Source organism: Blautia schinkii, from assembly GCF_013304825.1.
GTDB lineage: Bacteria > Bacillota > Clostridia > Lachnospirales > Lachnospiraceae > Blautia_A > Blautia_A schinkii_B.
Window position 1 is genome coordinate 115,344 of sequence record NZ_JAAWUO010000003.1, and the last position, 57,671, is coordinate 173,014.

Annotated in this window: 53 protein-coding genes and 3 pseudogenes (1 of these 56 only partly in view); 43 read left to right on the plus strand and 13 right to left on the minus strand. The window is 44.2% G+C overall.

Annotated features, from left to right (window positions below):
- The 5 genes from HFM85_RS03310 to HFM85_RS03330 form a co-directional block, all read left to right on the plus strand.
- Positions 1 to 716, plus strand: partial view of a hypothetical protein gene (locus HFM85_RS03310; RefSeq protein WP_173737054.1) — the 3' portion only. It extends 577 nt beyond the left edge of the window; only the last 716 of its 1,293 coding nucleotides appear in the window; its start codon lies beyond the left edge, outside the window; it ends in the stop codon at positions 714 to 716.
- Between the two features lie 65 nt (positions 717 to 781).
- Complete coding sequence (locus tag HFM85_RS03315) at positions 782 to 1,111, plus strand: hypothetical protein (RefSeq protein ID WP_173737053.1); 330 nt, start codon at positions 782 to 784, stop codon at positions 1,109 to 1,111.
- A 120-nt stretch (positions 1,112 to 1,231) separates the two neighbouring features.
- Positions 1,232 to 1,615, plus strand: a complete 384-nt coding sequence (gene gloA2 / locus HFM85_RS03320) for an SMU1112c/YaeR family gloxylase I-like metalloprotein (protein WP_173737052.1) — start codon at positions 1,232 to 1,234, stop codon at positions 1,613 to 1,615.
- A 1-nt stretch (position 1,616) separates the two neighbouring features.
- Complete coding sequence (locus tag HFM85_RS16150; protein ID WP_243873804.1) at positions 1,617 to 2,387, plus strand: hypothetical protein; 771 nt, start codon at positions 1,617 to 1,619, stop codon at positions 2,385 to 2,387.
- Positions 2,388 to 2,498: 111 nt separating this feature from the next.
- Positions 2,499 to 2,822: a hypothetical protein gene (locus HFM85_RS03330; RefSeq protein ID WP_173737051.1), complete on the plus strand. Its 324-nt coding sequence runs from the start codon at positions 2,499 to 2,501 to the stop codon at positions 2,820 to 2,822.
- 78 nt (positions 2,823 to 2,900) lie between these two features.
- Here HFM85_RS03330 and HFM85_RS16155 read toward each other — a convergent pair.
- From HFM85_RS16155 to HFM85_RS03345, 4 genes and pseudogenes are all read right to left on the minus strand, one after another.
- Positions 2,901 to 3,080: pseudogene (locus HFM85_RS16155) on the minus strand (DUF6219 family protein); the annotation flags it as partial.
- A gap of 174 nt (positions 3,081 to 3,254) precedes the next feature.
- Complete coding sequence (locus HFM85_RS03335) at positions 3,255 to 3,707, minus strand: YolD-like family protein (protein WP_173737050.1); 453 nt, start codon at positions 3,705 to 3,707, stop codon at positions 3,255 to 3,257.
- Positions 3,708 to 3,718: 11 nt separating this feature from the next.
- Complete coding sequence (locus HFM85_RS03340) at positions 3,719 to 3,919, minus strand: hypothetical protein (protein WP_243873805.1); 201 nt, start codon at positions 3,917 to 3,919, stop codon at positions 3,719 to 3,721.
- 164 nt (positions 3,920 to 4,083) lie between these two features.
- Positions 4,084 to 4,371 carry a helix-turn-helix domain-containing protein gene (locus HFM85_RS03345; protein ID WP_173737049.1) on the minus strand — a complete coding sequence of 96 codons (288 nt, stop codon included), beginning with the start codon at positions 4,369 to 4,371 and terminating at the stop codon, positions 4,084 to 4,086.
- 120 nt (positions 4,372 to 4,491) lie between these two features.
- Here HFM85_RS03345 and HFM85_RS03350 point away from each other — a divergent pair, with 120 nt between their 5' ends.
- The 5 genes from HFM85_RS03350 to HFM85_RS03365 all read left to right on the plus strand — a co-directional run bounded on the left by HFM85_RS03350 (position 4,492) and on the right by HFM85_RS03365 (position 9,547).
- Positions 4,492 to 4,851, plus strand: a complete 360-nt coding sequence (locus HFM85_RS03350) for an HNH endonuclease (RefSeq protein WP_173737048.1) — start codon at positions 4,492 to 4,494, stop codon at positions 4,849 to 4,851.
- A gap of 320 nt (positions 4,852 to 5,171) precedes the next feature.
- The gene (locus HFM85_RS03355) at positions 5,172 to 6,389 is read left to right on the plus strand and encodes an ATP-binding protein (protein WP_119239758.1); all 1,218 of its coding nucleotides are present in this window, start codon (positions 5,172 to 5,174) and stop codon (positions 6,387 to 6,389) included.
- Positions 6,390 to 6,400: 11 nt separating this feature from the next.
- Positions 6,401 to 6,535, plus strand: coding sequence for a hypothetical protein (locus HFM85_RS16405; protein ID WP_274602628.1), 135 nt, complete (start codon positions 6,401 to 6,403; stop codon positions 6,533 to 6,535).
- A gap of 299 nt (positions 6,536 to 6,834) precedes the next feature.
- Positions 6,835 to 8,643, plus strand: a complete 1,809-nt coding sequence (locus HFM85_RS03360; RefSeq protein ID WP_173737047.1) for a Na/Pi cotransporter family protein — start codon at positions 6,835 to 6,837, stop codon at positions 8,641 to 8,643.
- A gap of 73 nt (positions 8,644 to 8,716) precedes the next feature.
- On the plus strand, positions 8,717 to 9,547 hold the full coding sequence (locus tag HFM85_RS03365) for a TrmH family RNA methyltransferase (RefSeq protein ID WP_173737046.1): 831 nt from the start codon (positions 8,717 to 8,719) through the stop codon (positions 9,545 to 9,547).
- A 31-nt stretch (positions 9,548 to 9,578) separates the two neighbouring features.
- On the opposite strand, the gene HFM85_RS03370 is transcribed toward HFM85_RS03365, so the two are convergent.
- Positions 9,579 to 11,114, minus strand: a complete 1,536-nt coding sequence (locus tag HFM85_RS03370) for a PucR family transcriptional regulator (RefSeq protein WP_173737045.1) — start codon at positions 11,112 to 11,114, stop codon at positions 9,579 to 9,581.
- A gap of 202 nt (positions 11,115 to 11,316) precedes the next feature.
- Between HFM85_RS03370 and HFM85_RS03375 the strand changes: the two genes are divergently transcribed.
- From HFM85_RS03375 to queA, 8 genes are all read left to right on the plus strand, one after another.
- On the plus strand, positions 11,317 to 12,312 hold the full coding sequence (locus tag HFM85_RS03375) for a uroporphyrinogen decarboxylase family protein (RefSeq protein ID WP_173737044.1): 996 nt from the start codon (positions 11,317 to 11,319) through the stop codon (positions 12,310 to 12,312).
- 226 nt (positions 12,313 to 12,538) lie between these two features.
- Positions 12,539 to 12,862 (plus strand): YlxM family DNA-binding protein, encoded by a 324-nt coding sequence (gene ylxM, locus HFM85_RS03380; RefSeq protein WP_173737043.1) that lies wholly within the window; start codon positions 12,539 to 12,541, stop codon positions 12,860 to 12,862.
- 3 nt (positions 12,863 to 12,865) lie between these two features.
- On the plus strand, positions 12,866 to 14,218 hold the full coding sequence (gene ffh / locus HFM85_RS03385) for a signal recognition particle protein (RefSeq protein WP_173737042.1): 1,353 nt from the start codon (positions 12,866 to 12,868) through the stop codon (positions 14,216 to 14,218).
- 45 nt (positions 14,219 to 14,263) lie between these two features.
- Positions 14,264 to 14,509, plus strand: a complete 246-nt coding sequence (gene rpsP / locus HFM85_RS03390; RefSeq protein ID WP_015525220.1) for a 30S ribosomal protein S16 — start codon at positions 14,264 to 14,266, stop codon at positions 14,507 to 14,509.
- A 54-nt stretch (positions 14,510 to 14,563) separates the two neighbouring features.
- A complete protein-coding gene (locus tag HFM85_RS03395) occupies positions 14,564 to 14,794 on the plus strand; it encodes a KH domain-containing protein (RefSeq protein WP_015525219.1) in 231 nt (76 codons plus the stop codon).
- Between the two features lie 61 nt (positions 14,795 to 14,855).
- Complete coding sequence (gene rimM / locus HFM85_RS03400) at positions 14,856 to 15,362, plus strand: ribosome maturation factor RimM (protein ID WP_173737041.1); 507 nt, start codon at positions 14,856 to 14,858, stop codon at positions 15,360 to 15,362.
- Entirely contained in the window at positions 15,363 to 16,115 is a 753-nt protein-coding gene (trmD, locus tag HFM85_RS03405; RefSeq protein WP_173737040.1) for a tRNA (guanosine(37)-N1)-methyltransferase TrmD, read from the plus strand.
- Between the two features lie 2 nt (positions 16,116 to 16,117).
- Entirely contained in the window at positions 16,118 to 17,143 is a 1,026-nt protein-coding gene (queA, locus tag HFM85_RS03410; protein WP_173737039.1) for a tRNA preQ1(34) S-adenosylmethionine ribosyltransferase-isomerase QueA, read from the plus strand.
- Positions 17,144 to 17,522: 379 nt separating this feature from the next.
- Here the strand turns inward: queA and HFM85_RS03415 are convergent.
- A pseudogene (locus HFM85_RS03415) lies at positions 17,523 to 18,587 on the minus strand (CapA family protein); the annotation flags it as partial.
- 408 nt (positions 18,588 to 18,995) lie between these two features.
- Here HFM85_RS03415 and HFM85_RS03420 point away from each other — a divergent pair.
- Positions 18,996 to 19,841 (plus strand): deoxyribonuclease IV, encoded by an 846-nt coding sequence (locus tag HFM85_RS03420; RefSeq protein ID WP_173737038.1) that lies wholly within the window; start codon positions 18,996 to 18,998, stop codon positions 19,839 to 19,841.
- A 3-nt stretch (positions 19,842 to 19,844) separates the two neighbouring features.
- Complete coding sequence (locus tag HFM85_RS03425) at positions 19,845 to 20,375, plus strand: ribonuclease domain-containing protein (RefSeq protein ID WP_173737037.1); 531 nt, start codon at positions 19,845 to 19,847, stop codon at positions 20,373 to 20,375.
- Between the two features lie 114 nt (positions 20,376 to 20,489).
- Here the strand turns inward: HFM85_RS03425 and HFM85_RS03430 are convergent, their stop codons facing one another.
- The 3 genes from HFM85_RS03430 to HFM85_RS03440 all read right to left on the minus strand — a co-directional run bounded on the left by HFM85_RS03430 (position 20,490) and on the right by HFM85_RS03440 (position 24,045).
- Entirely contained in the window at positions 20,490 to 21,476 is a 987-nt protein-coding gene (locus HFM85_RS03430; protein ID WP_173737036.1) for a 2-hydroxyacid dehydrogenase, read from the minus strand.
- Between the two features lie 109 nt (positions 21,477 to 21,585).
- On the minus strand, positions 21,586 to 22,860 hold the full coding sequence (gene aroA / locus HFM85_RS03435; RefSeq protein WP_173737035.1) for a 3-phosphoshikimate 1-carboxyvinyltransferase: 1,275 nt from the start codon (positions 22,858 to 22,860) through the stop codon (positions 21,586 to 21,588).
- Between the two features lie 93 nt (positions 22,861 to 22,953).
- Entirely contained in the window at positions 22,954 to 24,045 is a 1,092-nt protein-coding gene (locus HFM85_RS03440; protein ID WP_173737034.1) for a prephenate dehydrogenase, read from the minus strand.
- A 218-nt stretch (positions 24,046 to 24,263) separates the two neighbouring features.
- Here HFM85_RS03440 and HFM85_RS03445 point away from each other — a divergent pair, with 218 nt between their 5' ends.
- The 6 genes from HFM85_RS03445 to HFM85_RS03470 all read left to right on the plus strand — a co-directional run bounded on the left by HFM85_RS03445 (position 24,264) and on the right by HFM85_RS03470 (position 32,421).
- Positions 24,264 to 24,986 (plus strand): phosphatase, encoded by a 723-nt coding sequence (locus HFM85_RS03445; protein WP_173737033.1) that lies wholly within the window; start codon positions 24,264 to 24,266, stop codon positions 24,984 to 24,986.
- A 154-nt stretch (positions 24,987 to 25,140) separates the two neighbouring features.
- A complete protein-coding gene (locus HFM85_RS03450; RefSeq protein WP_119239746.1) occupies positions 25,141 to 27,231 on the plus strand; it encodes an elongation factor G in 2,091 nt (696 codons plus the stop codon).
- Between the two features lie 112 nt (positions 27,232 to 27,343).
- Entirely contained in the window at positions 27,344 to 27,514 is a 171-nt protein-coding gene (locus HFM85_RS03455) for a chorismate--pyruvate lyase (RefSeq protein ID WP_119239745.1), read from the plus strand.
- Positions 27,511 to 28,518 carry a LacI family DNA-binding transcriptional regulator gene (locus HFM85_RS03460; RefSeq protein ID WP_173737032.1) on the plus strand — a complete coding sequence of 336 codons (1,008 nt, stop codon included), beginning with the start codon at positions 27,511 to 27,513 and terminating at the stop codon, positions 28,516 to 28,518. The genes HFM85_RS03455 and HFM85_RS03460 overlap by 4 nt, the downstream gene beginning before the upstream one ends.
- A 219-nt stretch (positions 28,519 to 28,737) precedes the next feature.
- The gene (locus HFM85_RS03465; RefSeq protein WP_173737031.1) at positions 28,738 to 30,414 is read left to right on the plus strand and encodes a glycoside hydrolase family 13 protein; all 1,677 of its coding nucleotides are present in this window, start codon (positions 28,738 to 28,740) and stop codon (positions 30,412 to 30,414) included.
- Positions 30,415 to 30,429: 15 nt separating this feature from the next.
- A complete protein-coding gene (locus HFM85_RS03470) occupies positions 30,430 to 32,421 on the plus strand; it encodes a glycoside hydrolase family 31 protein (protein ID WP_173737030.1) in 1,992 nt (663 codons plus the stop codon).
- Positions 32,422 to 32,629: 208 nt separating this feature from the next.
- On the opposite strand, the gene HFM85_RS03475 is transcribed toward HFM85_RS03470, so the two are convergent.
- On the minus strand, positions 32,630 to 33,859 hold the full coding sequence (locus HFM85_RS03475; protein ID WP_173737029.1) for a dicarboxylate/amino acid:cation symporter: 1,230 nt from the start codon (positions 33,857 to 33,859) through the stop codon (positions 32,630 to 32,632).
- 251 nt (positions 33,860 to 34,110) lie between these two features.
- On the opposite strand from HFM85_RS03475, the gene leuS reads away from it, so the two are divergent.
- The 6 genes from leuS (at position 34,111) to HFM85_RS03505 (ending at position 42,107) form a co-directional block, all read left to right on the plus strand.
- Positions 34,111 to 36,531 carry a leucine--tRNA ligase gene (leuS, locus tag HFM85_RS03480; RefSeq protein WP_119239741.1) on the plus strand — a complete coding sequence of 807 codons (2,421 nt, stop codon included), beginning with the start codon at positions 34,111 to 34,113 and terminating at the stop codon, positions 36,529 to 36,531.
- A gap of 340 nt (positions 36,532 to 36,871) precedes the next feature.
- Complete coding sequence (locus tag HFM85_RS03485; protein ID WP_173737028.1) at positions 36,872 to 38,233, plus strand: radical SAM protein; 1,362 nt, start codon at positions 36,872 to 36,874, stop codon at positions 38,231 to 38,233.
- A 92-nt stretch (positions 38,234 to 38,325) separates the two neighbouring features.
- Positions 38,326 to 38,982: a TVP38/TMEM64 family protein gene (locus HFM85_RS03490; protein WP_173737027.1), complete on the plus strand. Its 657-nt coding sequence runs from the start codon at positions 38,326 to 38,328 to the stop codon at positions 38,980 to 38,982.
- A gap of 78 nt (positions 38,983 to 39,060) precedes the next feature.
- Positions 39,061 to 40,347: a chloride channel protein gene (locus tag HFM85_RS03495; protein ID WP_173737026.1), complete on the plus strand. Its 1,287-nt coding sequence runs from the start codon at positions 39,061 to 39,063 to the stop codon at positions 40,345 to 40,347.
- 150 nt (positions 40,348 to 40,497) lie between these two features.
- Positions 40,498 to 40,701 carry a hypothetical protein gene (locus HFM85_RS03500; RefSeq protein WP_173737025.1) on the plus strand — a complete coding sequence of 68 codons (204 nt, stop codon included), beginning with the start codon at positions 40,498 to 40,500 and terminating at the stop codon, positions 40,699 to 40,701.
- A 167-nt stretch (positions 40,702 to 40,868) separates the two neighbouring features.
- Positions 40,869 to 42,107: an AGE family epimerase/isomerase gene (locus HFM85_RS03505; RefSeq protein WP_173737024.1), complete on the plus strand. Its 1,239-nt coding sequence runs from the start codon at positions 40,869 to 40,871 to the stop codon at positions 42,105 to 42,107.
- Positions 42,108 to 42,310: 203 nt separating this feature from the next.
- Here the strand turns inward: HFM85_RS03505 and HFM85_RS03510 are convergent, their stop codons facing one another.
- Complete coding sequence (locus HFM85_RS03510) at positions 42,311 to 44,062, minus strand: Rqc2 family fibronectin-binding protein (RefSeq protein ID WP_173737023.1); 1,752 nt, start codon at positions 44,060 to 44,062, stop codon at positions 42,311 to 42,313.
- A 150-nt stretch (positions 44,063 to 44,212) separates the two neighbouring features.
- Between HFM85_RS03510 and HFM85_RS03515 the strand changes: the two genes are divergently transcribed.
- The 8 genes and pseudogenes from HFM85_RS03515 to HFM85_RS03550 all read left to right on the plus strand — a co-directional run bounded on the left by HFM85_RS03515 (position 44,213) and on the right by HFM85_RS03550 (position 51,221).
- Entirely contained in the window at positions 44,213 to 45,091 is an 879-nt protein-coding gene (locus HFM85_RS03515; RefSeq protein ID WP_173737022.1) for a YicC/YloC family endoribonuclease, read from the plus strand.
- Between the two features lie 39 nt (positions 45,092 to 45,130).
- Entirely contained in the window at positions 45,131 to 45,403 is a 273-nt protein-coding gene (locus HFM85_RS03520) for a DUF370 domain-containing protein (RefSeq protein WP_173737021.1), read from the plus strand.
- Positions 45,396 to 46,016, plus strand: a complete 621-nt coding sequence (gene gmk, locus HFM85_RS03525) for a guanylate kinase (protein ID WP_173737020.1) — start codon at positions 45,396 to 45,398, stop codon at positions 46,014 to 46,016. The genes HFM85_RS03520 and gmk overlap by 8 nt, the downstream gene beginning before the upstream one ends.
- A gap of 53 nt (positions 46,017 to 46,069) precedes the next feature.
- Positions 46,070 to 46,324 (plus strand): annotated as a pseudogene (rpoZ, locus tag HFM85_RS03530) (DNA-directed RNA polymerase subunit omega); the annotation flags it as partial.
- Positions 46,325 to 46,424: 100 nt separating this feature from the next.
- The gene (gene rimO, locus HFM85_RS03535) at positions 46,425 to 47,762 is read left to right on the plus strand and encodes a 30S ribosomal protein S12 methylthiotransferase RimO (protein WP_173737018.1); all 1,338 of its coding nucleotides are present in this window, start codon (positions 46,425 to 46,427) and stop codon (positions 47,760 to 47,762) included.
- On the plus strand, positions 47,746 to 48,285 hold the full coding sequence (pgsA, locus tag HFM85_RS03540) for a CDP-diacylglycerol--glycerol-3-phosphate 3-phosphatidyltransferase (protein ID WP_173737017.1): 540 nt from the start codon (positions 47,746 to 47,748) through the stop codon (positions 48,283 to 48,285). Before rimO ends, pgsA begins: the two co-directional genes overlap by 17 nt.
- A gap of 31 nt (positions 48,286 to 48,316) precedes the next feature.
- On the plus strand, positions 48,317 to 49,582 hold the full coding sequence (locus HFM85_RS03545) for a competence/damage-inducible protein A (protein ID WP_173737016.1): 1,266 nt from the start codon (positions 48,317 to 48,319) through the stop codon (positions 49,580 to 49,582).
- A gap of 190 nt (positions 49,583 to 49,772) precedes the next feature.
- A complete protein-coding gene (locus HFM85_RS03550) occupies positions 49,773 to 51,221 on the plus strand; it encodes an Ig-like domain-containing protein (RefSeq protein WP_173737015.1) in 1,449 nt (482 codons plus the stop codon).
- 64 nt (positions 51,222 to 51,285) lie between these two features.
- Here the strand turns inward: HFM85_RS03550 and HFM85_RS03555 are convergent, their stop codons facing one another.
- Positions 51,286 to 52,116 carry a Cof-type HAD-IIB family hydrolase gene (locus HFM85_RS03555; RefSeq protein ID WP_173737014.1) on the minus strand — a complete coding sequence of 277 codons (831 nt, stop codon included), beginning with the start codon at positions 52,114 to 52,116 and terminating at the stop codon, positions 51,286 to 51,288.
- A gap of 84 nt (positions 52,117 to 52,200) precedes the next feature.
- Positions 52,201 to 53,784, minus strand: a complete 1,584-nt coding sequence (locus HFM85_RS03560) for a glucose-6-phosphate isomerase (protein WP_173737013.1) — start codon at positions 53,782 to 53,784, stop codon at positions 52,201 to 52,203.
- A 305-nt stretch (positions 53,785 to 54,089) separates the two neighbouring features.
- On the opposite strand from HFM85_RS03560, the gene HFM85_RS03565 reads away from it, so the two are divergent.
- From HFM85_RS03565 to HFM85_RS03575, 3 genes are read left to right on the plus strand one after another with little or no spacing between them, the layout of a single operon-like run.
- Positions 54,090 to 55,415, plus strand: a complete 1,326-nt coding sequence (locus HFM85_RS03565) for a Na+/H+ antiporter NhaC family protein (RefSeq protein ID WP_173737012.1) — start codon at positions 54,090 to 54,092, stop codon at positions 55,413 to 55,415.
- Positions 55,412 to 56,113, plus strand: coding sequence for a DNA alkylation repair protein (locus HFM85_RS03570; RefSeq protein WP_173737011.1), 702 nt, complete (start codon positions 55,412 to 55,414; stop codon positions 56,111 to 56,113). Before HFM85_RS03565 ends, HFM85_RS03570 begins: the two co-directional genes overlap by 4 nt.
- A 21-nt stretch (positions 56,114 to 56,134) precedes the next feature.
- Positions 56,135 to 57,589, plus strand: coding sequence for an ATP-binding protein (locus HFM85_RS03575; RefSeq protein WP_173737010.1), 1,455 nt, complete (start codon positions 56,135 to 56,137; stop codon positions 57,587 to 57,589).
- Positions 57,590 to 57,671: the final 82 nt, after the last annotated feature.

Genomic DNA, 57,671 nt, shown 5'->3' on the forward strand with positions numbered 1-57,671 from the left:
ATATTCCATTTGGAATTAATGAAAATGATAAGGTGATTCTATTCCTTGGAGATTTGGACGAAATTGACAAGGATGACAGAGCAGTATTATGGTTGAAATCATATAATATTCCATCAGACCATTGTATTGTTGATACGGAGTTATATCAGGCACAATTAAACTGTGTATTTAGTGAACCAATTATTGAAAAGAGAATTATATCCCTTAGAAATCTATTTTATCAAAGAGTAAAAAATATATATGGGATAGATTTATTCCATTTGGAAAATGAATGTGAGTCATCGGCAAATCGAATCCGAAAGCCGCTTAACTATTCTGAAAGTGAACTTCGTGAAAACATGATATTGTTAGATGGTTTGTTAAACGAGGGTATTAGTGGAGATGGATTGAGATCACTATATAAAAAGTTGAACGGAACATTACCGAATAATTCAACACAGACAAGAAAACTTTTACAGGGAATTATTGCTTGTGTTCAGGATGAAGAAAAAGCAAAGAAAATTATAGGTCCGTTGTACTCACTGAATGATTTAAGAATTTGCTTTGCGCATTTGCTACCGCAAGAAAATATTGAGCAGAGAAAGCAGAATATATTAAGCACATTTGGATTGACTGATTTTCAAGATTATCGACGACTTTATGATACTGCATTAGAGCGATTATATGAACTATATAAATACTTAAATGTTATGGAATTGCCAGTGGCTCAACAGTAATATTGTATCCGTTATTCCACATAGTTCTATACTTAAACTATTAAAAAGGAAAGAGGTTATCACCTATGCCCAGAACAAAAGGCAGCAAAAACCGTCCCAAAACTACCCATACTGACTACGCATTTCAGATCGCGGAGAAGCAGGAATCTATCACTTCCCTGACTGCTGAGATTTCATCCATCACCGCAAACATTGACACTTTGAAGGCTGATCTGAAAGAGAAGAAGACTGCTCTGAAGAAGGCCGAAAAAGAAGTGGCATCCTTGGAAGCGAAGAAAGCAAAGGCAGATGCTAAGGCCGCTGAAGAAGCTAAGAAGGCTGAAGCGGAGGCTGTGCTGAAGAAGCTGTTGGCAAGCGGTATGAGTGCGGACGAGATCCTCGAAAAACTGAAATAAGATCGGCCGTGTGGATAAACTGAACTCCAGGAGTTCACACGGTCTTTTTTGAAGGTAGCTGCATAGTTTATAACGAAAATAAAGATTGAATAGAAATAAAAGAAATGGAGCGTAAGAAAAATGAATTTATCAAAAATACACCACATCGCAATTATCGTATCTGACTATGAAGCTGCAAAGGATTTTTATGTGAACAAACTGGGGCTCTCTGTCATCAGAGAAAACTATCGCCCGGAGCGCAAAGACTGGAAGTTGGATCTGCGTGTCAATGAACACACGGAACTGGAGATTTTCGCTGAGGAAAACCCACCGAGGCGTGTGAATCGCCCGGAAGCCTGTGGGCTGCGTCATCTTGCATTCTGCGTAGACAGTGTGGAGCAGACGGTGAGGGAGCTGGCGGAGGTAGGGATTGAATGTGAGCCAATCCGCGTGGATGATTACACCGGCAAGAAGATGACTTTCTTCCACGACCTGGATGGACTGCCGCTGGAGCTGCATGAGTAAAATGAAGAAAACAAGAAAACCAGGCGGTGGCCGGAAGAAGTTGAAGCCAGAGTACGATGCCGGGAAGAATTTGAAAGAGCAGATGGATGCTGCTGTGGCACTTTATGATTCTGAGATGTCCTTGCAGGCCATCGGCGAAGAACTGGGATTAAATCCAATCAAAGTAAGAAAGCTGCTCATCACGGCCGGTGTGTATGAATCTGAAGTGGCGGAAAAAGTAAAAAACACTTTTGAAGAATACCGAGAAACACAGGACTACAAAACCTCCATACTCTCAACTGCAAACACCCTGAAACTTTCCAAAGCCTCTGTTACTTCGTATCTGCCATATCAGAAAGGCGTGTACTTCCCAAGTACAGAAAAGGAGAAGATCAGTGTTGGGGCAGAGCGGCAGCGGAGATACAGAGCAATGAAGCGATGGAGGGCTAATCCGACAGAAGAAAACTTCTGGGGCGTGGTTGTGTCCTATGCCGGGGTAGGATTTAAAACCTACTCCGGGTTGCCATTCTCTTACGAAGTGCGGAAAGGCAGGAACGGTGAGTACACAAAAGAGCTGTGGATCGACCGCCGGGAGAAGAGTAAAAGTCTAGCGTGGAGTTCAGTGCTGCTGGCACTGAAGAATATTAAAGGAGAAGTGGTAGACCGCCCGAAAGCTCTGGGCGATATCCGGGGAGTGACTTACATCTACGGAATGTTCTATCGGTTCGGATTGATCGATGTGCCGGATGAAGTGAAGGAGAAGATGGGGCATCCGAAAGACCGCAAAAAATAGGTTGCTATGTGCAAAAGTCTACGGTAAGATGTGCCGTAACTGAGGAAATGAATCTCAGTTGGGAAGGATGGTAGCATTATAGAAAAACTGAAGGAAATGCTGGAGGAGTATTTGAAGAAAACAGAGCCGGAGTATTATCCACCGGTGGAGAACCTGCTTGATCTGATCTACGAGCATTACACGGAGAACAACCCAGTAGAGAAGAACACAGTTGCCGGGAAAACTGCAAAGGCCAAGGAAAAGGAACTGGAAGAGTGGCTGAGATGGCTGGATGGAATGGATAGGCTCGTAGATGACTACGTCGGAGATAAGATTCCGCTTTGGGAGAAGATCACGGACCGGCAGGGAACGGTGTGCTGTGCATGGGAGAAGACCGCTTTTGAGGAAGGCCTGAAAGTCGGAATTCGGCTCATGATGGAAGTGTATAGTTTGTGATGGAAATAAAGTGAACTCCTGGAGTTCAAAAAAAGCCCTCGCTTTGTTGCGGCGAGGGCGTGTGTTCTTATTTTTCAGGCTTTTCAGCTTTTTCTTCTTCGGTGCAATTTTGTGGCCTGAGTAGATTGCCATGCCCATGCAGACCAGAGAGCCACAAGCAAAATACTTGTGAGCCTGCATCAGTTTCTTTCAGCCCGTGTAGAAGCATCCTGCCATGCAGGCAAGTGCGCCGAGTGACCAATATTTATGCGCTTTCATTTTGTGTGTCCTCCTTATCTTCTTTCTGTATTTTGAGCAATTCCTCGATTTCCGTTTTATTCGCCGGCCGTACTGCCTTTTTATTATCGTGTGCTACCGCTCCACAGTCAGGACAACGGTCAGGTAGCTTCTCTGCAGAGAAGCAGTAGCGGCAGGAATCGCAAAAGTAGTAATTCAAGTCATATTCACCCCAATCTCTAATATATCTTCAAATGCAATAATGGTCGGCAGCTCTTTGCCGGTATCGTTTATAAATCCTGTGTAAATTCGCAGTTCTTTATTTATCGCATCCACAGCATCCAGTATTCCGGCTATATTCTCATAGTAGCCGTCCGTGAAATATTTTATTGTGAGCTCTTGTCCTTTCCGAAGCTGGCTGATCTTTTGGTTCAGAGTTTGCTTGCCTTCTTCAGACAGCTCGATTCTATTTCCTTTGAGATGATCTCTGCCTTCAGAAGCAATCTCATCCTCATAGCCTCGCAAGGCGGCAAACGGAGAGAAGATTTTAGCACGATTGGACATCGGCATCCGGGGATGATTATGTGGCGGTTCCGGGCGGGAAGCATGGAGTATTTTGCCATACTTACTTTGGACGGCTCTGCCTTCCGGTGTGTTCTTGTAGTCCATGTTCTCCCTCCTTACTTGGCCTTATGGCCTTCTATCTGCTGATTTCTTTCCCTCATTGTTGCGCCGTCCATATAGTTGGTTTCTTTTAGTACGGCGTTCTTGCCGAACTTCTTCTTGAGACCCAGCATCGCATTCTGCAGCTTTTTCTCTTTTTCCAGTTTGGTGGTGTCTGTGAACAGATCAACTTGGAAAAATCCCTCATCTTTGACCACACGGTTGGCGGCTATTGTGATCCGTCTTACGGTCAGTGTTTACGGTCACTTCGGTAAGGCAGAACTGACGTGGGAGGAGTAAAAAAGAGCCTATCCGAGGATAAGCTCTCAAAGTGAGTGATATTCTACGCCGTAAGGCCCCGTCACTCCCGGATGATTAAGCATCATGCCATTGGTCTAGCTTGGGAAACAGTAAGAGTCAGTCCAAGATGCCGGAAAATGTTTAACAAAGTTCCAAGATTAGGAGTTGTTTTGCAAGATTCAATTCTTGCAACAGAGGACTGAGGAATGCCACACATGGCAGCAAGATCACGCTGGCTTAAGCCAAGTGCGTTTCGCTGCTCGACCATTGCGGTTACGATGGCTGCGATTTCTTCAGTTTCTTCCATGTCTTTTGCAATGACAGAATCGACTGCTTTTACGTGTTCTTTGTAATCGTTCCAAGTTTTCATAAATCACCGTTCTCCTTTAGCATCGTTCATTAGTGTATGGTCTCCTAAGTTATCTTATTCATTTGTTCAATATTATGACAGCATAAATGCTATCAAATTTCAATAGGAGGAAAAAGAAAAATGCCGTACAGACCAAAGACACCGTGCCATCACCCTGGCTGCCCAGAGCTGGTGGAAGCCGGCTGGCTCTACTGTGAGAAGCACCTGCCTCTCCATCCAGAGGTGACCCGCCCGGCAGCGAAGCGTGGATACAACAGGCGGTGGCAGAAAGTCAGAAAGTCGTATCTGGAAGCTCATCCACTTTGTGTGCAGTGTGCCAAGCAGGGCAAGTACGTCCGGGCAACGGTTGTGGATCACATCATTCCACACCGTGGTGACCAGAAACTTTTCTGGGATCAGAACAACTGGCAGTCGCTCTGCAAAAGCTGCCACGATAAAAAGACGCTGACCGAAGACATCAACCCGACCTACACCTACTGAAAAAGCAATGTTCAAAGCTTGGCTGCACGGCTGAGATGATAAGGGATATGGCCTTTTCCTTATGCCTTCAGTGCGGTACGGCAATCGTACCAAACCATAAAGGCAGTTGGTCGATGAATACGAGGCTTGGAAGGAAGCCAACCCCAACGCATAACAACCCCCAAAAGGTACACGCCCTGAAAAAGGGCTGTGCCTCGTATCCAATATGTTTCTGAATTTAGAAAGTATTACACTGAATAAAATAAAAGTTTCCGAAACGGGAAAATAATTTGATATTTTGCGTATAATATGCTATACTGAGAAAAAGGAGGAATGCAGATATGGTTGAACGAAAAGAATATCTTGACCAGCTTTGGGCATGGAAAGACGAGCAGCAGATCAAGGTCGTGACCGGAATCCGCCGCTGTGGAAAATCTGTACTTCTGGAACAGTATCAGCAGAGACTCTTAGCGAATGGAGTTACACCAGAACAGATTATTTCTATCAATTTTGAAAATCTGGATTACGAACCTTTAAAAGATTATATGAAGCTGTACAATTACCTCAAAGAACGTTTGTGTGCAGATAAGATGACATACATCTTTTTGGATGAGGTTCAGGAAGTTCCATCATTCGAGAAAGTGGTTGACAGCCTTTATATCAGAGACCATGTGGACGTTTATATCACAGGCTCCAATGCATATATGCTGTCAAGTGAGCTTGCAACGCTTTTGTCAGGAAGGTACACAGAGATCAAGATGCTGCCGCTTTCTTTCCGTGAGTATATGGCGGTGACAGGTATGGCAAAAGAGGAAGCTTTTGCAGAGTTTATGAAAACTGGTGGAATTCCGTATGTGGCAGTAATGAACCGCACGGATGAAAAAATAGATCAGTATTTAGAGGGAACCTACAATACCGTTATTGTAAAAGATATTGAGCAGCGGCAGGCAAGAAGGGAAAAAGAAGGTGGAAAACGAAAAATCACAGACATTGCGTTACTAAAGACAATTGCCAGGTATCTGGCAAGCGTTATCGGCAGCCCGGTGTCAATGAAAAGTATAACCGACTATCTGACCTCAGCGGGTAGAAAAGTATCCCAAAACACAGTCAGTGATTATGTGGAAGCCCTGACAGAGTCTTTTATTTTTTATCCTGTGGAGCGATTTGACATTGTGGGGAAGCAGCTCTTAAAGGTCAACAATAAGTTTTACATGGTAGATATGGGAATCAGAAACCACATTCTTCCGAGAAAACGATATGATCTTGGATTTACCATTGAGAACATTGTGTATCTTGAACTTTCACGAAGGGGTGGCAAAGTCAACATCGGAAAATATGGTTCTACTGAGGTCGACTTTGTGACACAGAAGGAAGGTGTGCTTACCTATTATCAGGTAACTGCTGATATGACGGCGGAAGAAACTTTTGAGAGAGAGATGAGACCGCTGCGGAGCATTCAGGATAATTATGAAAAGATTGTCCTGACACTGGATCGTTTTTCACTCGGAAATTACGATGGCATAAAAGTTGTGAATGTCATCGACTGGCTTTTGCGATGAGGAATCTGCATATGAGTGATGTGGAAATTAGTCAAAAACAGCAGATTGATAGTAATGATCAGAAACCGGATGGCAAAAGTGTCACGGAATCTCTTACCGGGATTCTGAAAGAAGATGACCTTGATGCGAAAAAGCAAAAAGGCTGAAAGAAAAATACGAAACGGCGTAAATAGAACATAAGATCAAGGACTTTTTCGGAGGTCCGTTTTCTTTGCGAAAGGAACGATAAATATATACATCTTTATTGTTTTTGCTGCCTGTGATTGCAATATTTTTCTTTCAGCCAAAATCTTTTGTTGTAATCTGGGAATTGATGTGGCATAATAAATGGGAAAATGTTAAAAATAAGAAAAATCCAGATTAAGAAAATGCAAAATTGTATTTTCAGGAGAACACTGCTTCTGCTGCGAGCTGGCAGAATGCGAGTATGACAAAGGAGAAAATTATGGCAATTTTTTCAATGATCTTATCTTTGTTATGTGGAGTATCATTATTTCTTTTTGGAATGTCCCTGATGGGCGATGGTCTGAAGCTGGCGGCCGGTAACAAGCTGGAAGCTTTTCTGTATAAGATGACCAATACTCCGCTTAAGGGTGTTGCACTTGGTACTGGTGTTACCAGTGTGATCCAGTCGTCTTCTGCGACGACGGTTATGGTAATTGGTTTCGTAAACTCCGGTATGATGAAGCTGAAACAGGCGATCGGTATTATCATGGGAGCTAATATCGGAACCAGTATCACAGGTTGGATCTTATGTCTTTCTTATATTGAAGGATCCAATGGAATCGCAAGTATTCTTTCCACAGCAACAATCTCAGCTGTTGTGGCTGTAGTTGGTATTATTTTCCGCATGTTCTGTAAGCGAACCTTACATAAGAATATTGGAAATATCATGCTTGGTTTTGCCATTCTGATGACCGGAATGCAGATGATGAGCGGTGCGGTTTCTCCGCTGCGTGAGAGTCCTGTATTTATCAAGATGCTTACGATGTTTTCCAACCCGATTGCTGGTATTCTTGTTGGTATTGCTTTTACAGCTGTACTTCAGAGTGCTTCTGCGACAGTCGGTGTACTGCAGGCGCTTTCTGTGACAGGAATCCTGACATTTGCCAGTGCATTTCCGATTGTTCTTGGTATTGGTGTTGGTGCCGCATGTCCGGTTCTGATCTCCGCGGTCGGAGCTAATAAGAATGGTAAAAGAACAGCTCTTGTATATCTGATCAATGACCTTTTCGGATTGATTCTGTGGTCAGTTGTCTTTTATACAGCTAATGCGATCGTACACTTTACATTTATGGATATGACCATGACACCTGTAGCAATCGCACTTTTGAATACAGTGTTCCGTCTGGCAACAGTTATTGTACTGTTCCCGTTCATTCCGAAGGTCGAGAAGCTGGTATGCTGGCTTGTTAAAGATAACCAGGAGGATCTGGAGGATGAGGCTGATTTCGATCTTCTTGAGGAGCGTCTTCTTAATTATCCTGCTCTTGCGATCGCGCAGTGTCACCGTGTGATGAACGGTATGTCCAAGAAGCTTCGCAAAAATGTCAACAGGGCGATGAATCTTCTGAATGATTATCAGCAGGATAAATATGATAAGGTTCAGCGTAAGGAGGATCTGATCGATAAATATGAGAGCCGTCTTGGCGAGTATCTGATCCAGCTTACAAAGCGTGAGATGAATACTGCTCAGACAAGACAGGCTTCCCTGTATCTGCATACCATCAATGACTTTGAGCGTATTGGAGATCATGCTTCTTATATTGCTCATATGTCCAGCGAGATGCACGATAATCATACGAATTTTTCACAGGAAGCATGGGATGAATTAAATATTGTTATGGAAGCTGTCCGTGAAGATATTAATATTACCTGCAATGCTTTTATGAAAGATGATAAAGAGATGGCACAGAGAGTTGCACCTCTTGGAGCTGTGATCACAGGTCTTTGTGATGTGCTGAAAATGCGCCATGCAGAGCGACTCAGCCAGGGTAAATGCGGTCTGGAAGAGGGAACTGTATTCAGTGATATCCTCAACAGTTTCTGCCGTATTGCAACACATTGTGCAAGTGCTATGGTTGCGTTGATGAAGAGTGATGAGACGGGATCAGATATCCATATCCATGATTCCAAGATTTATCCGACGAACAGCACGGAGTATTATCAGTATTTTAAAGAATACGGACAGAAATACGATATTGGAAGTCAGGAAGGCCATATGCTTAGTATGGAGCCGGAAGAAGTAGAATAATAGTAAAATCAAAGGGACAGTTCAGTTTGGCTGTCTCTTTTTTTGAGAATGGAGGGTATCGGAGATAACAAAAATGTCAAATATTATAGAAATCACAGATTTTAATGCCCCGGAGCTGGATGTTTATGCCAGAATCTCTGAAGTACAGCTTTTGAACCGGGCAGAGCCTGAGAAGGGAATTTTTATTGCAGAGAGTCCGAAGGTGATCGAACGCGCATTGGATGCCGGATGTAAGCCGATTTCGTTTCTTGTGGAGCATAAGCATATTGAAGGTGAGGCGAAGGAGCTGATCCGGCGGTGCGGGGATATTCCGGTTTATACTGCTGCGTTCGATGTGCTGACACAATTAACAGGATTTAAGCTTACCAGGGGAATGCTCTGTGCCATGCACAGACCTGTACTTCCGGAAATTGAAGAAGTATGTGGAAATGCACGCAGGATTGCAGTCCTGGAAAATGTTGTAAATCCTACAAATATAGGTGCGATCTTCCGTTCTGCAGCTGCTCTCGGGATGGATGCGGTACTTCTCACACCGGGATGCAGCAATCCGTTATATCGCCGTGCGATCCGTGTCAGTATGGGAACTGTCTTTCAGATCCCCTGGGCATTTTTTGATGAAAAGACAGACTGGAAAACAGAGGGAATACGGAATCTTCAGAAAATGGGATTTAAGACGGCGGCTATGGCCTTGAGAGAAGATTCTGTTAATATCGATGACCCGAAACTGCTTGCAGAGGAAAAACTGGCAGTTGTCCTTGGTACAGAAGGAGATGGCCTTGCATTTGAGACCATTGCGGACTGCGATTATACAGTGTGTATTCCCATGGCTCATGGAGTTGATTCATTGAATGTTGCTGCTGCCAGCGCGGTTGCTTTCTGGCAGCTTGGAAAACCGGATTTTTGATCCACAGGAAAAGAAGAACAGGCGTAAACTATTATTTTTCTGCCTGATTTTCCGATTCCATATCCATCAGATGGAAAGAAAGCAGCAGATACAGGATTTCATCTCTGTCTGTAAGATCAGAATCCAGAAAAGTCCTGATCTTATCCAGTCGGTAAAGAAGTGTTGTTCTGTGGATGAACAGAGCGTTGGCTGTATGGGCAATATTCTGATTGTGTTCCAGAAAACACCGCAGCGTATCATAAAGATGAGACTGTCCGGCCTCATCTTTATATTTCAGAGAGAGAAGCTTTTCATGGCAGATCATGTAAGCAGGAAGTTTTCTGGTAGCCTGTTCCAGAATATAGGGCAGTGCAATAGAATTAAAATGGTGGATACTTTCGGCAGGGTTCTTGCGCTTGCCAACCTGCAGTGCAACAGAAGCCTGAGTGTACTGGCGATGAAAATTGAAATGTCCGAGCATTTTTCTGCTGTATCCGGCGTTTAACATACTGCTCTTGATGAAACCTTCGATCTTATCGGAAATCTCATGGACAGTCATGGTGCAGAGATCCAGATTGATAAAAAGCACTGCATTTCCCTTATATTCGGTAGCACAGCTGGCGGGGATGGTATTTTCCAGATAATTGCAGATGGCGTTAAGTGTCAGGTTCTTCTGATCAATGAGACCGGTCTGGATCAGAATACACTGATACATATGGGAAGAAAGCCACCCTACATTACTTAGCTGCTGGCTGATTTTTACATAATCAGCACCTGGATCTGTCATAATGGAAATGAAGATCTGGTGCAGTGGAAAAGATTTATCCCGGTTGTGCATGATACCTGTGGAAAGTGCGTGAGATACCATCTGGGCCAGATATTCCAGAATGAAGCCAAAAGTATCATCCAGAGGAGCTTCCCCTTCAGAGAACATCAGCCTGTATACAGCTTTATCATTATTGGAGATGTTCACACAGAGAGCTGGAACAGTGAGATCATTCCCTGGATAATAGAAATATCCTGTTTTGTAAAAAGCTTCTTCGTAGTTGAGATCCTGTTTCAGGCTGTCAACCAGAGCCCAGGAATTTTCGCTGGAGCCCAGAACGGAATTGGAGAGATCTCCAAGCTCCCATTTTTTGGAGGCAATGATCGTGAAATCCATGCCGATCAGCATCATGGGATTGGGGATGATACAGTCTGTCAGTTCCATAAGTTCCATTATGGAAGCATTTCTTAGACGGGAATCGATAAGGGACTGGTTCCACTGGTCATAAATAAGAAAGATTTCCTGCAGTTTATTGAGAATCATATTAACAGGAATGTCCTGAGGAATCACACACAGATTCGGCTGGGACAGTTCGTAATCATGATATGATGCTCCGACAATGAGAAAAAGGATATTCTTAGGATGTCGGAATGTCAGCCGAAAATCCGGTTCTGAAACAAGATAGATGCGGCCATCCTGAAGAGGGGTGGCCTTTTCGAAACAGGCGGGACAGGAGAGAACCGGTTCTGTATCCAGCCTGGATGTATGTATTGGAAATGATTTCTGCAGATGATAGCAGATCAGTTTGGAACTGAGTTTCAATGAAAAACCTCCTTCCTATACTTTATAGGAAAATATTTAAATAATAACCCTATTATGAGGAATTGTGATTCTTATAAAATTCAGTATAATAGAATCATAAAGAAAAAACAAGTGCAGAAATAAAGCTTTTTCATGGGGCGTAGCGTGATGAATATGTAGAAAAAGTCTTTTCCTGCATAATAACGTAGCGGAGGTGCTTTTTATGTTGACAAAAAGACAGAATATGATGGAAGTAATCCGTGGGGGGAATCCGGATCGTTTTGTAAAACAGTATGAAGGACTGACATTTGTACTGAATACTCCTTATCAGGTAGAATATCCGATGATGCCGGAAGCACCTGGAGCACCAACAGTAAAATGCGGCTGGGGTTACTATAATTCCTGGCCAGCCGGAACACCTGGAGCATTCCCGCTTCATGATCCGGAACATCTGGTATGCCCTGATGTGGCAGAATGGAAGAAATATGTAAAGGCACCGGATATCAATTATACAGAAGAGGACTGGAAAGCATGTCAGGAGACGGTTGCAGGAATTGACCGCAATGAGACAATGGTGGCTACGCTGATCGCACCGGGGGTTTTTGAGATGTGCCATTATCTCTGTGAAATCCAGAATACCATGATGAATTTCTATGAAGAGCCGGAGGCTATGCATGAGCTGATCGAGTACATTACAGAGTGGGAACTGAAATGGGCTGAGCAGATCTGTACTTATATGAAACCGGATGTTATTTTCCATCATGATGACTGGGGTACACAGAACTCCACATTTATCAGTGTGGATATGTTCCGCGAGTTTTTCCTTGATGCTTACAAGCGTATCTATGGTTACTACCATGACCATGGCGTAGAGCTGATCATTCATCACAATGACAGCTACAGCGCAACGCTGGTTCCGACGATGATTGAAATGGGAATAGATGTATGGCAGGGATGTATGTCTGTAAATGATCTTCCGAAACTAATCAAAGAATATGGCAAGGACATCACATTTATGGGTGGTATTGATAATGGCAAAGTTGACCGCTTTGACTGGACACAGGAAATGATCCAGGAAGCTACAGATCAGCTTTGCAGAGATTGCGGTAAGCTTCATTTTATTCCATGTACCACACATGGTCTGAACTTCTCCTGTATCCCGGGTGTTTATGAGGCTGTAGATAAAGAAATTGACAAAATGACAGAGGAACTGTTCTGAACCGAATTCAACGAACATTTTTGATGAAGCTGTATAGCTGCATATATAAACAGCTATATATAATAGGAAGAAATGCGTAGGCAGGAAGCCGGAAAAGTATGAAGAAATCCACCAGTGGATCACTTTTCCGGCTCTTTTTGCGCTTTTTTTGAAAAAATATTTTTTGTAAAGCAAAAACGCTTGACAGATATGCGGGAATCGTGTATGATAGCCAAGGTGATTACAGATGGAGAAATTTGTAGAGCAGACTTTTTTATTTGATTTTTATGGAGAGCTTCTGACAGAGAGGCAGCGGCAGGTGTACACCAGTGTTGTGTTTGAGGATTATTCCTTAAGCGAGGTTGCCGAGGAACTCGGTATCAGCAGACAGGGCGTGCATGATATGATCAGACGGTGCAATCGGACGTTGGAAGAATACGAAGAGAAGCTCCATCTGGTCGAGAAATTCCTGAACATCCGCAGTCAGGTTATGGAAATCCATAAACTGGCAGGTAACTACCACGCCGAAGATATTGCGGCGATTTCCAAAGTGATATTAGAGGAGTTATGATCAATGGCATTTGAGAGTTTAACAGATAAACTGCAGAATGTATTCAAGAAACTGAAGGGCAAGGGCCGGCTTACAGAGGCTGATGTCAAGACAGCACTGAAGGAAGTTAAGATGGCACTTCTCGAGGCCGATGTTAACTTCAAGGTTGTGAAACAGTTTACGAAATCCGTTCAGGAAAAGGCAATCGGACAGGATGTTATGAACGGCCTGAATCCGGGACAGATGGTTATCAAGATCGTTAATGATGAGCTGGTAAGCCTGATGGGAAGTGAGACAACAGAGCTTCCGGTCAAACAGGGTATGGATATTACAGTTCTTATGATGGTCGGCCTCCAGGGTGCAGGTAAGACTACTACTGTTGCCAAGCTGGCAGGTAAACTGAAATCCAAGGGAAAGAGACCACTGCTTGTAGCCTGTGATGTTTACCGTCCGGCAGCGATCACTCAGCTGCAGGTAAACGGTGAGAAGCAGGGCGTTGAGGTCTTTTCCATGGGAGATAAGCAGAATCCCGTGGATATTGCGAAAGCAGCTATCGAGCATGCGAAATCCAATCAGCAGAATGTTGTGCTGATCGATACTGCAGGTCGTCTTCATATTGATGAGGATATGATGCAGGAGCTTGAGAATATCAAGGCGAATGTAAATGTGGATGCGACTGTGCTCGTTGTTGATGCCATGACAGGACAGGATGCGGTAAATGTAGCGCAGAACTTTTCTGACAAGGTTGGTATTGACGGTGTGATCCTTACCAAGATGGATGGTGATACACGAGGTGGAGCTGCACTTTCCATTAAGGCAGTAACAGGTAAACCAATCTTCTATGTTGGTATGGGAGAGAAGCTTTCTGATCTGGAGCAGTTCTATCCGGAGCGTATGGCTTCCAGAATCCTTGGCATGGGCGATGTGATGAGTCTGATCGAGAAGGTGGAAGCATCTGTTGATCAGGAGCAGGCACAGGAGATGCAGAAGAAGCTGAAGAAAATGGACTTCGACTTCAATGATTATCTCACCAGCATGGAACAGATGAACAAGATGGGCGGTATTTCCAGTATCCTGAATATGCTTCCTGGAATGGGCGGAAAGATGAAGGATATCGAGGGCATGATCGATGAGAAGGCTATGGACAGAACCAAGTCCATTATCCTTTCCATGACACCTCAGGAAAGAAGTAATCCGAACATTTTAAATGTATCCCGTAAGAACCGTATTGCCAGAGGTGCGGGCGTGGATATCACAGAAGTGAATCGACTTGTGAAGCAGTTTGAGCAGAGCAAGAAGATGATGAAACAGATGCCGGGCTTAACAGGCGGCAAGATGAATATGGGAAAAAGAGGCGGCTTTAAGCTTCCCTTTTAAATAAACAAATATAAATTTTCAGAAAGATAATTGGAGGAAAACAAAATGGCAGTAAAGATCAGATTAAGAAGAATGGGACAGAAGAAAGCACCTTTCTATAGAATCGTAGTAGCAGATTCTCGCTGCAAACGTGACGGAAGATGTATCGCAGAGATCGGAACATATGATCCGAATCTCGACCCAAGTGTATACAAGATCGATGAAGAGGCAGCTAAGAAATGGCTTGCAGCTGGTGCTCAGCCTACAGAAGTAGTTGCTAAGCTTCTTAAACTTGCCGGAATCGAGAAATAATACCTGGCAGATCAGATCTGCGGGACCCGTAAGGGCAGAGCAAGGAGGTATGTAATGAAACAACTTGTAGAAGTAATTGCAAAATCTCTTGTAGAAAATCCGGATGAAGTAGTCGTTACTGAGACTGAGAAAGACGATGCCATCGTTGTTGAACTGAAAGTCGGACCGGCCGATATGGGCAAGGTCATCGGAAGACAGGGAAGAATTGCCAAGGCAATCCGTACCGTTGTAAAGGCGGCTTCTTCAAAAAGCAGCAAAAAAGTGATTGTAGATATTCTGCAATGAAAAAGAGAGACAGGAGCTGTGGATTCCATGGCTCCTGTTTTCACTCTGAAAGGGAGCGAAAATGGAAGATTTATTAAAGGTAGGAGTTATTACAACGACTCACGGTGTTCGTGGTGAAGTAAAGGTTTTTCCAACCACAGACGATGCTGAGCGTTTTCTTGATATAGAATATGTGCTTCTGGACACAGGAAAAGAACTTCGCAGACTGAATATTAAGAACGTGAAGTTTTATAAGAATCTTGCAATCCTGAAGTTTGAAGGCGTTGATAATATCAATGATATTGAAATGTACAAAGGCCGTGATCTGTGGATTCCGCGGGAGGAGGCACAGGAGCTTGGTGAGGATGAGTATTATGTCGGCGATCTGATTGGGATGGATGTACTTCTGGAGAACGGGGAGAAATTCGGAGTGCTTCGTGACGTGATGGAGACAGGTGCCAATGACGTATATGTGGTGGAACAGGTAAATGGAGATGAGATCCTTCTCCCTGCTATCCACGAATGTATTCTTGACGTTAATGTTGATGAAAATACCATGACTGTACATTTGATGAAAGGGCTTGTTTAAATGAATTATCATGTACTTACGCTTTTTCCGGAGATGATCGAGAATGGGATGAATACAAGTATCACCGGCCGTGCGATAGCCAAAGGGCTTCTGACGCTGGAAGCTATCAATATCCGTGATTTTGCTTTTAACAAGCATCAGAAAGTAGACGATTATCCATATGGCGGCGGTGCAGGAATGCTGATGCAGGCAGAGCCTGTATATCTTTCCTATGAGTCCATTGTCAACCGGATCGGAAAAAGGCCGCGTGTGATCTTCCTTACTCCACAGGGAAAAACTTTCAACCAGAATATGGCAAAGGAATTTGCGCTGGAGGATGATCTGGTTTTTCTCTGCGGCCATTATGAGGGGATTGATGAACGCGTTCTTGAAGAGATTGTGACAGATTATGTTTCTATCGGTGATTATGTACTTACAGGTGGAGAGCTTCCTGCCATGGTAATGATGGATTCGATTTCCAGAATGGTACCAGGTGTTCTGAATAATCAGGAATCAGGTGAGACGGAATCTTTTTCCGGAAATCTTCTGGAATATCCGCAGTACAGCCGCCCGGAAGAGTGGCATGGAAAAAAAGTTCCGGAGGTGCTGCTTTCCGGACATCATGGAAATGTGGATAAGTGGCGGAGAGAACAGTCCATCATCCGTACTGCCAAGTGGAGGCCTGATCTGCTGCCCAAGGCTGACCTGACTAATAAAGAGTGGAATGAGATTCGCAGACTTCGTAAACAGTGGAAAGAGGAAGTGGAAAAATAATTATGAAAACATCAGATTTTTATTATGACCTGCCGCAGGAACTGATCGCTCAGGATCCGCTGGAGGACAGAAGTTCCTCCAGATTGATGCATCTGTCACTGAAGGACGGAAGCATTGAGCATCGTCATTTTACAGATATACTGGATTACCTGCATAAAGGTGACTGCCTTGTGATCAATGATACCAAGGTTATTCCGGCGCGTCTTTATGGCCATAAGGAGGAGACAGGAGCTCTTATTGAGATCCTTCTTCTGAAACGCCGTGAGAATGATATCTGGGAGTGTCTTGTTAAGCCGGGCAAAAAAGCTCGTCCCGGTGCAAAGATCACATTTGGTGACGGAATCCTGAAAGGCGAGATCATTGATATCGTGGATGAGGGAAATCGTCTGATCCAGTTCCATTATGAAGGGATTTTTGAGGAGATTCTGGATCAGTTAGGTGAGATGCCGCTACCACCGTATATTACTCATAAATTAAAGGATAAAAATCGTTATCAGACTGTATATGCAAAAAATGAAGGTTCTGCTGCTGCACCTACAGCAGGACTGCATTTCACACCGGAGCTTCTTGAAAAAGTGAAGGAGATGGGGGTAAATATTGCCCATGTAACTTTACATGTAGGTCTTGGAACTTTCCGTCCTGTAAAAGTAGATGATGTTGAAAAGCATCATATGCACTCTGAGTTTTATATTGTGGATGAAGATCAGGCGAAACTGATCAATGACACAAAGAAAAACGGCGGAAGAATAATTTCTGTAGGTACTACCAGCTGCCGTACGCTGGAGTCTGCAGCTGGTGAGGATGGGATTGTAAAGGCCGGAAGCGGCTGGACAGAGATTTTTATCTATCCGGGATATAAATTCAAGGCAATTGACGGACTGATCACGAACTTTCATTTACCGGAATCAACGTTGCTGATGCTGGTTTCTGCCTTAGCAGGAAAAGAGCACATAATGGCAGCTTATGAGGAAGCTGTGAAGGAGAGATATCGTTTCTTCAGTTTTGGCGATGCGATGATGATCGAATAAAAAAGTATATACAAATCGTAAAATTACAAAAACCGGAAAAGTTCTGAATACGAGCTTTCCCGGTTTCTTTTTTATTTTATAACTTTATAAGATTTTTACAGGGCTATTCTTCACTGTCGTCGGTGAAATCAGAATCATCGCCGTAGTTGGAATCATCATCTGAGCTATAATCTTGGTCATCGGATGTATCGTCTGAACTGGTATCATAATCAGAATCATCGCTGCTTGCAGAGTCACCAGAGTTATTGCCTGAAGAGTCTGCTCCGTCCGAAACATCTGCACTGCCGGAAGAGCCGCTATCTGTGCTGTCAGTAGAATTGCTGTCGGAACTGTCGGTACTTCCTGTTGTACCGGAAGAAGCAGAAGAATCAGTTGCCGGAATTGCTGCGCTTCGTTCCTGGATCTTCGCCTTGATACGGGTAGCCTCATCACCGGTAGCAGGAGTTGGCTGATAGTTGTTATATCCATCAGCAGAGGAAATGGAGCAGGGGATGATATTGGTTACGTTATCTTCCTGCACACCTTCAGAAGTAATGGTAAACGTCTGCTGGAAGATCATAGTATCCATATCACTTGGAGAGCTGTTTCCTCCGAAGCAGAAGTTTCCGAGGCTGTAGACGATATTTTTGCCTTTATAGGTCTCAATTCCCTGAAGTACATGTGGATGATGGCCGCACACCAGATCAGCACCTTCATCAATAGCCAGACGCCCAAGAGTCATCTGGTTGGTATCCGGGACAGTTTCTGTTTCATTTCCCCAGTGGAAGATCACAATAACAAGTTCTGCACCATCCTTTTTGACTTTGGCAATATTATCTTTCAGCTGCTGTTCCCGTCCAAGGTGATCGTTCAGTTCATAGATTCCCACAAGACCGACCTTGATGCCTTTTATATCCATGACTGCTGTATCATCATATCCAAAATGTGTAATTCCTGCGTTATCAAGAGCTGTCATGGTATCGGTATAGCTCTGGTCGCCGTAATCATGGCTGTGGTTATTGGCGGTATTTACCGCTTCTACAGAACCGCTGTTAAGGATCTGGGCATATTCAGCAGGAGCTTTAAATGCGAATGTTTTGTCCTCGCGGGTATCGGAATCTGTAAGTGTTCCCTCGAAATTGGCAATGGTCAGGTCATCGGCTTCGAAGATGCTTTTTACATTTTTGAAGAAATAATCTTTTCCGTTATTATCATAATAAGCAGTAAAACCGGTATCATAATCAAAAGTTTCATCAGTTCCAAGTGTACAGTCGCCGACTACGCTGATGGTAAGAGAAACAGGTTCTTTAGCTGCGGCAGCTTCCGCCGGGGCTTTTTTTGCTTCGGCTTCTGCCTGGGCTTTCTGGAGTGCTGCTGCCTCGGCTGCCTTTCTGGAAGAGCAGGCGCGTGCGGAAAAGATAATGACCAGAAGCAGTACCAGAAGAATGCCACCTCCTGCAAGCATCAGTTTCTGGCGGCGGACCTGCTGATAGCGGGAGTTGTGGGAAATCGCTTTTCTGAGGGATGCTGCAGAATTATGTGAAGATGAATGTCTGTCTGCAGCAGAAGAGTTCTGGTGGGAAGTGCCGGAAGAGGCAGTTCTGTGTTGCCGGGCTCCTTCCTTGCCGGAACGCTGCTGCCGTGCTTCGCGTGCACGGAGAGCTTCCTGGCGGGCATGTTCCGGATCATGGCCATGAACCGGTCGTCTTCGATTATCGTTTGGCATATTTTTTCTTTCTCCTTCATATGTAAAGATACATTTATTATAGAAAGAATTGGAAACAATGTAAAGGAAGAATCCCGGTCTTTTCAGAAAAAGGCGTTTTTGTTATAATAATGCTGCAAATAAATATTACAGGGAGATTACAGAAAAATGGTACTATATATCGGAAATCATACAAGTTCGTCCAAAGGCTACGCTGCCATGGGCCGTCAGATGCTGAAAAACGGCGGGAATACATTCGCGTTTTTTACCAGGAATCCACGGGGCGGCAAGGCGAAAGAGATCGATCAGCAGGATGTGGAGAAGTTTCTGGAGTTGGCCAGGGAGAATCAGTTCGGGAAACTGGTGGCACACGCCCCTTATACCATGAATGCCTGCGCGGCCAAAGAAAATCTGAGAGATTTTGCCAGGGAGGTTATGGAAGATGACCTGAAGCGTATGGAAAATACGCCGGGGAATTATTATAATTTTCATCCGGGAAGTCATGTAGGCCAGGGAACAGAAGCGGGGATCACCAAGATTGCTGAGATCCTTAACGAAGTGCTTACAGAAGAGCAAAGTACGACAGTTCTTCTGGAAACCATGTCTGGTAAGGGTTCTGAGGTGGGGGCAACATTTCAGGAACTGAGGGAGATTATTGACCGTGTGGAGAAAAAGGATAAGCTGGGTGTCTGTCTGGATACCTGTCACGTGTGGGATGGAGGGTATGATATTGTCCATGACCTGGATGGGGTGCTTCATGAATTTGACCAGGTGATCGGACTTTCCAGACTGAAAGCGGTTCACCTTAATGACAGTATGAACGGTCTGGGCAGCCACAAAGATCGTCACGCGAAGATCGGTGAAGGAGAGATCGGACTGGATGCGCTTGTAAATGTAGTGTGTCATCCGGCATTAGAAGGAATTCCATTTATTCTGGAGACACCGAATGATGATGAGGGATGGAAAAGAGAAATTGCACTTTTGAGAGAACGGTATGCTGTGAAAGGAGCTTGATTCATGAGAAAGTTTAAATTTTTTCTTTTGGCAATAACAGGAGCTGCTGTGCTGATGCTGGGCGGCTGCAAGGAGAAAGCAAAATATGACGAGTCTGCTTTCCAGGATGACCTGGAACCATTGACAGATGATGAGCTGGAATCCATGGATGAGAATACCGATGATGAGATGACAGTGGCAGATGAAGATGAGATGGCCCAGGGAGATCTGGAAGCGGATGAGACAAAAAATAAAGAGAGCAGTTCGGATGCTTCCACAGACAGTACAGAGAGCCAGAAGAAGCTGGATGAGAAAGGCACTTATACTGATAAGGATGATGTGGCTGAATATATTTATGAATATGGACATGTTCCATCAAATCTGAAAGCGGAAACTTATGATAATGCAGATAATATGTTTCCTGTTGAGGATGGTGTTACTTACCAGCAGTGCAGCCTTGATACAGATGGAAAGCAGAAGATCATTTTTACCCAGGATGGAAAGCGTGTGTATTATACCGCGGATGAAGGGGAATCGTTTGAAGAGATTTATTAAAGAATAAATATTTGACTGAATCTATTTGCTCATAAAAAAGTCCCGGATACAGATATTGATCAATCTGTGTCCGGGTTTTTTGTGTCCATTAATGAGAAAAAAATCAGTGGCTCATCAATGAACCTGATTTTTCAGTTCCTCGCCGTTCATAAATGCACGTGCATTTTCCAGTGTTGTCTCAGCGATATTGGTCAAGGCCTCTACTGTGAAGAATCCCTGATGGGAAGTCATGGTAACATTTGGGAAGGACAGCAGACGCTGGATGGTGGAAGTCGGGAGAATGCTGCTGGACATATCCTCGTATACATAAGCAGATTCTTCTTCATAAACATCCAGACCAACAGCAAAGAATTTATGGTCACGGATTCCTGCAATAAGATCATCGGTTTTGATCAATCCGCCTCTGGAAGTGTTGACCAGGATCACGCCGTCTTTCATTTTTGCAATAGTTTCAGAATTGATCAGATGCTCTGTCTCCGGAGTCATCGGACAGTGAAGGCTGATCAGATCACTGGTTGCAAGAAGTTCGTCCAGTGAAACATATTCCAGAAAATCCAGGCTTTTATTTGGGAAAAGATCGTAGGCAATGACACGCATGCCAAAACCGCGGCAGATCTTTGCCATAGCCTGACCGATTTTTCCGGTACCGATAATACCGGCTGTTTTCTGATAAAAGTTCACACCCATCAGGCCGTTCAGTGCAAAATTGTTTTCACGGCATTTGATATAGGCTTTATGTGTATGGCGGTTGGCTGTCAGGGCAAGAGCCATCGCGTGCTCGGCAACTGCTTCCGGGGAATAGCCAGGGACACGGACAACCTGGATTCCGCATTTAACTGTTGTTTCCAGATCAACATTGTTGTATCCGGCACAGCGCATCAGGATCAGCTTTACACCCTGACGGTGCAGTTCTTCAATTACCGGTGTGCCAAGGTCAGCATTTACAAATGCGCAGATGGCATCATAGCCGTGGGCAAGAGCTGCTGTTTCCTCATGGATGTTGGCTTCAATAAATTTGATTTCAATGCCTGGATAGGACGGAAGCAGCTTCTCAAAAAATTCCTTATCGTAGCTCTTGGTGTCATAAAACAAAATTCTCATAATAGTTGCTCCTCTCTGGAATATTATTTTTTCGGACAAAATAATATCATGGCTTTATCAATTTGAAAAGGGGTAAACTGGAAGAAAAAAGGATAAACTTTATCAAATATTATTCAGCCAGGCTGTAAAGATCGGAATAGAACTCCGGATAGGAGATATTGACACATTCTCCGTTTCTGATCATGAGAGGTCCGTCACAGAGAAGGCCTGCCACTGCAAAGGACATGGCAACGCGGTGATCAAGGTGAGAATCGATCTCAGCTCCATGAAGCGGTTTGCCGCCGTTGATGATCATGCCGTCGTCTGTTGCCTGGATATCTGCTCCCATTTTCTGAAGGTTTTCTGTCATAACCTGGATACGGTCGGATTCTTTTACACGAAGCTCCGCTGCATCACGGATTACAGTGGTTCCCTTTGCAAAAGCAGCCATTACAGCGATCATCGGAAGTTCGTCGATCAGGGTAGGAATGATAGCACCCTCTACTGTGGTCCCGTGGAGAGAAGAAGAGCGGATCAGAAGATCTGCGGTAGGCTCGCCTTCTTTTGTTTCGTTCAGCAGGGTGATATCTGCCCCCATGGCTTTGCACACACGAAGAATACCGTCACGGGTAGGATTGGTTCCGACATTTTTAAGAAGGATCTCACTGTTTGGAACAAGAAGTCCGGCTGCGATAAAGTATGCGGCAGAAGAAATATCGCCAGGAACCAGGATTTCCCTTCCGTATAGAGAAGGATCCGGTTTAACAGAAGCTGTTGTTCCTTCTGAAGTTACATCTGCACCAAAATAGTTCAGCATGATCTCAGTGTGGTTTCTGGAAAGAACAGGTTCTGTTACGCTTGTGTTACCATCAGCGTACAATCCTGCAAGAAGTACGCAGGATTTTACCTGTGCAGAGGCCACCGGTGAATCATAATGGATAGCCTGGAGTTTTTTTCCGGAGATCTTGAGGGGTGCACAGCCGTTTCCGTTAAGACTTACAATATCTGCGCCCATCTGGGAGAGTGGAGTCATGATCCTTTTCATAGGACGTTTCCGGATAGAAGCGTCACCGGTAAGCTCGGAAATAAAATCCTGTCCTGCAAGGATACCGGAGATAAGACGGGTGGTAGTCCCACTGTTTCCTACATCCAGCACATCGTCTGGAGCTGTAAGGCCATGTAGACCTTTACCGCGGACGAGAATCTCGCCATTGTTGTTTTCGATATTGATTCCCATTTTCCGGAAACAGGAGATGGTGGAGAGACAGTCTGCACCTTCCAGAAAATTAGTGATCCTGGTGGTTCCTTCTGCAAGGGAGCCGAACATAACAGCTCTGTGTGAGATGGATTTGTCACCTGGGATGGCAAGTGTGCCGTTTAATTTGTTTACTTTTTTAATTTCCATAATGAATACCTGCCTGTAATGTTAGTTTTCGTTTCAGACACCAGGACGGATCGTGTATGATTTATGAAAAGCTGTTTTGGTGTCTGACATTCATCAGCGTTCGCAGATTTTGTAGTTACGTTTATTAAGAAGAACTTTCGCCTGCTCTAAAGCCTGGTCTGTGTAAAACTCGATCTTCAGAACGCCGTCCTCAAATTCACGGTTATGGATAATGCCGATATTCTTGATGCTGACCTTCTCTGTTGCAAGTATGGTTGCGATCGTTGCGATGGCACCGGCTTCATCAGCCACATCAATAAAAAGGACATAAGAGCGGGGAATCAGGCTGTTGTCCAGAATATCAATAGAATCGCGGTAGTCCTTGGAGCTTGCGAACATATCAAAAATATTGTCAGATTCTTTATTATCGATGGAACAGCGGATCTGGATCAGCATACGGATAAATTCATCCAGAACTGTGGAGATATTCTTCTGATTTTCCAGGCAGATCTGCTCCCACATGATCGGAGACGAGGAGGCGATACGTGTGATATCGCGGAAACCGCCTGCTGCGATCATCTTCATGTATTCTGCATCATTGTCCAGAAGTTTAACAAGGTTGACAAGAGCAGAAGCTACGATATGAGGAAGATGGCTGACACCGGCTGTGATGAAATCATGTTCTTCCGCAGTGATCACAAGGGGGATAGCACCAAGGGAAGAAATCAGTTCTGTAAAATCGGAAATTCGATCCAGAGGAACCTCGCCGCCCGGAGTGATAATATAGTAAGCATTCTCCATAAGATGATCACTGGAATTGGAAAAACCGCTGCGTTCGGATCCTGCCATCGGGTGTCCGCCGATAAATCTGGAATCTAATCCAAGCTCAGTTACCTTTTCGTGGATGATACTCTTGACGCTTCCCACATCTGTGAGGATACAGTTCTCGCCAAGGGAGTCTTTCAACTTCTCCATGTATTCCACATTGAATTCTACTGGTGCGCAGAGGAAAATGTAATCGCAGCTGCGGAAACGTTCGTCCTCAATATCGCATACACCGTCTATGATATTACTGCTGACTGCTTCTGCCAGAGCTTCTCTGTCTGTGTCAAAAGCCAGCAGATGGTAATCCGGATGAAATTTTCGGATGGTTCTGGCAACGGAACCGCCAATGAGTCCCAGGCCGATAAAACCTATGGTTTTCATATTACTTCAGAGTCCTTTCAGATTACTTTTATTCTTTAAAAGTGTAAATCACGAATATATTGTAAAAGAAAGTATGAAAAATGTCAATAAATGTATCAAAAGAGAAAGCTTTATGAAAGGGAATTTTGAAAAAGAATATGTTTTACAGAAAACGTCTTGTTAATATCAAAAGCACGGACGTATAATATAGAAAAACTAAAAACAGAGGAGAGTTTGTTATGAAATACCATTCAGTCATGGATCTGCACACCCACACAGTTGCCAGCGGACATGCTTACTGTACGCTTCGGGAGATGGCGAAAGCTGCTTCGGATAAAGGACTTGAGCTTCTTGGCATCACGGAACACGCACCGAAAATGCCCGGAACCTGTCATAAGTTTTATTTCCAGAACATTAAAGTTGTTCCAAGAGAAATGTATGGCATCCAGCTTCTGCTGGGCTCAGAAGTAAACATTCTGGATGCGGCAGGAACTGTAGATCTGGAGCAGAAAACACTGGAAAAGCTGGATGTGGTGATCGCAAGTCTTCACGTTCCCTGTATCCATCCGGGCAGCAGGGCAGAGAATACAGAAGCTTATCTTAATGCCATGAAGAATCCATACATTAATATTATCGGCCATCCGGATGACGGAAGATATGAGATTGATTATGAAGCACTGGTACAGGGAGCGAGAGAATACGGAAAAGTCCTGGAGCTGAACAATCATTCCATGGATCCGGACTGCACCCGAGAGAATGCAGTGGAGAATGACACTGTTATGCTGAATTACTGTAAAAAATATCAGGTTCCTGTTGTCATGGACAGTGATGCCCATTTTGATCTGCTGATCGGGGAATTTGATCTTGCCAGAGAATTGTTGACAAAGCTGGATTTTCCGGAAGAGCTGGTGCTGAACCGTTCAGTTGATGCTGTGAAGAAATATGTGAACCGTAAGTTTTGAGCAGACGTTTCATACACATATTCCAACGAATTGACGGTATATCAAAAAACTTTCTGAAAAAAAGTTGTCAAAATTGAATAAAATACTTGAAATTTGCATGGAAATTTAGTAAAATGTGAACATATTAAGTAAGACAAACAGGGAGGTATTACATATGGACGTTTTCAGAACAGACCGAATCAGAAATGTAGTCCTATTAGGTCATGGTGGCGCAGGCAAGACAACACTGGCTGAGGCAATGGCTTATCTGGCAGGTATGACCAGCAGACTCGGACGTGTTGAGGATGGCAATACTGTCAGCGATTATGACAAGGAAGAAATAAAGAGACATTTTTCCATCACAACTTCTTTGATTCCGGTACCATGGGATAAGATGAAAGTAAATGTGCTGGATACACCTGGATATTTCGATTTTGTGGGAGAAGTAGAGGAAGCAGTCAGTGCAGCAGATGCAGCGATCATCGTTGTTTCCGGTAAGGCCGGTGTTCAGGTAGGAACACAGAAGGCATGGAATCTCTGCGAGAAATATAAACTTCCGCGTATGATCTTTGTTACAGATATGGATGTGGATGATGTCAGCTATCGTGAGGTCGTGGAAGAGCTGACAGAGCTGTATGGCAAGAGAATCGCTCCCCTTCATTTTCCGATCCGTGAGGACGGCAAGTTCGTAGGATATGTCAATGTTGTGAAACAGGCCGGAAGAAGATACATTGACAAGGCCGGCAAGGAAGAATGCCCGGTTCCTGATTACCTGACCGAATACCTGGAGAAATACCATGAAACTCTGATGGAGTCTGTTGCAGAGACCAGCGAAGAATTTATGGATCGTTATTTTGAGGGAGATACATTCTCTGTAGCTGAGGTTTCCGCAGCTATTGCAACGAATGTACAGGATGGAAGTATTGTTCCTGTATGTATGGGATCACCTGTGAACCTTCGCGGCGTATCCAACCTTCTCGATGATATCTGCGGATACTTCCCGAGCCCGAGCGGACGTTCCTGTAACGGTATCGCACAGAAGACCAATGAGATCTTTGAAGCCAACTATGATTTTGCCAAGGCGAAATCTGCTTATGTATTTAAGACCATCGCTGATCCGTTCCTTGGTAAATATTCTCTGATCAAGGTATGCTCCGGTGTTCTGAAATCCGATGATACACTTCTTAATGTAGAGAAGGGAACAGAGGAGCGTGTAAATAAGCTTTATGTTATGGAAGGTTCCAAACCGATCGAAGTTCCGGAGCTTTTTGCAGGTGATATCGGTGCCATTGCCAAGCTTGGCAGCGTGCAGACAGGCGACAGCCTTGCAACTAAGGCGAACCCGATCCTTTATCCGAAGGCAGTTCTTTCCACACCATATACATATAAGAGATTTAAGGCCGTAAAGAAGGGCGATGAAGATAAGATCGCTCAGTCACTTGCCAAGATGATGAGTGAGGACAATACTCTTAAGGTTGTCAATGACAGTGCCAACCGCCAGAGCCTGATTTACGGTATGGGCGACCAGCATCTTGACATCGTAGTAAGCAAGCTGAAAGAACGCTATAAAGTAGATGTTGAACTTTCCAAACCGAAGGTTCCGTTCCGTGAAACGCTTCGTAAGAATTCGGATGTAGAAGGCAAACATAAGAAACAGTCCGGCGGACACGGACAGTACGGCCATGTTAAGATGCGTTTTGAGCCGTCCGGTGATCTGGAAACTCCTTATGTATTTGAGCAGGTTGTTGTCGGCGGTGCAGTTCCGAAGAACTACTTCCCTGCAGTTGAGAAGGGACTTCAGGAATGTGTTCAGAAAGGACCTCTTGCTGCATATCCTGTAGTTGGCGTGAAGGCTACTCTTTATGATGGATCTTATCATCCGGTTGATTCTTCTGAGATGGCATTTAAGATGGCGACAATCCTTGCATTCAAGAAGGGCTTCATGGAAGCTTCTCCTGTACTTCTTGAGCCGATCATCTCCATGAAGGTGATTGTTCCGGATAAATATACAGGTGATGTTATGGGCGATCTCAACAAGAGACGTGGCCGTGTTCTTGGAATGAATCCGGATCATGAAGGCAATACCATTATCGAGGCAGATGTTCCGTTGCTTGAGATCTATGGATATTCCACAGTGCTCCGTTCCATGACAGGCGGAAGCGGAGATTTCTCCTATGAGTTTGCACGTTATGAGCAGGCTCCGAATGATATTCAGGAGAAAGAGATCGCAGCACGTGCAAGCAAGGTTGAGGGAGCTGACGAATAAGAAGGTATACAAGAATATCTTATGAGGGTAGGATATAGAGTTGACAGGCTGCAGCATTTGCTGTAGCCTGTTTTTAACTGAATATATTAAAAGAAAGAGAGAGGATAAAATAATGCTGGTATGTGATTATATCGTAAAACAGATTGACGGAGATTACGCTCATCTTCAGCGCGTGGATCAGACGGAAGAAGAATTGAAGGTCGTTGCAAGAGCACTGCTTCCTGCAGAGATCTATGAGGGCTGTGAGCTTCATTATGAGCTGATGCAGTATTCAATGAAATGATAAGGCTGCAGGATATCGCGGATATGGCAGGGGTCAGTCGTACAACCGTATCCAATGTGATAAATGGAAATACAAAACGGGTTTCGCAGAGTACCATTGACCGGATCACAGCGATCCTGAAGGAGCAGAATTATGTTCCTCACATGGGATCTGTGATGCTTTCCGGACATGGATCAAGGATCATAGGAGTAGTTCTCGGTTTTTCTTTTATCCATGGCATGCAGTCTCTGCAGGATTCATTTGTGGGAGAGATCACCGGAACGCTGCAGGTGGAAGCGGAGAACAGAGGCTACTACATCATGCTCATTGGCGGGGAAAAGATCGATAATGTGGTAGATATGGCATCCCGCTGGAATGTAGAAGGCCTCATCATTATAGGATATAACGAAGAACAGTATCACCGGCTTTCCAGAAAGCTGAATAAAAAGATGGTATTGATCGATGCCTATCCGAAAGGCGGATATAGCTTTCAAAATGTAGGAGTAGATGATTATTCCGGAGGATATCAGATCGGGGAATATCTGTATTCCTGTGGATACCACCGGGCGCTTTTTATTGCGGAGACAGAAGAGGACAGTGATTATGCCAGGTGGCTTGGATTTAAACAGGCAATGGAAAGAAATGGCGGCTTCTGCAGTCGTTCCCGTTATGTGGTGGTTCCCCAGGAACCCCGGCGCAGACTGAAAAAATATGAAGAGCTGCTACCACATTTTCTGGAGACAAAGGCACTGGCATTTTCTTCTGATTACACAGCTGTGGAAGCTATCAATTATTTTACAGACAGGGGAATCAGGATTCCGGATCAGATTTCCATTACCGGCTTTGATGATAATTTTTATGCGCAGATCGTCAGGCCAAAGCTGACCACCATTCATCAGGATGTTCATCAGAAAGCAGTTCTTGCCTTACGGAAGCTGCTTCTTATGGCAGAGGGAAAGGAACCTGCCAAAAAAAATGTAAAAAGCCCTGTCTGGCTTGTAAAGAGAGATTCTGTAAAAGAGTAGCAGGATCTCTTTTTTTATTTTGTGACGACTTTTCCTGGGACATCATCGGGATACGATGGAAATTCTTTCACCGGACAGTAGTGACTTATTGTTAAAACTGCATAAAAAAAACAGAAAATTTTGGCAGAAATTTAAGTTTCACGAGAAACCTGTTGATTTTAAAGGGCGGATAGGATATGCTGATTTCAGAATCAAACAGAAAAAAGGAGGCCGTTTACCATGAAAAAAAACTGGTGGAAAGAAAGCGTGGTATATCAGATTTATCCGAGAAGTTTTAAGGACAGCAACGGAGACGGAATTGGTGATATTCCCGGAATTATAGAAAAACTGGACTATCTGAAGGAGCTGGGAGTAAATGTTCTCTGGATCTCACCCATGCTGGAATCCCCGCAGGATGACAATGGATATGATATTTCCGATTACCGCAGGATCTATAATGAATATGGAACCATGGAGGATTATGAAAAGCTTCTTGAGGAAGCACATAAACGTGGTATTAAGATCCTCATGGATCTGGTTGTAAACCATACTTCCGATGAACACAACTGGTTTATTGAAAGCAGGAAATCCAAAGATAATCCTTACAGGGATTACTATATCTGGCGGAATCCGGTCAATGGAAAAGAACCAAATAACTGGGGAAGCGTATTTGGAGGACCTGCATGGGAGTATGATCCTCAGACAGAGATGTATTATCTTCACCTGTTTTCCAGAAAACAGCCGGATCTGAACTGGGAAAACGAAAAGGTCCGTCAGGAAGTTTACGATATGATGAATTTCTGGTGTGAAAAAGGAATCGATGGTTTCCGAATGGACGTGATCAGCATGATCTCCAAGGATCAGTCATATCCGGATGGAGAAATGAACGGAGGATTATACGGTGATTTCGGTCCTTACTGCGTCCATGGCCCGAGGATCCACGAGTTTCTCCAGGAAATGAACAGAGAGGTTTTATCCAGATATGATGTGATGACAGTTGGAGAAACCTCCGGTGTGACTATCGAAGAGGCACAGAAATATGCAGGTGAGGACAGGAATGAGCTGAACATGGTGTTTCAGTTTGAGCATGTAGAGGACCAGGGATCAGACCATGGTAAATGGACTACCGAGAAATACGATTTCCGGGAATTTAAAAAGGTTATGATCAAATGGCAGGAAGAGCTTGCGGGAAAAGCATGGAACAGTCTGTTTCTTGGAAATCATGATCAGCCAAGAAGTGTTTCCAGATTTGGAAATGATAATCCTGCATACAGGGAAACTTCAGCCAAAATGCTGGCCACCTGCCTTCATATGATGCAGGGAACTCCTTATGTTTATCAGGGAGAAGAGCTTGGAATGACCAACGCTTATTTTACAGAGCTTAAGGATTACCGGGATATCGAGAGCATTCAGTATTTCCATGAATATACAGAAGCCGGTATTTATACACCGGAATACATGATGAAGTGCCTGATGCTGAGAGGGCGTGACAATGCCAGAACACCGATGCAGTGGGAGGATTCCCATCAGGCTGGCTTTACTGAGGGAACACCATGGATCAGGGTAAACTCTAATTATAAGGAGATCAATGCTAAGCAGCAGCTTTCAGATCCTGATTCTATTTTCCATTATTATCAGAAGCTGATCCGTTTAAGAAAAGAAAAACCAGTGATCGTTTACGGCGCTTTTGAGGCACTTTACAGAGATCATGATCAGATTTTTGCGTATACCAGAACACTTGAAGGAGAGAAACTTCTTACAGTCTGCAATTTCAGCGAACATGTGGCAGAAATGGAAATTCCGGAAGAATTTCAGAAAAAAGCAGAATGTCTGATCACAAATCTTGGAAGAAAGGATTTTGGAAAGAAAGTGATCATGAAACCTTATGAGGCATTTGTTCTTTACAGAAATCTGTAACAGGGAGAGGGGAAAATGATAAAAAAATATGTATATGGAGAGCCCTTTGAGACTGAGGCACTGACAGAAAACATTGAGACAGAAGAGGGAAAACCAGGGTATGGAGAAATCTGTGCAGAAGATGGCTTTTCTTTTACTTATATCATGGATGAAGAGGATATCGTTTATGGACTGGGAGAATCCAACCGTGGCATCAACAAGAGGGGATTCATTTACACCAGTAACTGTACCGATGATCCGGAGCATACAGAGGATAAACATTCCCTGTATGGTGCACATAATCTTATCATTGTGTCAGGAAAAGAAACCTTTGGAATGTTCTTCGACTATCCGGCAGCGATCACCTTTGACATTGGCTATACCAGAATGGATACCATGAAGGTAACCTGCGAAAATGCAGACCTGAAGCTTTATGTGATCGAGGGAGAGAGTCCCTATGATATTGTAAAGCAGTTCCGTCATGTGATCGGAAGAAGCTATATCCCGCCGAAATTTGCCTTTGGCTTTGGACAGAGCAGATGGGGCTATACTACAAAAGAAGATTTCAGGAAGGTTGCAGCCGGGTATCGTGAAAATCATATTCCTATTGATATGATCTATATGGATATCGATTATATGCAGTCTTATAAGGACTTTACATTAAACGAAGAGAATTTTCAGGATTTTCCGGAGTTTGTGAAGGAACTGAAGGATCAGGATATCCGTCTGATTCCTATCATTGATGCCGGTGTCAAGGTAGAGCCGGGATACGATGTTTATGAGGAGGGTGTTAAAAACCGTTATTTCTGCCAGAGAGAGGACGGCAGTGATTTTGTGGCTGCTGTATGGCCGGGAGATACCCATTTTCCGGATGTGCTGAACAAAGATGCCAGAAAGTGGTTCGGTGATAAATACCGTTTCCTGATCGAAAAAGGAATCGATGGTTTCTGGAATGATATGAACGAGCCGGCGATCTTCTATTCCACAGAGGGAATGAAAGAGGTTAAAGAGCTTGCCGGGGAATTTGCAAAAGATACGGAGGGAAAGATCCATATCTGGAAGATGCAGGATGCGCTTCGCAATGCTGCAAATAATCCGGAAGATTATAGGAGATTTTATCATAATGTAGATGGCAAAAAGATCCGCCATGACAAAGTCCATAACCTGTTTGGCTATAATATGACCAGAGCAGCAGGAGAGGCTTTTGAACGGATCGATCCGGAAAAACGTTTTCTGATGTTTTCCAGATCATCCTATATTGGTATGCATCGTTACGGTGGAATCTGGACCGGCGATAATAAATCCTGGTGGGCTCATATCCTTCTGAACCTGAAGATGATGCCATCTCTGAATATGTGTGGTTTCCTGTATGCAGGAGCAGATCTGGGTGGATTTGGCGCAGATACTACAAGAGAGCTGCTGCTTCGTTTCCTTGCACTTGGAGTATTTACACCGCTGATGCGTGATCATACAGCGATCGGTACCAGGGAGCAGGAATGCTATCAGTTTGAAAATGTGGAAGATTTCCGTCATGTGATCGGTGTAAGATATCGTCTTGTTCCATATCTTTACAGTGAGTATATGAAGGCTGCACTGAACGATGATATGTATTTCCGGCCAATGGGCTTTGTTTATCCGGAGGATAAGATTGCCGTACATGTGGAGGATCAGCTGCTGCTTGGAAATGAGATCATGATCGCTCCGGTTTATGAGCAGAATGCAAGAGGTCGTTATGTATATCTTCCGGAGGAGATGAAGTTTGTGAAATTCCTTCCGGACGGAACTATTGCGGAGGAGATCCTGGAAAAAGGTGTACATTATGTGGAAGTGGCGCTGAATGAGATCCCACTGTTTATCAGGAAGGGAAAATGTATTCCTGTTGCAGAAGCTGCGGAATGTGTGGCAGCTCTTGATACAGAAAATATGCAGCTTCTCGGATATGAAGGCGCGGAGTATACCTTATATGAGGACGATGGGGTTCATAAGGATTATGACAGAGAAGATAATTACCGTGTCCTGAAAAAATAAAATAAAAATTTCTGTGTAACATCATTTACGTTAAACAGTATAAAAAATACAGGATGTGAACAGTTGATAAAAAATAAAGCCGTAAGTATATGTGAAAGTTTCTTAAACATATATCTTACGGCTTTTTTGCTATTATTACTTTACATAATATATTTTATGTAAAGTAGTCCTGCATTATGTATAAATAATACTTCAGGCAGATCTGTTTTTATACTTCTTCCTCAACCCTGATAACGTTTTTCAGTACAGAGCAGCAGGCCATATCACCGATAACATTGACACAGGTAGCACCCATATCACACAGGGTATTGATACTGATATAAACACCGAGAACTCCGGCTGGAAGTCCGGCCATAGTTGCCAGTGCTGCGAAGGATGCGATAGCACCGCCTGGAACACCAGGAGTACCAACGGAAAGCAGTACGTTTGCAAGAAGGATAATGATCATAAGAGAAATACTTACATGGATCCCACAGGCATTTGCAAAGAACATGATCATAAAGGACATCAGGATAGATACTGCATCCATGTTAACGGTAGCACCAAGAGGAATGGCGATGCTGGTGATCTGGTTGGATACCCCCATCTCTTCTTCCATACACTGTTTACTTAATGGAATGGTGGCGGAGCTTGAGCAGGTTCCGAAAGCATTAAGTGCTGCAGGCAGGATTGCTTTCAGGAATTTCAGCGGACTCTGTTTGCCGATCAGCTTTACAGAGAGACCGTACACTACAATAGCGAAGCCAAAGAATGCCACATACAGAATGACAAGCTGTGTTGCAAGGGAAATGATAGTCTCAGTTCCGTTGGCTTCCACAACCGGTACGATGGTACAGAAAACACCGATGGGTGTAAAGTACATGATAGTTGTGATGATCTTCAGGCATACTTCATTGATGGAGTCAATCAGATTCAGGAATGGAGTTCCTTTTTCACCAACTGCGATCAGTGTGAAACCGATGATCAGGGCAAATACCAGAACCTGGAGCATGTTTCCGTCGGCAAATGCAGCGATTGGGTTGGATGGGATCAGGTTTTTCAGGGTATCGAGAATACTGCTCATTTCTGTAGCCTGAATGTCAGCCGTTGCCATTTCGAATTTTACGCCCTCACCGAGGTGGATCAGTCTTGGAATGATCAGTCCGCACAGGCTGGCAAGTGCTGTTGTGCAGAGAAAATAGATCATGGATGCGGCAGTGATCTTGCCGGTAGTACGTGCATTTCCGATGGAACAGATTCCAATGACAATGGAACAGAAGACCATGGGAAAGATCATCATGTTCAGGGCATTCATGTAGATACTTCCGATCAGACTGGTCACGGTAAGAACCGGTTCAAACCGTCCGGCCAGAAAAAGTCCTGTGAGAATACCCAGGATTAGTCCTGTAAAGATCGCACCGGTAATATGCTTCCGGTACCAGGAATAAAAAGATTTCATTTATGCGTTCCCTCCTAAGAAAAATATGTATGATATGTATAATATAGGAAAATACATGCAGGAAATTATACCACGTGAAAAAAGAAGCGTCAATAAAACAGGTCAGGATCGTCGGTTTACGCATATTTCGACGGAAAAGGGCTGTTTTTGGATTTCTGTTTGACAAATACAGCATAAGTAGTTAAAATTAAAAGCAGTGTGTGAAAGCATTAAAGTATTAATACTGAGTAATTTGTCAGGAGGAATAAAAAATGGCTGCACCTTATAACCATAGAGCCATCGAAGCGAAATGGCGCACAAACTGGGAGAAAAAACCGGTAAATGTCAATGACGGCAAGAAACCGAAATATTATTGTCTGGATATGTTCCCGTATCCGTCCGGAAACGGTCTTCATGTAGGACACTGGAGAGGCTATGTGATCTCCGATGTATGGAGCCGTTATAAAATGCTCCAGGGTTATTACCTGATCCACCCGATGGGATGGGATGCTTTTGGTCTTCCGGCTGAGAACTATGCCATCAAGATGGGTGTTCATCCGGCAGTATCTACAGCAGCAAATATTAAGAACATCAAACGTCAGATCAACGATATCGCAGCAATCTATGACTGGGATATGGAGGTTAATACAACAGATCCGGAATTTTATAAATGGACACAGTGGATCTTTGTGAAAATGTTCAAAGAAGGTCTTGCATATGAGAAGGAATTCCCGATCAACTGGTGTCCTTCCTGTAAGACAGGTCTTGCAAATGAGGAGGTTGTAAACGGATGCTGCGAGCGCTGTGGTACAGCAGTTACCAAAAAGAACCTCCGTCAGTGGATGCTCCGCATCACAAAATATGCAGACAGACTTTTAAGTGATCTGGATAAACTGGACTGGCCGGAGAAGGTTAAAAAGATGCAGACAGACTGGATCGGCAAATCCTACGGCGCAGAGGTCGATTTCCCGGTTGAAGGAAGAGATGAGAAGATCACTGTCTATACAACAAGACCGGATACTCTTCACGGAGCAACTTTCATGGTACTTGCGCCGGAGCATGCTCTTGCGAAATCTCTTGCAACAGACGAGACAAGAGAGGCTGTAGAGAAATATATCTTTGATGCTTCCATGAAGTCCAATGTAGACCGTCTCCAGGATAAAGAGAAGACAGGTGTATTCACAGGTACTTATGCGATCAATCCGCTGAACGGCGAGAAGCTTCCGATCTGGCTTTCCGACTATGTTCTGGCAGATTATGGTACAGGTGCTATCATGTGCGTACCTGCTCATGATGACCGTGACTTTGAGTTTGCAAAGAAATTTGATATTCCGATCATCCAGGTTATCGCAAAAGACGGAAAAGAAATCGAGAATATGACAGAAGCTTACACAGAGGCTTCCGGAACCATGATCAACTCCGGTGAGTGGAATGGAATGGAATCTTCCGTACTGAAGAAGGAAGCACCGCATATCATCGAGAAGCTGGGTATCGGACGTAAGACTGTCAACTACAAACTGAGAGACTGGGTATTTTCCCGCCAGCGTTACTGGGGTGAGCCGATCCCGATCGTACACTGCCCGAAATGCGGTGCTGTACCGGTACCGGAGGATCAGCTTCCGTTAAGACTTCCGGAGGTAGAAAGCTATCAGCCTACAGGAACCGGAGAGTCACCTCTTGCAGCTATTGACGAGTGGGTGAATACCACATGCCCATGCTGTGGTGCTCCTGCAAAACGTGAGACAAACACCATGCCTCAGTGGGCAGGATCTTCCTGGTATTTCCTCCGTTATGTAGATAATAAGAATAATAAAGAACTGGTTTCCAAAGAAAAAGCTGACAAATATCTGCCGGTAGATATGTATATCGGTGGTGTAGAGCATGCTGTTCTTCACCTTCTGTACTCCAGATTCTACACCAAGTTCCTGTATGATATCGGAGCTATTGATTTCGATGAGCCGTTTGTCAAGCTGTTCAACCAGGGTATGATCACAGGTAAAAACGGAATCAAGATGAGTAAATCCAAAGGAAATGTTATTTCACCGGATGATCTTGTAAATGATTACGGATGTGATTCCTTACGTATGTATGAGCTGTTCGTAGGACCGCCGGAACTGGATGCAGAGTGGGATGACAGGGGAATCGATGGTGTATCCAGATTCCTGAAGCGTTTCTGGACACTTGCTCTTGACAGCATTGAGAAGGATATCCCGGCTACCAAGGAGATGGAGAAGACCCGTCATAAGATGGTATACGATATCACCAGCAGACTTGAGGCCTTCAGCCTGAATACCGTAGTGTCCGGATTTATGGAATACACAAACAAACTGATCGCTATCGCAAAGCAGAACGACGGTGCTGTTGACAAAGAGACTATCGAGACAGCTACCATTCTTCTTGCTCCGTTTGTTCCTCATATCGCTGAGGAGATCTGGGAGAAGCTTGGACATGAGGATTCCATTTTCCATGCACAGTGGCCGGCTCACGATGAGGAGCTTATGAAGGATGATGAGATCGAGGTTCCGGTTCAGATTAACGGCAAGACCAAGGCTGTTATCAGTATTCCGGCAGATATCTCCAAGGAGGATGCAATTGCAGAGGGAAAGAAAGCAGTTGCAGATAAGATTTCCGGAAATATCATCAAAGAAATCTATGTACCGAAGAAGATCATCAATATCGTAGTAAAGAAATAAGATTAATCAAAAACACCCGAAGCAGGGCGAAGATATTTCTGCCTTTGCCAGGGTGTTTTTTTGATAAACATCATGAAATCAGTAAGTGTGCACAAAAATAACAAATGTTATTTAGATGAAATGTCAAAAACATTTAGGCATTTTAATAGATTTGCCTAAATTTTGGTCATACCAATTATATTGTCTATTGTTATTCAAATGGAAAAAACGTACAGTAACACCATGAGTCAGGCAAAGGCAGTAAGAAAGCTTTGTTACTCGAAATGCAGTGTGACGGAATGAAGATGTCCGTTTAGCTGGATTGCATATCTACATTGAGAGAAATAAGGAGAGAGACAGTATGAGCGCAATGAACACACTTAAGAAATTCGGACTGGAACAGGCATTCAACTATATTTATAAAGATCCGGATAAGAATTTTATCAAGATCATGGACTGGGCAGATAAATTTTCCGGTGGTGGATTCCCTACACAGAGAGCAATGATCCGCGAAGCCATTTCTGATCCGGAACATCCATATTATCCGTTTATTCATAGATTGGTAACTGACATTGATCCGCATGTTATGAAAACTCTGGTTGCAAACTTCTTTATCAATGCGAATCTTGCAGGCTGGAAGAAACAGGATGAATGCCGTGAGAAATATGGCTGTAATATTCCGTGGGCGATCCTTCTTGATCCAACAAGTGCATGTAATCTGCACTGTACAGGATGCTGGGCAGCAGAGTATGGAAACAAGCTGAACCTCACCTACGATGAGATCGACGACATCATCCGCCAGGGTAAGGAGCTTGGCGTTTATATGTATATTTACACAGGTGGAGAGCCACTCGTAAGAAAAAAGGATCTGATCCGTCTTTGCGAGAAACATAATGACTGTATCTTCCTTTCCTTCACAAATGCAACATTGATCGATGAGGATTTTGCAAATGATATGCTTCGGGTAGGAAACTTTGTTCCTGCAATTTCACTGGAAGGATTTGAGACTGCAACAGATGGCAGAAGAGGAAATGGTGTATACCAGAAGGTTATCAAAGCCATCAATCTTCTCAGAGAGAAGAAGCTTGTATTTGGTATCTCGGCATGTTATACAAGCGCAAATTTCGAGTCCATCACATCGGAGGCGTTTTACGACAGTCTGATCGATCTTGGAGCGTACTTTATCTGGTATTTCCATTATATGCCGGTTGGAAATGATGCTGCACCGGAGCTGCTCCCCACACCTGAACAGAGAAGAGAAACCTATGAGCGCATCCGTAAATACCGTGCAACAAAGCCGTTGTTTGCCATGGATTTCCAGAATGATGCAGAGTTTGTGGGAGGATGTATTGCAGGTGGACGCCGCTATCTCCATATCAATGCAAATGGTGATATCGATCCATGTGTATTTATCCATTATTCTGATTCCAATATCCGTGAGAAATCACTTCTGGAAGCACTGCAGTCTCCGATGATGATGGCATATCATGACGGACAGCCGTTTAATGACAATATGTACCGCCCATGTCCGATGCTTGAAAATCCGCAGAAGCTGAGAGAAATGGTAGAAAAATCCGGAGCACATTCCACAGATCTTCAGTCACCGGAGAGTGCAGAGCATCTCTGTGCGAAATGTGACCGGTATGCTGAAAACTGGAAACCGGTAGCAGAGGAAATGTGGAGGGAAGATCAGGAGAGAAAGGCAGAGAAGAAAGTCGGCTGATCCTGAAACTTAAAAAAGCAGAACTTATGAAAGAGCACGGTACCGGAAACAGGTGCCAGTGCTCTTTTTTTTGAAAACGGAGTGATCAAACCATGAAAAAAATGATTGATAACATCAGAAAATATCTGCCGGTGGTGCTCATTCTTGTGCTGCTTCTTTTCTGCATCTGTTATAAGAAAGATCTGTCTGTGGAAAAGATCCTGCGCTATACGCCGAAGGAACCTGTTAAGGCAGCATTACTTATGCTTGTGTTTTATGCCGTGAAAAGTGTCTCCTTTGTATTCCCCATTGCAGTTCTGCAGCTGGCTGTAGGACATCTGTTTTCTACAGGAACTGCACTTCTGGTGAACTTTCTGGGAAGAGCAGTTACATTGGCACTTCCTTACTGGATGGGACGTTTTTCCGGCTCTGCCATGGTGGAGAATCTTACTTCCAAATATCCGAAGCTGAAAACAGTGGTGAATTACCAGAACGGAAATCCTCTGTATATCTCTTATTTTATGAGAACACTGAATTTTTTGCCCGGGGATGCAGTGAGCCTGTTTCTGGGTGCGGTGAAGATCCCATTTGGAGTATATATGCTAGGTGGGATGCTGGGAACACTTCCGGGAGTTATCCTTGCCACGATATTTGGAGCAAATATCAAGAATCCAGGATCACTGGCATTCTGGCTTTCCGCGGTGCTTCTTGTGATGATCAGTGTATTTTCGATCCTGATACACAGGTATATTTCCCGGAAGAAAAAATGACAGTGCTTTCGCTTCCTTCTTTTACTGAGCGAAAAAATGTAGTATAATGCAGACAACAAAGAAAAGAGGGGAAGGAACATGGGGATAGATCATAACAAAAGATTAAAGGAGCATTTATATTATTACAGTGCAAGAATCAGCCGGGATATGTCAAATCTGATCAAGTGGCTGGTTCTTGCTGTTGTTACAGGATGTATCGTAGGGGCAGCCAGTACACTGTTTTCTGTTACACTGAAGGCAGTAACCGGTTACAGGAAGGCTCATGAATGGATTTTTCTTTTATTGCCGTTATCCGGACTTATTATTGTATTTTTGTATGAGAAGCTTGGAAAAGAGGATGGAGGGACCAACCAGGTTCTTTCTACTGTGCGTTCCAGAGACGATGTGCCGATCCTCTCTGCACCACTGATCTTTATCACAACGGCACTGACTCATCTTACCGGTGGTTCTGCGGGACGTGAGGGGGCAGCGATCCAGCTTGGAGGAAGCATTGCCAATCAGCTTGGAAGGTGGATCCATCTGGACGAGGAGGACCGACATGTAATTGTCATGTGCGGCATGAGCGCGGCGTTTTCAGCGTTGTTTGGAACGCCGATGGCAGCGGCAGTTTTTGCGCTGGAGGTGGTAAGTGTGGGGGTGATGTACTATGCGGCGCTGATGCCGTGTATGATCGCATCGCTGGTTGCCTCCGGATTTGCGGCAGGAATGGGTATTACACCGGAGAGCTTTCACGTGACGGATATTCCCGCGCTCACAATAGAAAGCGGACTGAAAATGGGTGTTGTGGCGCTGGGATGCGCAGTTGTCAGTATTGTATTCTGTATTGCACTAAATGGCGCTGCAGGCTTGTATGTCAAATGGTTTAAAAATAAATATGTTCGCGTGGTGGCTGGAGCATGTCTGGTCATTGCAGTCACCTTTATGCTTAGAACAAATGAATATATGGGAGCAGGTGCAGAGCTTATAGAGAGAGCGGTGGAAGACGGACAGGCAGATACTTTCGCTTTTTTCTGGAAAATGGTGCTTACTGCACTGACTATGCGCGCAGGATTTCGTGGGGGAGAGATCGTACCTTCTTTCTGCATCGGAGCCACTTTTGGCTGTGTGATGGGAAATCTTATGGGGATTTCTCCGTCAATCTGTGCAGCCTGCGGAATGGCAGCAGTTTTCTGTGGTGTAACCAACTGCCCGATCACATCGATTCTGATCGCTTTTGAAATGTTTGGATTTAAAGGGGTATCTTTCTATCTGATCGCAGTATCCATCAGTTATGCAGCATCGGGATATTATGGTCTTTATAAGGATCAGACCATTGTGTACTCCAAATATAAAGCAAAATATGTGAACCGGCATACCAGGTTCTGATATAGGGCGAAATTTGAAGGGGCGTGTGTATACAGGTGTAATATCTTATGGAAAACCGCATGGATATGGCAGGAAAATAATCTGGACATTCACGGAAATCTGATGTAATATATTAAACGTTAGTATTTACAGAAAGGCAGATTTTGAGGTATGGAAGAGAAGATTCTTGATTTTATCATGGAGTATGCACAGGAGAATGAGGGAGTTCCGTTTCAGGTGATCGAGGAGAATTTTAATATCATTATGGATGATAAGCTGAAAGACATCATCAGTGATGCGATCTGGGACAAAGATAATGTTTCTGACGTGATCATGGAAAATGACCGTTATGTGATCACCTGTTTTGTAGATTAATACAGGGATGTCTGTGACCGTTACGGTAATGGAATTAAGAAATCTGATATGAGGAGAATGCATATAAGGCATTCTCCTTTTTTCATCAATATGTCAAAATACTCCAAAGGAATTGAAGTCCCCCAAAAAGAATGATATCCTAAAGAAAAACAGATGGGGTGGTTGAAATGAACAGCAAATATGAGATCAACACAAAAGAAAACCGGGAATTCCTGAAAGCATCCTGTGAGGAGCTTTTGAATTTCGGACATCGGTTTCCTTCACCGAATGGAGGTTCCTATTATCTGGGGGATGACGGAACACCTTGGAAGAACAGAAACCGGGAAACCTGGATCACCTGCCGTATGGCACATGTATACAGCCTGGGGCTGATGCTTGGCCATGAAGGAAGCGGAGAGCTTGTGGATGCGGCACTGAAGGGCCTTAAGGGAGAGCTTCACGATGAAAAAAACGGCGGCTGGTATGCAGGTGTGACACAGGAGGGAGATATTATGCCGAACAAACAGTGTTATGCACATGCCTTTGTGATCCTGGCTGCATCTTCCGCACTGACAGCCGGAAGACCTGGGGCGAAAGAGCTCCTTGAAGAGGCATTGGCTGTTTATGACCGACATTTCTGGAATGAAGAGGAAGGGCTGGCCTGTGATACCTGGAATACGGAATTTACTGTGCTGGATGATTACCGTGGATTAAATGCCAATATGCATACGGTAGAAGCTTTTCTGGCAGCAGGAGATGTCACCGGAGATAAAAAATATCACATTCGTGCAGGCAGGATCATTGATCATGTGATCCAGTGGGCGGAAGATAACTCCTGGAGGATCCCGGAACATTTTACGAAAGAATGGGTGGCAGATCTTGACTGTAACCGTGACCGTCCGGATGATCCGTTTAAGCCATACGGCGCAACACCGGGACATGGAATCGAGTGGGCAAGACTGATCACACAGTGGGCGCTTGCAAACTGTGGGGAAGAGAAAGAAAAATTGGAAAAATATCTCCAGGCAGCAGAGAAACTTTACACAACAGCAATAAAAGATGGCTGGAATGCAGATGGTGCACCGGGAATTGTATACACGACAGACTGGAATGGCAAACCGGTGGTACATGACCGTATGCACTGGACTCTTGCGGAAGCGATCAATACCTCCGCAGTTCTTTACCATGTGACCGGTAAGGAGAAATATGCGATAGATTATGCTGAGTTTATGAAGTACCTGGATGAAGTGGTCATGGATCACGAAAACGGTTCCTGGTTCCACCAGCTGGATGAGAAAAATCATCTGAAAGGAACTGTATGGCCGGGAAAATCCGATCTGTATCATGCGTTGCAGTCAACTCTGATTCCGTATCATAAGGCAGATATGTCCATTGCTCCGGCAGTGAAGAAAAATCTGGAAATATAACGGAATAACTATAAGGCAGATATTTAGTTATAAATAAGCAGGGAATGCAGGTTAAGAATATCTGTTTTATTAACTGTTTACAAAATAAAAACCTTCCTGTATCCAAAGAGCTTTCTCATAACAGATAATTACAGATTAAAGAAATATATCTGCATTATCTTGGAGATGCATCAGACACAGGAAGGTTTTTTATTGAATAGTTATTACTCCGTAACCTCCTTCAGATCTGAAATATCCGGAGAAGCCATCAGAGAATAGTTGGTATAATAAACAACAAAACCAGGTTTTGCACCAGCAGGTTTCTTGACATGTTTTTTCTGGATGTAATCAATCTCTACCTTGGGAGCAGAGTGTCCTTTGGAATACCAGGCTGCCAGGCGGCCTGCTTCTTCGAAGGTACGGTCCGGAAGCTCGCCGTCTTTGGTGCGGACGATCACATGGGAGCCGGCCATTTTTTTTGCATGGAACCACCAGTCATTTCCAGTTGCGAACTTAAAGGTCAGTTCATCATTCTGGAAATTGTTTTTTCCGACATAGATATCAAAACCATCACTGGATATATAGTGAAGCGGCCTGGATTTCGGCTGGGCTTTCTGGCCTTTTTTGTTTGTGTAGTGACGTTTGATATAGCCGTACTCAGTGAGCTCTTCCTTGATCTGGGAAAGGTCACTTTCAGATCTGGCGATATCCAGAGCATTGGAGATAGATTCCAGATGAGAAATCTCACTTTCCGTATCTGCGAGCTGTTCTGTGACGGCTTCCTCTGTACGCTTCAGCTTCCCGTATTTATCAAAATATTTCTTGGAATTCTGCGCCGGTGTCAGTGTCGGATCAAGAGGAATAGTGATCTCCTCGTTGGTATAATAGTTCAGTGCCTTAAAGGATCTGCAGCCTTCCTCAAGCCCGTATCCGTAGGTGTTGATCAGTTCACCGTAAATCTTGAATTTATCTTTTTTGGCAGTATCATTCAGCTGTTTTTTCTGGATGTTATATTTTTTACGGTTACGTTCCAGAGCAGTCTGTACTACACGCCGAAGATCGGAAGATTTCTGGTGGATGCGTGTCAGCAGACTCTTGGTTGCATAATAAGTTTCCAGCATGGTGGAAACGCTGTCAAAAGTTTCACTGTGGTATTCACTGCCAAACTGCTGATATGGAAAAACTCCATACTCAACAGGTTCCTCACCGCGGTAAACAATGTTCGGTGTAAACTCTCTGCTCTGCACCTGTTCCATCAGCCTGAGGAATGTATGATAAAGATGGGTACATGCAGCTTCATCCAGAGACTGTGCTGCATCACTTCCGTCAATGGAAGCACGGTAGCAGATCTCCTCAGCCATTACCGGGCTCATACCTGTAAGAGACGTGTAGAGAGCCTTGGAAATGTTCTGAGGTTTTTTGCAGATATGATGTGTAAATTCCTCCTCGGAAACAGTGAGAGGGTTCTCTTTATCCCGGGTATTGGGAATGAAATATTCTCTTCCGGGAAGAACCTCACGGACAGAGCTCATATGGGAAGAGACATGCTTGATGCTGTCCAGGATCATTCCCTGTTCGTCACAGAAAATGATGTTGCTGTGCTTGCCCATCAGTTCCATGATCAGGCGCTTTCTGCAGGGATCACCCAGCTCATTAAGATGCTCAAGCTCAAATTCCACCACACGTTCCATTCCCGGCTGCTTTACATCCAGGATACGTGCACTTCCGATGTGCTTTCTGAGAAGCATGCAGAAGTTCGGTGCGGTTAAAGGACTGATACGGTTCTTATCTGTAAAATAGATCAGAGGAAGGGATGCGCTTGCACTTAAGAGAAGCCGTTTCTGTCCATTGGCACCCTTTCCTGTGATAAGAAGTTCATCGTTTTCCGGCTGGGCGATCTTGTTGATGCGTCCGCCTTTTAAATTATCGTCGATCTCTGCCACAAGAGCAGAAACTGTAATTCCGTCAAATGCCATGTTTTTTACCTCCATTTCAACATCGATCATTATAACAGTAAAAAAAGAGTTTGACTAGGGTTTTGGAATGAACTATAATAAATCTGTATGCAATCATTGGCTGCATTTACCTGCAGCTGATAAACTTAAGAGGCAGTATTGGAGGATAACATGATAAAAAGTATGACCGGCTTTGGCAGAGCGGAAGCAGTATCCAAAGAACGTAAGGTTTCTGTTGAGCTGAAATCCGTCAATCACAGATATCTGGATCTGAACATCAAGATGCCGAAAAGACTCAGCTATTTTGAGGGAGAGATCCGAAATGTGATGAAGACCTATATCCGCCGCGGCAAGGTTGATGTGTTCATCACCTATGAAGACTATACAATGGGCGGAATGGCTCTGAAATACAATGCAGAGCTGGCAAAGGAATATCTGGGCTATTTGAACCAGATGAGTGAGGAGCTGGGGATTGAGAATGATATTCGTGTTTCCACACTTTCCAGATATCCGGATGTATTTACAATGGAAGAGCAGGCTCCGGATGAGGAAGAACTCTGGAATTTTCTGGAGGGTCCGCTTCATGAGGCCTGTCGGAAGTTTGTGGAAACCCGCCAGCGTGAGGGCACCAATCTGAAACAGGATCTTCTTGGGAAACTGGACGGTCTGGAAGCAAAGGTCGATGTGGTGGAAAAACGTTCTCCGGAAGTAGTGAAGGCCTACAGGGAGAAGCTGGAAGCCAAGATGCACGAACTTCTTGATGATAACCAGATCGATGATTCCAGGATTGCCGCAGAGGTGATACTTTTTTCAGATAAGATCTGCAATGACGAGGAGACGGTACGTCTTCGAAGCCATATCCATGGCATGCGCAGGATCCTGGATGAGAACGAAGGCGTAGGACGTAAGATGGATTTCATGGCACAGGAAATGAACCGTGAGGCGAACACCATCCTGTCCAAATCCAATGATCTTACAGTATCTAATGCAGCAATCGACCTCAAGACCGAGATCGAGAAGATCCGTGAGCAGATCCAGAATATTGAATAACCATCTGGAAATAAGAACCGGCAGAAAAGGAGAGCGGAAATGGCGAAGCTGATCAATGTAGGTTTTGGAAATGTTGTAAATTCAGGAAGGATCGTGGCAGTGGTAAGTCCGGATGCCGCACCTGTGAAGCGCATGATCCAGAGCGTTAAGGGAACACGTATCCTCATTGATGCTACACAGGGGAGAAAGACCAAGGCAGTGATCATTACATCAGATGATCATCTTGTTCTTTCCGCTCTGCAGCCGGAGACCATTGCGAAGAGATTTTCGGAAGCGTATGGAGAGGAAGAGAGGGAGGAAGGAAATGAGTAAAGGGATTTTAGTTGTTGTTTCGGGTTTTTCCGGTTCCGGAAAAGGTACCGTCATGAAACGGCTGATGGAGAAATATGACAATTATGCATTATCTGTTTCTGTCACTACCAGAAATCCAAGACCAGGCGAGAAGGATGGAGAAGCTTACTTCTTCCGCACAAAAGAAGAATTTGAGCAGATGATCCGGGAAGATGGCCTGATCGAGTATGCACAGTATGTAGAGAATTATTACGGCACTCCGCGTAAATATGTGGAAGAACAGCTTGCATCCGGCAGGGATGTGATCCTGGAAATTGAGATCCAGGGAGCTATGAAGATCCGTGAGAAATTCCCGGATACATTGCTTGTATTTGTCTGCCCGCCATCTATGGAAGAGCTGAAGAACCGTCTTGTGGGAAGAGGAACCGAGACTCTGGATGTGATCAACGGACGTCTTAGAAGAGCTGTTGAGGAATCCAAAGGAATGGATAAATATGATTACCTTCTGATCAATGATGATCTGGAGGAATGCGTTGATACACTTCATGAGACTATCCGGTGCGAACGTATGCGCGCATCCAGGAACCATGATTTTGTATCCAGGATTCAGAAAGAAGCAGAAGCTTTTTTATAAATATCAATTAACAAGTTAAATACGGCCCTGCCGTTACAGAAGGGAGAAAAGATATGATACATCCATCTTATTCAGAATTAATTGAGGCTATCAACACAAACAACGAGGACGATGATGAGGCTCTCGTGCTGAACAGCCGTTATTCTCTTGTCCTTGCAGCAAGCAAACGTGCCCGCCAGCTGATTGCCGGAGCAGAGCCGCTTGTACCTGGCGCAGTAGGTAAGAAACCTCTTTCCGTTGCGATTGACGAGCTTTACAAAGGTAAAGTAAAGATCCTTCCGGGACAGGAAGAAGAGGAAGAGATTGAAGCTCTGGAAGCAGAGAAAGAGGCTCTTGAGGCAGCAGAGGGCGAGACCGCAGAGGGCGCTGAGACTGCTGAAGCAGTTCAGACAGAAGCGGAGTAATTTTATGAAAATATTATTCATCTCTCTTGGCTGTGACAAGAACCTGGCGGACTCCGAGGAAATGCTGGGACTTCTTACAGCCGGAGGTCATGAGATCACAGACGATGAAACAAAGGCAGATGCTATCGTGATCAATACCTGCTGTTTTATCAAGGATGCCAAGGAAGAGAGTGTAGAAACCATTCTTGAAATGGCAGAGTACAAAAAAACAGGAAGTTGCCATGCACTGATCGTTACCGGTTGTATGGCACAGCGATACCAGAAAGAGATCATCGAAGAGGTTCCGGAGGTAGATGCTGTTCTTGGAACCACATCCTACGGCGACATCGTAAAGGCTCTGGAAGAGGCAGCAGCTGGTAATCATTTTGAGGAATACCGTGATATCGATTATCTTCCGGATACAGGAAGCAAACGTGTTCTTACAACCGGCGGTCATTTCGGATATCTGAAGATCGCAGAAGGCTGTGACAAGCACTGTACTTACTGTATTATCCCGAAGCTTCGCGGAAAATTCCGAAGTGTTCCCATGGAGCGTCTGATCGACCAGGCAGAGGATATGGCAGAGCAGGGTGTGAAGGAGCTGATCCTGGTAGCCCAGGAGACCACCGTTTACGGTAAAGACCTCTATGGAAAAAAATCTCTTCATATTCTTTTACAGAAACTCTGTGAGATCAAAGGTATCCGCTGGATCCGTGTTCTCTACTGTTATCCGGAGGAAATCTATGATGAGCTGATCGATACCATCCGCGATGAGAAGAAGATCTGTCATTATCTGGATATTCCGATTCAGCATGCTTCGGATCGTATTCTTAAGAGAATGGGTCGTCGCACATCCAAACAGGAGCTGATCGACATTGTCGGAAAGCTTCGCAAAGAGATTCCGGATATCGTACTGCGTACAACGCTGATCACCGGATTTCCGGGTGAGACAGAAGAAGACCACGAAGAACTGAAAGAGTTCGTAGATGAGATGGAATTTGACCGTCTTGGCGTTTTTACTTATTCACCGGAAGAGGATACTCCGGCAGCGGAGATGGCAGATCAGATTCCGGAGGAAGTGAAGGAAGAACGAAGAGACGAGCTGATGGAACTTCAGCAGGAGATCTCTTATGACAGGGGGCAGGACCGCATCGGTCAGGAGCTTCTTGTGATGATCGAAGGGAAAGTTGCAGATGAAAGTGCCTATATCGGACGTACCTACGGGGATGCACCGAAGGTTGACGGTTACATTTTCGTTCAGACAGGAGAACTGCTTATGACAGGTGATTTTGCAAAGGTACGTGTAACGGGCGCGCTTGAGTATGATTTGATAGGAGTGCTTAGCGATGAATACACCGAATAAACTGACAGTTGCAAGAATGATACTCGTACCGTTTCTTGTAGTTTTTATGCTGACAGGATGGGGCGGTGAAGCCAACCGCTGGATCTGTCTTGCGATTTTTGTCGCAGCAAGTGTTACCGACTGGTTCGACGGCCACCTTGCCAGAAAATATAACCTGATTACTAATTTTGGAAAATTTATGGATCCTCTGGCAGATAAGCTTCTTGTATGCTCTGCCATGATCTGCATGATCGAGCTTGACAGACTTCCGGCCTGGGTTGTGATCATTATTATCGGACGTGAGTTTATCATCAGTGGATTCCGTCTGATCGCAGCTGAGAACGGAGTTGTTATTGCCGCAAATTACTGGGGAAAATTCAAAACTGTTTCCCAGATGATCATGATCATACTTCTGATCGTGGATTTTGGAGGAGTTTTTGCAATACTGACAGAAGTGTTTATCTGGCTGTCTGTTGCACTGACTGTTATATCTCTGCTGACTTATATCATGCAGAATCGAAAAGTTCTTTCCATGCAGGAGTAGGGAAGTTAATATACGAAAGGAGTTTCTTTCTATGATTACAGAACTGATATCCGTAGGAACAGAGATTCTTCTGGGAAATATCGTAAATACCAACAGTGCCTATCTTTCTGAGAAATGTGCGTTGCTTGGGTTAAATGTTTACTATCAGGATGTAGTAGGTGATAATGAGGGACGTATGCGGGATGTGATCTGTACCGCACTGAACCGTTCTGATGTTGTGATCCTTACAGGCGGCCTTGGTCCGACTGAGGATGATATCACCAAGGAAGTGACTGCTGATCTGATGGGAATGCCGCTTGAAGAAGATTCCCATTCAAGAAAACTGATCGATAAATATCTGAAGGAATATGAGAAAAACAATCCTCAGAGACGTATCACAAAGAATAATTACAAACAGGCTATGGTTCCCAAAGGAGCAATTGTTCTTGACAATCATAATGGAACTGCACCAGGACTGATCCTGGAGAAGAAGGGAAAGACAGCGATTCTTCTTCCGGGCCCTCCGGATGAGATGAAGCCCATGTTCGAGGAGTACATCGTTCCGTATCTTCAGAAGAATCAGCCGGAGATCATAGTGTCCCAGATGGTGAAGATCAGTGGTATCGGGGAAAGTCAGGTAGCAGAGGAGATTCAGGATCTGATTGAAAGCCAGACCAATCCAACCATTGCACCTTATGCCAAAACCGGTGAAGTACATCTTCGTGTAACAGCGAGCGCAGAGAATGAAAAAGCCTGCAAAAAGCTGATCAAACCTGTTGTAAAAGAACTGAAAAAACGCTTCGGTGAGAATATTTTTGCAACAGATGAGAGTAAGACACTGGAAGAGGCAGTGATCGATCTTCTGAAAGAAAAAGATCTTAAGCTTTCCCTGGCAGAATCTCTGACCGGCGGAATGATCGCCCAGCGTATTGTTAATGTATCCGGTGCATCAGATGTGTTTGGATATGGCTTTGTCACATACAGCAACAAGGCGAAACATAAGTGTCTTGGTGTGAAGAAATCCACTCTTAAGGAAAAGGGAGCAGTATCTGCCAAATGTGCCAGAGAGATGGCTAAAGGGGCATGTAAGGAATCTGGTGCAGATATCAGTATTTCTGTAACAGGGCTTGCAGGACCAGGAGGCGGAACAAAAGAAACTCCGGTTGGAACTGTATTTATGGGTTGCTGCTACGAAGGCAGGACCATTGCAAAAGAGTTCCACTTCACAGGAAACCGTATGCGGATCCGTGAGCAGACCACTGCACATGCACTGGCTATGTTACGTGACTGTATCATTATGGGTATTCCGAATAAATAAAATAGGGATGAATATATGTGCCGTGTTTATGTTAGTGGAAGTCTTTGTTTTCTGCCTATGTAGACGCGGTATTTATATTTATAATGATACTATCATAAGTGCTAGTGCTTTTGTCAGAAATTCCCCCTAAAATATGATTAAAGCGATACAAATCATAAATGTGTGTTTTACCGGAAAGGGGGAAATCAAAATGAAAAAGAAAAGAAAGCTGTTTTGTTTTCTGCTGTCACTCAGCCTTATCTTTACGATGACATTTGGAAGCGTATCTGTCAGTGCCGCACCAAAACTGAACAAAACAAAAGTAACTCTTTTAAAAGGTGAGAAGACAACACTTAAGGTTACCGGGACCAAGCAGAAGGTTACCTGGAGATCTTCCAAAAAGAGCGTTGCAACCGTTAACAGCAAAGGCCAGGTAGTTGCAAAAAACAAGGGTTCCGCAACAATTCTTGCAAAGGTAAGCAAAAAAACATATAAATGTGTTGTAAAGGTAGAAACACCGAAGCTCAGCAAGACATCGCTGACATTGACAGAAAAGAAATTCTATGCCATTAAGCTGACAGGAACAACTGTGAAAGTAAAATACTCTTCCTCTAATCCCAAGATCGCACGTGTGGATTCCAGAGGAAAGATCACCGCAGTGAAAAAAGGAAATGCAGTGATCACAGCGAAAGCAAATACAAAGAAATTTACCTGTAAGGTCACAGTAAAAGCAGCTCAGAAACCGAAACCGAAGCCGACACCTACACCGGTGCCGAAACCATCTTTAAATGTCACAACCTTAAATATGAATAAAGGTGATGTAAAGCAGCTTCAGGTAAAAAATTATAAAGAGATTCTTGTATGGACCAGTGATGATCCGTCTGTTGCAACCGTGGACAGTAAAGGTAAAGTAACAGCAGTGAATTTGGGAACAACAAAGATCCAGGTTAGGGATAAAAGCACCTGGAGAGGCATCTGCACTGTTTGCGTAACACAGACAGTAAAGAAACAGGAGGAGCCGGTTCTTACAAAAGGGACGAAATCTGCAAAGAAAGAGATTACCAATGATAAAGGACAGAAAGAAGTCATTGATGTAACGATAAATACCTATACCTATACTTTTACCACGATCCCTACCAATGTGGCAGAGCTGAAACAGTATGATATCACAACATCAGATGGACGATATAAGACCATGGCTCTTCTGATCCTTGCATATCGTACCTGGACACCGACCAATCCAACGGACTGCGAGGAGATGCTTTCTTATCTCAACAATAAAGAGATGACCCCGTATTACAAAAACTTTTTGAGGGATCGTATGAAAGCGGATAACGGATATAAATATCTTGGCAATTCTTACCTGAATGGAGCAACTCCGGCCAACAATTATACTCCGTCTAAACCGATTTCCATTACGTTAAGACAGGATACACTTCCGGGTAAGGGAAATTCCATCAGTGAAGATATCCCGTATTTTGAACCGACCCAGACCACTCCTGCGATCTACAGATCATTTACTGATTTTGCAGGCAGTGACAGCTCCAGATGGATCTGTACATACAAGCACTCCAAAACCGGAAAATGGTATATCTGGGATCAGTCCTGGCATGATCTTCTTACCAGGATCAAACAGCCGGCAGGAAACTATGAATATTGATAGAAGAAGGAACCGACAGAGTGTAAAACTGTCGGTTCCTTTTTATATACATAATAGATTATTTTTATCGATTCAGTGCAAATTTCTCAATCGCACGTGCTACACCATCTTCATCATTAGAAGAAGTAATATAATCCGCCACATCTTTTACCTGCGACTGTGCATTGGCCATGGCTACGCCGAAGCCAACCTCCCGGAGAAGATGGACATCGTTGTCGCCGTCTCCGCATGCCATAATAGATTCTCGTGGGATTCCCAGCATTTTACCCAACGCAACAAGGGCAGTTCCTTTATTGACACCTGCTGCATTAATCTCAATATTATAGCTTAAGGAACCGACAAGCTCCAGTTCCTTAAGTTCGCTTAATTCCTTCCAGGCAGCTGCACGCTCATCCAGGTTGGCAAAAAGTGCCTGCACCTTATCCATATTGCGGTGCTCTTTAGCAATCACATCCCAGATGTCAGGAACTGCAATACGGGTGGATCTAACATAATCCCACATATTGGGATCATGATGATATTTTCCTACATTGTCAAGCTTGGCAGAGTCTGTATATCCCTGCCCGTCAAAATAGATTTCACTTAATGTATCGTATTTTTCGAAGATACGAAGAGCTTTTTTTGCACTTTCCATAGGAAGAAGCTGCTCGATAAGAAGTTTATTATGGTCTGTATCAAGGACTCTGGCTCCGTTGGAAGTGAGAGCGTAGTGAATCCCCGGAAAATTTCTCAGTTCCTCGGGAATGCCGGTATACGGCCGGCCGGTAGCCATCAGAACAAGGATCCCTGCATCAATAGCTTCCCTTAGAACACGTCTGGTATTTTCTGTGAGCTCTTTTTTTGTATTCAGAAGAGTTCCGTCCAGATCAAGACCGATCATTTTTATCTGCTGCATATTTAAGAATTCCTTTCATGGTTAAGGCCACATATACAGAAAAACCGTCCCGAAAAAAATCCCGGGACGGTACTTATCTGATTATCAGATGTCAAGAAGATCACTGTAAACCTTCAGTGCTCCGTCTGTATCATGAGCAAGAACACGTTTTGCAAGGACTTTACCAAGCTGTACGCCTTCCTGATCAAAGCTGTTCAGGTTCCATACGAATCCCTGGAACATGATCTTGTTTTCGAAGTGAGCAAGAAGGGCACCAAGAGCCTTCGGTGTAAGCTCCTCACCAACGATGATACTGGAAGGACGGCCGCCCTTGAAGTTTTTGTTCAGGTTCTCATCTTTCTTGCCGCAGGCAAAAGCTACGATCTGAGCAGCAACATTTGCGCAAAGTTTCTGCTGGCTTGTGCTGTTTTCAATATCAACATCAACGCCGAGCTGGCTCTTCTTAAAGCCGATGAACTGAAGAGGAACGATGTTGGTTCCCTGGTGGAGAAGCTGATAGAAAGAGTGCTGTCCGTTTGTTCCTGGCTCACCGAAGATGACAGGTCCTGTTACATAATCAACAGGTTCACCGAAACGGTTTACGGATTTACCGTTGGACTCCATATCACACTGCTGAAGATGTGCAGGAAAACGGCTTAATGCCTGGGAGTACGGTAAAACAGCAGTAGAAGGATATTCCTGTACGTTTCTCTCGTAAACACCGATCAGGGCGTCCAGCATATCCGGGTTCTCAAGAATGTTCTTGTTTGTTGCAAGTTTATCTTCCTCAGCAGCTCCGTCAAGGATTGCTGCGAATACATCCGGTCCGAATGCAAGGGAAAGGATCGCTCCGCCTACACCGGAAACAGAAGAGTAACGTCCGCCAATATAGTCATCCATGAAAATAGCTGTAAGGTATTCATCACTCTTGGCAAGAGGAGATGTCTCACTTGTTACTGCAAGCATATGTCTGGATGGGTTAAGACCTGCCTTTGTGAGGGCATCTTTTACAAATGCTTCGTTTGTCAGAGTCTCAAGTGTTGTACCGGATTTGGATACAACGATGAAAAGGGAATGAGCAAGATCTACAGATGCAAGAACAGCAGCTGCATCATCAGGGTCTACATTGCTGATGAATTTTGCTTCCATCTTGAATGTGTTGTTAGCTTTTGCCCAGTTCTCAAGTGCGATATATAATGCACGTGGTCCAAGGTCACTTCCGCCGATACCGATCTGTACAACAGTTGTGAATTTCTCACCGTTTTCATTTGTGATCTCACCGGAATGTACTTTATCTGCAAAATCAGCAGCTTTTTTCTGCTGTGCAAGGTAAAACTCACGCTTGTCCACGCCGTCAACAACAACTGGATTTCCAAGCTGTGTACGTGCAAGATGGTGAAGAACCATACGTTTCTCGCCTGTGTTGATCACTGCACCGTTGTATAATTCCTTAAATTTCTCAACCAGCTCTGCCTCGTCAGCCAGTTTGGAAAGTGCGTCAAGAACAGTCTCGTCCACTTCCTTGGCTGCGTAATTGTAAGCCAGACCTGCTGCCATCGGTGTGCTGTACTTCTTTACACGTTCTGCACCCTGCTCACCGGACATTGCCTCGGCAATGTTTACATGATCCTTCAGATCCTTAAGCTCGCTGTAAGATGCAAGAGTATCCAGATTTTTCCATGTTGCCATAATCATATTCCTCCTTTAATGACTGTGATCCGAGATATCACCATAAATATGTTGGATATCTTTTTCACAATTGTCTACAGCCAATTATACTGAAAAAAACTCTGAATTTCAACGGATGGAGTGATTTAATTAGTGAAAATCTTGTTAAATAAGGTAAAAAATATCAAAGATAACAGGATTGTGTCAAAAATATAAAGAAGTTTATGACGGCAGCAGGACAGGGATAAGGAAATATGGTATGATAGACACAGATCACCCGGAGAAAAAATACCGGGAATACAATGAGTGATGAAGGGAATTGTTTTATGGATGAAATGAAGAAAAAAGGAAATGTGATCGCACTGCTGCCTATCGGGGTTTTTCTGGCCCTGTATCTGGGACTTGGGATTTTGTTTGAGTATGTTATGGAGATTCCCATGGGATTTTATAATGTACCGATTGTTGTTGCCTTTCTGGCTGCGATCCTGGTGGCATGTGTTCAGAACAGAACGATCAGCTTTGACAGAAAGCTGGAGCTTATGGCAAAAGGAGTAGGAGATAAAAATATCATCACCATGCTTCTGATTTTTCTGACTGCCGGATCTTTTGTGGGGGTTGTGGGGCGCAGCAGTGCAGAAAGTGTGGCCTACTGTATGCTTTCTCTTATACCTGCACGTTTTTCCGTTGCAGTATTGTTTGTAGTTGCCTGCTTCGTATCTGTGGCTATGGGAACTTCTGTTGGGACTATCACGCTTCTTACCCCTATTGCGGTAGCAGTTTCAAAAGCTTCCGGTTTTGATATGGCATTTTGCGTGGCATCGGTGATGGGAGGAGCCATGTTTGGAGACAACCTTTCTTTTATTTCTGATACTACGATTGCAGCCTGCAACGGTCAGGGCTGTCAGATGAAGGATAAATTCCGGGAAAACTTCTGGATCGCATTTCCGGCAGCTGTTGTTACACTGCTCCTGATCCTTATTCTGTCTTTTCAGACAGAGATTCAGGGAAGAGTGGTACAGGATTATCATCTTGTGCAGATCCTTCCGTATGTTCTGGTGCTGATCGGTGGGATTATCGGCATCAATGTATTTGTGGTACTTCTGATCGGAATTGTCTCCGGAGCGTTTATTATGCTTCTTGGAGGACATATCACGCCAGTGGAGCTTCTGACTAATATTGGCTCCGGTGTTTCCGGGATGTTCGAGACATGTATGGTAGCTATCCTTGTAGCTGCCATGTGTGCACTGATTCGGGAGCATGGTGGATTTGAAGCACTGCTTTCCGGAATACAGAGAGTTTTTAAAGGGAAAAAAGGCGGACTTCTTGGTATGGGACTTCTGGTTGGAGCCATGGATATCGCAACAGCCAATAATACGGTAGCTATTGTTATGGCCAACCCCATTGCAAAGGAAATGGCGCTGGAATATAAGATCACTTCCAGAAAGACAGCTTCCATCCTGGATACATTTTCCTGTATTTTCCAGGGGGTGATCCCATACGGAGCCCAGATGCTGGTTGCCATTTCGGCGGCAAAGGAACTGGGATTTGAACTTTCTGCTTTTCAGATCATGCCGAAACTGTTTTATCCTATACTTCTGCTTGTGAGTTCTCTGATCGCGATCTTTGGCGTAAAAGGCGGGAATGATAAATGAATCAGGAAGAAATGACCAGAGATGTTCAGAAAAGACTGTTCGAAATGCGGGATACAGGATATCGGGATTTTCATGCAAGGCTGATTCCGACTGTGAAAAAAGAAAAAATTATCGGTATCCGGACACCGATGATCCGGAAATTTGCAAAAGAGTTTGGAAAAACAGAAGAATCTGAAATGTTTCTGAAAGCTCTTCCCCATCAGTATTATGAGGAAAATAATCTCCATGGCCTGCTGATCGAGCAGATCAAAGATTATGATAAATGTCTGAAAGAACTGGAGCGTTTTCTTCCGTATATTGATAACTGGGCGACCTGTGATCTGCTGGCGCTCCATATGATGAAAAAACACCGTGATGTATTTATCCGGGAGATTTATCGCTGGATAGGATCGGATAAGCCTTATACCATCCGGTTCGGGATCAGTATGCTGATGCGTCATTATCTGGATGAAGAATTTAAACCGGAATATGCTGAGAAAGTGGCATCCATCCGCTCGGAAGAATACTATGTAAATATGATGCGGGCCTGGTATTTTGCAACAGCACTGGCAAAACAGTATGAGAAGATCCTGCCATTTTTGGAAGAACAGAGAATGGACATCTGGACTCATAACAAGACGATCCAGAAATCCATTGAAAGTTATCGGATCACGAAGGAACAGAAGGACTATCTCAGGACACTGCGGATAAGGAAATAAACAGCTGGTAAGGATTGAAATATGAAAGCAATATCAATTTATGCACTTACAAGAAATCAGAATATGGAATGTATCCAGAAACTGGAACGTCAGCTTTCGGGCAGAGATTTTTTTCTCAGGATCAAAGAGTGGGAACTGGAAAGTATGAAAGCTCTTGTGAAGCATCTGGAATTACATATGGAGGAGGTATATAAGCTCCGCCTTTTTTATTCGTTCCAGATCCCGAAGCTTGGAAAGGAATTTGATCTTCTTCAGATCAAGGATGATCAGATTGTAAATATTGAACTTAAAAGTGGCAGTGTATCGGATGAGGCCATTCGAAGACAGTTGATCCAAAACCGATATTATTTGTCTGTTTTTGGGAAACCGATCCTGTCGTATACCTATATCAGCAGTGAAGACCGTCTGGTAAGGCTGACCAACCATGATCACATTGTAGATGGGGAATGGGAACAGCTTTGTATTGCACTTGGGAAAGAAAGTTCTGATTATGAGGGAGACATTGAGGCGCTGTTTCAGGCAGAGCTGTATCTGATCTCGCCACTGACAGAACCGGAACGCTTTCTCAAAAAAGAGTATTTCCTTACTTCACAGCAGAGGGATATTGAACGGCAGATCCTGAAGAGGATCCGCGGAGAAAGGAATGGATATTTCTGGTTCAGTGGTCTTCCCGGAACAGGAAAAACACTGCTGCTCTATGATATTGCAATGAGGCTGTCTGTGCGTCAGAGAGTCTGTATCGTTCATTGCAGCGAAGGAGGAAAAGAATGGAAGCTTCTTCATGAACGTCTGCGGCGGATAGATTTTCTGACAGATGATCAGCTGGGAGAGACAACAGATCTTGGCTGTTACAGCAGTATTCTGGTAGATGAAGCGCATCTTCTTTCTCCGGAAGAATTATCTGTTCTGCTTACGTGGAGTGAGCACCGGCCAGTGATCTTTTCCAGTGATTCCGAAGATGTGATATCACCGGAAGAACTGGATCGAAGCATTGTGGAAGAGCTGGGAAATCTGCAGGGAATTCAGAAATTCCATCTGACAAACCGGATCCGCACCAATGCGGAGCTGTCCTCTTTTATCCAGAGCATGGTACATCTGCCGGAAAAAAGAAGCTCCAGATGGTATCCGCATATTGCTGTGATGTATGCCAACAATGACAGTGAGGCGGAAAAGCTTCTGCATGATCTTGTGAGACAGGGATTTAAGGAGCGGACAGAAGAGGCTTCCGGGCAGCCTGGTGTCCAGGCAGTGAGAGCTGAGGAGAAGATCGTCGTATTGCTGGATGAACAATATTATTATGATGAAAACGGATATCTAAGATCCAGGTGTTCTACGGGAGGATATTCTAATGTACGAAGTCTTTTTCATCTTCTGAATCAGGCAAAAGAGAGCCTTGCCCTGGTGGTGCGGGAGAATATGGCAGTATATGAAGTGTTGCTGGAGATCCTGCAGATGAAAAAAAAGCATATACGATGAATTCTGTAAACTAACCGACTCTCCCTTGAAATCCCCCACCATTCCGTATATAATGGGAACATTGTGGGGGATTTTCCCTGCT

Bases quoted from the DNA above. Each gene is read 5' to 3' on its own strand.
- HFM85_RS03315 (WP_173737053.1), top strand. From the start codon at position 782: ATGCCCAGAACAAAAGGCAGCAAAAACCGTCCCAAAACTACCCATACT.
- gloA2 (WP_173737052.1), top strand. From the start codon at position 1,232: ATGAATTTATCAAAAATACACCACATCGCAATTATCGTATCTGACTAT.
- HFM85_RS16150 (WP_243873804.1), top strand. From the start codon at position 1,617: ATGAAGAAAACAAGAAAACCAGGCGGTGGCCGGAAGAAGTTGAAGCCA.
- HFM85_RS03335 (WP_173737050.1), bottom strand. From the start codon at position 3,707: ATGGACTACAAGAACACACCGGAAGGCAGAGCCGTCCAAAGTAAGTAT.
- HFM85_RS03345 (WP_173737049.1), bottom strand. From the start codon at position 4,371: ATGAAAACTTGGAACGATTACAAAGAACACGTAAAAGCAGTCGATTCT.
- HFM85_RS03350 (WP_173737048.1), top strand. From the start codon at position 4,492: ATGCCGTACAGACCAAAGACACCGTGCCATCACCCTGGCTGCCCAGAG.
- HFM85_RS03355 (WP_119239758.1), top strand. From the start codon at position 5,172: ATGGTTGAACGAAAAGAATATCTTGACCAGCTTTGGGCATGGAAAGAC.
- HFM85_RS16405 (WP_274602628.1), top strand. From the start codon at position 6,401: ATGAGTGATGTGGAAATTAGTCAAAAACAGCAGATTGATAGTAATGAT.
- HFM85_RS03360 (WP_173737047.1), top strand. From the start codon at position 6,835: ATGGCAATTTTTTCAATGATCTTATCTTTGTTATGTGGAGTATCATTA.
- HFM85_RS03365 (WP_173737046.1), top strand. From the start codon at position 8,717: ATGTCAAATATTATAGAAATCACAGATTTTAATGCCCCGGAGCTGGAT.
- HFM85_RS03375 (WP_173737044.1), top strand. From the start codon at position 11,317: ATGTTGACAAAAAGACAGAATATGATGGAAGTAATCCGTGGGGGGAAT.
- ylxM (WP_173737043.1), top strand. From the start codon at position 12,539: ATGGAGAAATTTGTAGAGCAGACTTTTTTATTTGATTTTTATGGAGAG.
- ffh (WP_173737042.1), top strand. From the start codon at position 12,866: ATGGCATTTGAGAGTTTAACAGATAAACTGCAGAATGTATTCAAGAAA.
- rpsP (WP_015525220.1), top strand. From the start codon at position 14,264: ATGGCAGTAAAGATCAGATTAAGAAGAATGGGACAGAAGAAAGCACCT.
- HFM85_RS03395 (WP_015525219.1), top strand. From the start codon at position 14,564: ATGAAACAACTTGTAGAAGTAATTGCAAAATCTCTTGTAGAAAATCCG.
- rimM (WP_173737041.1), top strand. From the start codon at position 14,856: ATGGAAGATTTATTAAAGGTAGGAGTTATTACAACGACTCACGGTGTT.
- trmD (WP_173737040.1), top strand. From the start codon at position 15,363: ATGAATTATCATGTACTTACGCTTTTTCCGGAGATGATCGAGAATGGG.
- queA (WP_173737039.1), top strand. From the start codon at position 16,118: ATGAAAACATCAGATTTTTATTATGACCTGCCGCAGGAACTGATCGCT.
- HFM85_RS03420 (WP_173737038.1), top strand. From the start codon at position 18,996: ATGGTACTATATATCGGAAATCATACAAGTTCGTCCAAAGGCTACGCT.
- HFM85_RS03425 (WP_173737037.1), top strand. From the start codon at position 19,845: ATGAGAAAGTTTAAATTTTTTCTTTTGGCAATAACAGGAGCTGCTGTG.
- HFM85_RS03430 (WP_173737036.1), bottom strand. From the start codon at position 21,476: ATGAGAATTTTGTTTTATGACACCAAGAGCTACGATAAGGAATTTTTT.
- aroA (WP_173737035.1), bottom strand. From the start codon at position 22,860: ATGGAAATTAAAAAAGTAAACAAATTAAACGGCACACTTGCCATCCCA.
- HFM85_RS03440 (WP_173737034.1), bottom strand. From the start codon at position 24,045: ATGAAAACCATAGGTTTTATCGGCCTGGGACTCATTGGCGGTTCCGTT.
- HFM85_RS03445 (WP_173737033.1), top strand. From the start codon at position 24,264: ATGAAATACCATTCAGTCATGGATCTGCACACCCACACAGTTGCCAGC.
- HFM85_RS03450 (WP_119239746.1), top strand. From the start codon at position 25,141: ATGGACGTTTTCAGAACAGACCGAATCAGAAATGTAGTCCTATTAGGT.
- HFM85_RS03455 (WP_119239745.1), top strand. From the start codon at position 27,344: ATGCTGGTATGTGATTATATCGTAAAACAGATTGACGGAGATTACGCT.
- HFM85_RS03460 (WP_173737032.1), top strand. From the start codon at position 27,511: ATGATAAGGCTGCAGGATATCGCGGATATGGCAGGGGTCAGTCGTACA.
- HFM85_RS03465 (WP_173737031.1), top strand. From the start codon at position 28,738: ATGAAAAAAAACTGGTGGAAAGAAAGCGTGGTATATCAGATTTATCCG.
- HFM85_RS03470 (WP_173737030.1), top strand. From the start codon at position 30,430: ATGATAAAAAAATATGTATATGGAGAGCCCTTTGAGACTGAGGCACTG.
- HFM85_RS03475 (WP_173737029.1), bottom strand. From the start codon at position 33,859: ATGAAATCTTTTTATTCCTGGTACCGGAAGCATATTACCGGTGCGATC.
- leuS (WP_119239741.1), top strand. From the start codon at position 34,111: ATGGCTGCACCTTATAACCATAGAGCCATCGAAGCGAAATGGCGCACA.
- HFM85_RS03485 (WP_173737028.1), top strand. From the start codon at position 36,872: ATGAGCGCAATGAACACACTTAAGAAATTCGGACTGGAACAGGCATTC.
- HFM85_RS03490 (WP_173737027.1), top strand. From the start codon at position 38,326: ATGAAAAAAATGATTGATAACATCAGAAAATATCTGCCGGTGGTGCTC.
- HFM85_RS03495 (WP_173737026.1), top strand. From the start codon at position 39,061: ATGGGGATAGATCATAACAAAAGATTAAAGGAGCATTTATATTATTAC.
- HFM85_RS03500 (WP_173737025.1), top strand. From the start codon at position 40,498: ATGGAAGAGAAGATTCTTGATTTTATCATGGAGTATGCACAGGAGAAT.
- HFM85_RS03505 (WP_173737024.1), top strand. From the start codon at position 40,869: ATGAACAGCAAATATGAGATCAACACAAAAGAAAACCGGGAATTCCTG.
- HFM85_RS03510 (WP_173737023.1), bottom strand. From the start codon at position 44,062: ATGGCATTTGACGGAATTACAGTTTCTGCTCTTGTGGCAGAGATCGAC.
- HFM85_RS03515 (WP_173737022.1), top strand. From the start codon at position 44,213: ATGATAAAAAGTATGACCGGCTTTGGCAGAGCGGAAGCAGTATCCAAA.
- HFM85_RS03520 (WP_173737021.1), top strand. From the start codon at position 45,131: ATGGCGAAGCTGATCAATGTAGGTTTTGGAAATGTTGTAAATTCAGGA.
- gmk (WP_173737020.1), top strand. From the start codon at position 45,396: ATGAGTAAAGGGATTTTAGTTGTTGTTTCGGGTTTTTCCGGTTCCGGA.
- rimO (WP_173737018.1), top strand. From the start codon at position 46,425: ATGAAAATATTATTCATCTCTCTTGGCTGTGACAAGAACCTGGCGGAC.
- pgsA (WP_173737017.1), top strand. From the start codon at position 47,746: ATGAATACACCGAATAAACTGACAGTTGCAAGAATGATACTCGTACCG.
- HFM85_RS03545 (WP_173737016.1), top strand. From the start codon at position 48,317: ATGATTACAGAACTGATATCCGTAGGAACAGAGATTCTTCTGGGAAAT.
- HFM85_RS03550 (WP_173737015.1), top strand. From the start codon at position 49,773: ATGAAAAAGAAAAGAAAGCTGTTTTGTTTTCTGCTGTCACTCAGCCTT.
- HFM85_RS03555 (WP_173737014.1), bottom strand. From the start codon at position 52,116: ATGCAGCAGATAAAAATGATCGGTCTTGATCTGGACGGAACTCTTCTG.
- HFM85_RS03560 (WP_173737013.1), bottom strand. From the start codon at position 53,784: ATGGCAACATGGAAAAATCTGGATACTCTTGCATCTTACAGCGAGCTT.
- HFM85_RS03565 (WP_173737012.1), top strand. From the start codon at position 54,090: ATGGATGAAATGAAGAAAAAAGGAAATGTGATCGCACTGCTGCCTATC.
- HFM85_RS03570 (WP_173737011.1), top strand. From the start codon at position 55,412: ATGAATCAGGAAGAAATGACCAGAGATGTTCAGAAAAGACTGTTCGAA.
- HFM85_RS03575 (WP_173737010.1), top strand. From the start codon at position 56,135: ATGAAAGCAATATCAATTTATGCACTTACAAGAAATCAGAATATGGAA.